The organism is Sphingomonas sp. 2R-10, assembly GCF_030062225.1.
Lineage (GTDB): Bacteria > Pseudomonadota > Alphaproteobacteria > Sphingomonadales > Sphingomonadaceae > Sphingomonas.
In genome coordinates this window covers 1-55,411 of record NZ_JASCXF010000031.1, presented here as the reverse complement: position 1 = coordinate 55,411, position 55,411 = coordinate 1, and the positions used below count along the sequence as shown (strand labels likewise).

General features: G+C 68.1%; 56 protein-coding genes and 3 tRNA genes. 36 read left to right on the top strand and 23 right to left on the bottom strand.

Features of this window, described 5'->3' with window-relative positions; translation table 11 throughout:
* Positions 1-46 precede the first annotated feature (46 nt).
* A tRNA-Ala gene (locus QLH51_RS14625) sits at positions 47-122 on the bottom strand.
* Between the two features lie 218 nt (positions 123-340).
* On the opposite strand from QLH51_RS14625, the gene QLH51_RS14620 reads away from it, so the two are divergent.
* Together QLH51_RS14620 and QLH51_RS14615 are read left to right on the top strand one after the other, a co-directional pair.
* A complete protein-coding gene (locus tag QLH51_RS14620) occupies positions 341-1,606 on the top strand; it encodes a DUF2171 domain-containing protein (protein WP_206429042.1) in 1,266 nt (421 codons plus the stop codon).
* Positions 1,607-1,712: 106 nt separating this feature from the next.
* Positions 1,713-2,702 carry an NADP-dependent oxidoreductase gene (locus QLH51_RS14615; protein WP_125658120.1) on the top strand — a complete coding sequence of 330 codons (990 nt, stop codon included), beginning with the start codon at positions 1,713-1,715 and terminating at the stop codon, positions 2,700-2,702.
* 36 nt (positions 2,703-2,738) lie between these two features.
* Here the strand turns inward: QLH51_RS14615 and QLH51_RS14610 are convergent, their stop codons facing one another.
* Genes QLH51_RS14610 through ypfJ form a run of 4 tightly spaced genes read right to left on the bottom strand, consistent with a single transcriptional unit; the run spans position 2,739 to position 4,714 of the window.
* On the bottom strand, positions 2,739-2,918 hold the full coding sequence (locus tag QLH51_RS14610; RefSeq protein WP_055763497.1) for a hypothetical protein: 180 nt from the start codon (positions 2,916-2,918) through the stop codon (positions 2,739-2,741).
* 10 nt (positions 2,919-2,928) lie between these two features.
* Positions 2,929-3,378 (bottom strand): YaiI/YqxD family protein, encoded by a 450-nt coding sequence (locus QLH51_RS14605; protein ID WP_125658358.1) that lies wholly within the window; start codon positions 3,376-3,378, stop codon positions 2,929-2,931.
* Positions 3,378-3,842 carry a GreA/GreB family elongation factor gene (locus tag QLH51_RS14600; protein ID WP_125658123.1) on the bottom strand — a complete coding sequence of 155 codons (465 nt, stop codon included), beginning with the start codon at positions 3,840-3,842 and terminating at the stop codon, positions 3,378-3,380. Before QLH51_RS14600 ends, QLH51_RS14605 begins: the two co-directional genes overlap by 1 nt.
* Positions 3,842-4,714, bottom strand: a complete 873-nt coding sequence (gene ypfJ, locus QLH51_RS14595; RefSeq protein ID WP_125658126.1) for a KPN_02809 family neutral zinc metallopeptidase — start codon at positions 4,712-4,714, stop codon at positions 3,842-3,844. Before ypfJ ends, QLH51_RS14600 begins: the two co-directional genes overlap by 1 nt.
* Positions 4,715-4,842: 128 nt before the next feature.
* Between ypfJ and QLH51_RS14590 the strand changes: the two genes are divergently transcribed.
* The 3 genes from QLH51_RS14590 to QLH51_RS14580 are packed head-to-tail and all read left to right on the top strand — an operon-like array spanning position 4,843 to position 7,438.
* Entirely contained in the window at positions 4,843-6,003 is a 1,161-nt protein-coding gene (locus QLH51_RS14590; protein WP_125658128.1) for a patatin-like phospholipase family protein, read from the top strand.
* A gap of 3 nt (positions 6,004-6,006) precedes the next feature.
* The gene (locus tag QLH51_RS14585; RefSeq protein WP_125658130.1) at positions 6,007-6,792 is read left to right on the top strand and encodes a 3-hydroxybutyrate dehydrogenase; all 786 of its coding nucleotides are present in this window, start codon (positions 6,007-6,009) and stop codon (positions 6,790-6,792) included.
* A gap of 7 nt (positions 6,793-6,799) precedes the next feature.
* Complete coding sequence (locus QLH51_RS14580; RefSeq protein ID WP_125658133.1) at positions 6,800-7,438, top strand: DUF4893 domain-containing protein; 639 nt, start codon at positions 6,800-6,802, stop codon at positions 7,436-7,438.
* 312 nt (positions 7,439-7,750) lie between these two features.
* Here QLH51_RS14580 and QLH51_RS14575 read toward each other — a convergent pair whose 3' ends face one another.
* Complete coding sequence (locus QLH51_RS14575; protein ID WP_125658136.1) at positions 7,751-8,212, bottom strand: hypothetical protein; 462 nt, start codon at positions 8,210-8,212, stop codon at positions 7,751-7,753.
* Between the two features lie 101 nt (positions 8,213-8,313).
* Between QLH51_RS14575 and QLH51_RS14570 the strand changes: the two genes are divergently transcribed.
* The gene (locus QLH51_RS14570) at positions 8,314-10,452 is read left to right on the top strand and encodes a M3 family metallopeptidase (protein WP_125658139.1); all 2,139 of its coding nucleotides are present in this window, start codon (positions 8,314-8,316) and stop codon (positions 10,450-10,452) included.
* 25 nt (positions 10,453-10,477) lie between these two features.
* Here the strand turns inward: QLH51_RS14570 and QLH51_RS14565 are convergent, their stop codons facing one another.
* Positions 10,478-11,047 carry a PRC-barrel domain containing protein gene (locus QLH51_RS14565; RefSeq protein ID WP_125658142.1) on the bottom strand — a complete coding sequence of 190 codons (570 nt, stop codon included), beginning with the start codon at positions 11,045-11,047 and terminating at the stop codon, positions 10,478-10,480.
* A 158-nt stretch (positions 11,048-11,205) separates the two neighbouring features.
* On the opposite strand from QLH51_RS14565, the gene QLH51_RS14560 reads away from it, so the two are divergent.
* The 4 genes from QLH51_RS14560 to QLH51_RS14545 are packed head-to-tail and all read left to right on the top strand — an operon-like array spanning position 11,206 to position 15,620.
* On the top strand, positions 11,206-12,495 hold the full coding sequence (locus tag QLH51_RS14560; RefSeq protein WP_125658145.1) for a 3-methyl-2-oxobutanoate dehydrogenase (2-methylpropanoyl-transferring) subunit alpha: 1,290 nt from the start codon (positions 11,206-11,208) through the stop codon (positions 12,493-12,495).
* 10 nt (positions 12,496-12,505) lie between these two features.
* The gene (locus QLH51_RS14555; RefSeq protein WP_125658361.1) at positions 12,506-13,510 is read left to right on the top strand and encodes an alpha-ketoacid dehydrogenase subunit beta; all 1,005 of its coding nucleotides are present in this window, start codon (positions 12,506-12,508) and stop codon (positions 13,508-13,510) included.
* A gap of 5 nt (positions 13,511-13,515) precedes the next feature.
* A complete protein-coding gene (locus QLH51_RS14550) occupies positions 13,516-14,871 on the top strand; it encodes a dihydrolipoamide acetyltransferase family protein (protein ID WP_125658148.1) in 1,356 nt (451 codons plus the stop codon).
* A gap of 44 nt (positions 14,872-14,915) precedes the next feature.
* A complete protein-coding gene (locus QLH51_RS14545) occupies positions 14,916-15,620 on the top strand; it encodes a DUF4163 domain-containing protein (protein WP_125658151.1) in 705 nt (234 codons plus the stop codon).
* Positions 15,621-15,761: 141 nt separating this feature from the next.
* Here the strand turns inward: QLH51_RS14545 and QLH51_RS14540 are convergent, their stop codons facing one another.
* Positions 15,762-17,531 (bottom strand): DUF885 domain-containing protein, encoded by a 1,770-nt coding sequence (locus QLH51_RS14540; RefSeq protein WP_125658154.1) that lies wholly within the window; start codon positions 17,529-17,531, stop codon positions 15,762-15,764.
* A 62-nt stretch (positions 17,532-17,593) separates the two neighbouring features.
* Positions 17,594-18,268, bottom strand: coding sequence for a uracil-DNA glycosylase (locus QLH51_RS14535; RefSeq protein WP_125658157.1), 675 nt, complete (start codon positions 18,266-18,268; stop codon positions 17,594-17,596).
* Between the two features lie 22 nt (positions 18,269-18,290).
* Here QLH51_RS14535 and folK point away from each other — a divergent pair, with 22 nt between their 5' ends.
* The 3 genes from folK to QLH51_RS14520 all read left to right on the top strand — a co-directional run bounded on the left by folK (position 18,291) and on the right by QLH51_RS14520 (position 19,804).
* Positions 18,291-18,767 (top strand): 2-amino-4-hydroxy-6-hydroxymethyldihydropteridine diphosphokinase, encoded by a 477-nt coding sequence (folK, locus tag QLH51_RS14530; protein ID WP_125658160.1) that lies wholly within the window; start codon positions 18,291-18,293, stop codon positions 18,765-18,767.
* 14 nt (positions 18,768-18,781) lie between these two features.
* Positions 18,782-18,857, top strand: a tRNA-Lys gene (locus tag QLH51_RS14525).
* Positions 18,858-19,120: 263 nt separating this feature from the next.
* Positions 19,121-19,804: a phosphatase PAP2 family protein gene (locus QLH51_RS14520; protein ID WP_125658163.1), complete on the top strand. Its 684-nt coding sequence runs from the start codon at positions 19,121-19,123 to the stop codon at positions 19,802-19,804.
* 277 nt (positions 19,805-20,081) lie between these two features.
* Here QLH51_RS14520 and rnc read toward each other — a convergent pair whose 3' ends face one another.
* From rnc to QLH51_RS14505, 3 genes are all read right to left on the bottom strand, one after another.
* Entirely contained in the window at positions 20,082-20,798 is a 717-nt protein-coding gene (gene rnc / locus QLH51_RS14515) for a ribonuclease III (protein ID WP_125658166.1), read from the bottom strand.
* The gene (lepB, locus tag QLH51_RS14510; protein WP_125658169.1) at positions 20,747-21,586 is read right to left on the bottom strand and encodes a signal peptidase I; all 840 of its coding nucleotides are present in this window, start codon (positions 21,584-21,586) and stop codon (positions 20,747-20,749) included. The genes rnc and lepB overlap by 52 nt, the downstream gene beginning before the upstream one ends.
* A gap of 212 nt (positions 21,587-21,798) precedes the next feature.
* Complete coding sequence (locus QLH51_RS14505) at positions 21,799-22,026, bottom strand: hypothetical protein (protein ID WP_241217934.1); 228 nt, start codon at positions 22,024-22,026, stop codon at positions 21,799-21,801.
* A gap of 285 nt (positions 22,027-22,311) precedes the next feature.
* Here QLH51_RS14505 and pgi point away from each other — a divergent pair, with 285 nt between their 5' ends.
* On the top strand, positions 22,312-23,802 hold the full coding sequence (gene pgi / locus QLH51_RS14500) for a glucose-6-phosphate isomerase (protein ID WP_125658175.1): 1,491 nt from the start codon (positions 22,312-22,314) through the stop codon (positions 23,800-23,802).
* Positions 23,799-25,148, top strand: coding sequence for a glutathione-disulfide reductase (gorA, locus tag QLH51_RS14495; protein WP_125658177.1), 1,350 nt, complete (start codon positions 23,799-23,801; stop codon positions 25,146-25,148). Before pgi ends, gorA begins: the two co-directional genes overlap by 4 nt.
* Before the next feature lie 31 nt (positions 25,149-25,179).
* On the opposite strand, the gene QLH51_RS14490 is transcribed toward gorA, so the two are convergent.
* The gene (locus tag QLH51_RS14490) at positions 25,180-26,445 is read right to left on the bottom strand and encodes a dicarboxylate/amino acid:cation symporter (protein ID WP_125658179.1); all 1,266 of its coding nucleotides are present in this window, start codon (positions 26,443-26,445) and stop codon (positions 25,180-25,182) included.
* Positions 26,446-26,516: 71 nt separating this feature from the next.
* On the opposite strand from QLH51_RS14490, the gene glmM reads away from it, so the two are divergent.
* From glmM to QLH51_RS14455, 7 genes are all read left to right on the top strand, one after another.
* Positions 26,517-27,857 (top strand): phosphoglucosamine mutase, encoded by a 1,341-nt coding sequence (gene glmM / locus QLH51_RS14485; RefSeq protein WP_125658181.1) that lies wholly within the window; start codon positions 26,517-26,519, stop codon positions 27,855-27,857.
* Positions 27,857-28,033, top strand: a complete 177-nt coding sequence (locus tag QLH51_RS14480) for a DUF1272 domain-containing protein (RefSeq protein WP_125658183.1) — start codon at positions 27,857-27,859, stop codon at positions 28,031-28,033. The genes glmM and QLH51_RS14480 overlap by 1 nt, the downstream gene beginning before the upstream one ends.
* 169 nt (positions 28,034-28,202) lie before the next feature.
* On the top strand, positions 28,203-29,357 hold the full coding sequence (gene thiD / locus QLH51_RS14475; protein ID WP_125658186.1) for a bifunctional hydroxymethylpyrimidine kinase/phosphomethylpyrimidine kinase: 1,155 nt from the start codon (positions 28,203-28,205) through the stop codon (positions 29,355-29,357).
* A complete protein-coding gene (locus QLH51_RS14470; protein ID WP_125658189.1) occupies positions 29,350-29,943 on the top strand; it encodes a ribonuclease HII in 594 nt (197 codons plus the stop codon). The genes thiD and QLH51_RS14470 overlap by 8 nt, the downstream gene beginning before the upstream one ends.
* A 208-nt stretch (positions 29,944-30,151) precedes the next feature.
* The gene (locus QLH51_RS14465; protein ID WP_206429052.1) at positions 30,152-31,267 is read left to right on the top strand and encodes a site-specific DNA-methyltransferase; all 1,116 of its coding nucleotides are present in this window, start codon (positions 30,152-30,154) and stop codon (positions 31,265-31,267) included.
* Positions 31,267-32,343 (top strand): dihydropteroate synthase, encoded by a 1,077-nt coding sequence (gene folP / locus QLH51_RS14460; protein WP_125658195.1) that lies wholly within the window; start codon positions 31,267-31,269, stop codon positions 32,341-32,343. Before QLH51_RS14465 ends, folP begins: the two co-directional genes overlap by 1 nt.
* Before the next feature lie 152 nt (positions 32,344-32,495).
* Positions 32,496-34,853: a hypothetical protein gene (locus QLH51_RS14455; protein ID WP_125658198.1), complete on the top strand. Its 2,358-nt coding sequence runs from the start codon at positions 32,496-32,498 to the stop codon at positions 34,851-34,853.
* Positions 34,854-34,991: 138 nt separating this feature from the next.
* Here the strand turns inward: QLH51_RS14455 and QLH51_RS14450 are convergent, their stop codons facing one another.
* The 4 genes from QLH51_RS14450 to QLH51_RS14435 all read right to left on the bottom strand — a co-directional run bounded on the left by QLH51_RS14450 (position 34,992) and on the right by QLH51_RS14435 (position 38,204).
* Positions 34,992-35,408 (bottom strand): TadE/TadG family type IV pilus assembly protein, encoded by a 417-nt coding sequence (locus QLH51_RS14450; RefSeq protein ID WP_164516148.1) that lies wholly within the window; start codon positions 35,406-35,408, stop codon positions 34,992-34,994.
* The gene (locus QLH51_RS14445) at positions 35,405-35,917 is read right to left on the bottom strand and encodes a TadE/TadG family type IV pilus assembly protein (RefSeq protein WP_283514629.1); all 513 of its coding nucleotides are present in this window, start codon (positions 35,915-35,917) and stop codon (positions 35,405-35,407) included. Before QLH51_RS14445 ends, QLH51_RS14450 begins: the two co-directional genes overlap by 4 nt.
* 5 nt (positions 35,918-35,922) lie before the next feature.
* Positions 35,923-37,947, bottom strand: coding sequence for a hypothetical protein (locus QLH51_RS14440; RefSeq protein ID WP_125658204.1), 2,025 nt, complete (start codon positions 37,945-37,947; stop codon positions 35,923-35,925).
* 180 nt (positions 37,948-38,127) lie between these two features.
* Positions 38,128-38,204, bottom strand: a tRNA-Pro gene (locus QLH51_RS14435).
* Positions 38,205-38,363: 159 nt separating this feature from the next.
* Here QLH51_RS14435 and yajC point away from each other — a divergent pair.
* From yajC to QLH51_RS14415, 4 genes are read left to right on the top strand one after another with little or no spacing between them, the layout of a single operon-like run.
* A complete protein-coding gene (gene yajC, locus QLH51_RS14430) occupies positions 38,364-38,708 on the top strand; it encodes a preprotein translocase subunit YajC (protein ID WP_125658207.1) in 345 nt (114 codons plus the stop codon).
* Positions 38,708-40,300, top strand: coding sequence for a protein translocase subunit SecD (gene secD / locus QLH51_RS14425; protein ID WP_125658210.1), 1,593 nt, complete (start codon positions 38,708-38,710; stop codon positions 40,298-40,300). The genes yajC and secD overlap by 1 nt, the downstream gene beginning before the upstream one ends.
* 12 nt (positions 40,301-40,312) lie before the next feature.
* Complete coding sequence (gene secF / locus QLH51_RS14420) at positions 40,313-41,269, top strand: protein translocase subunit SecF (RefSeq protein ID WP_125658213.1); 957 nt, start codon at positions 40,313-40,315, stop codon at positions 41,267-41,269.
* Entirely contained in the window at positions 41,266-41,631 is a 366-nt protein-coding gene (locus tag QLH51_RS14415) for an Mth938-like domain-containing protein (RefSeq protein WP_125658216.1), read from the top strand. The genes secF and QLH51_RS14415 overlap by 4 nt, the downstream gene beginning before the upstream one ends.
* Before the next feature lie 125 nt (positions 41,632-41,756).
* Here QLH51_RS14415 and QLH51_RS14410 read toward each other — a convergent pair whose 3' ends face one another.
* The 4 genes from QLH51_RS14410 to thpR form a co-directional block, all read right to left on the bottom strand.
* Positions 41,757-42,926, bottom strand: coding sequence for a glycosyltransferase (locus tag QLH51_RS14410; protein WP_125658219.1), 1,170 nt, complete (start codon positions 42,924-42,926; stop codon positions 41,757-41,759).
* A gap of 346 nt (positions 42,927-43,272) precedes the next feature.
* Complete coding sequence (locus tag QLH51_RS14405) at positions 43,273-43,698, bottom strand: OsmC family protein (protein WP_125658222.1); 426 nt, start codon at positions 43,696-43,698, stop codon at positions 43,273-43,275.
* 81 nt (positions 43,699-43,779) lie between these two features.
* The gene (locus QLH51_RS14400) at positions 43,780-44,112 is read right to left on the bottom strand and encodes a glycine zipper 2TM domain-containing protein (protein ID WP_125658225.1); all 333 of its coding nucleotides are present in this window, start codon (positions 44,110-44,112) and stop codon (positions 43,780-43,782) included.
* An 89-nt stretch (positions 44,113-44,201) separates the two neighbouring features.
* The gene (gene thpR / locus QLH51_RS14395) at positions 44,202-44,753 is read right to left on the bottom strand and encodes an RNA 2',3'-cyclic phosphodiesterase (RefSeq protein ID WP_125658228.1); all 552 of its coding nucleotides are present in this window, start codon (positions 44,751-44,753) and stop codon (positions 44,202-44,204) included.
* A 116-nt stretch (positions 44,754-44,869) separates the two neighbouring features.
* Here thpR and QLH51_RS14390 point away from each other — a divergent pair, with 116 nt between their 5' ends.
* The 6 genes from QLH51_RS14390 (at position 44,870) to QLH51_RS14365 (ending at position 50,021) form a co-directional block, all read left to right on the top strand.
* Positions 44,870-45,610: a Bax inhibitor-1/YccA family protein gene (locus QLH51_RS14390; RefSeq protein ID WP_125658231.1), complete on the top strand. Its 741-nt coding sequence runs from the start codon at positions 44,870-44,872 to the stop codon at positions 45,608-45,610.
* 112 nt (positions 45,611-45,722) lie between these two features.
* Positions 45,723-46,001, top strand: coding sequence for a hypothetical protein (locus tag QLH51_RS14385; RefSeq protein WP_125658235.1), 279 nt, complete (start codon positions 45,723-45,725; stop codon positions 45,999-46,001).
* A gap of 75 nt (positions 46,002-46,076) precedes the next feature.
* Complete coding sequence (locus QLH51_RS14380) at positions 46,077-46,703, top strand: hypothetical protein (RefSeq protein WP_125658238.1); 627 nt, start codon at positions 46,077-46,079, stop codon at positions 46,701-46,703.
* Between the two features lie 71 nt (positions 46,704-46,774).
* On the top strand, positions 46,775-47,659 hold the full coding sequence (locus tag QLH51_RS14375) for a hypothetical protein (protein WP_125658241.1): 885 nt from the start codon (positions 46,775-46,777) through the stop codon (positions 47,657-47,659).
* Positions 47,656-47,808 carry a hypothetical protein gene (locus tag QLH51_RS14370; protein ID WP_164516150.1) on the top strand — a complete coding sequence of 51 codons (153 nt, stop codon included), beginning with the start codon at positions 47,656-47,658 and terminating at the stop codon, positions 47,806-47,808. The genes QLH51_RS14375 and QLH51_RS14370 overlap by 4 nt, the downstream gene beginning before the upstream one ends.
* A 71-nt stretch (positions 47,809-47,879) precedes the next feature.
* Entirely contained in the window at positions 47,880-50,021 is a 2,142-nt protein-coding gene (locus QLH51_RS14365; protein WP_125658244.1) for a TonB-dependent siderophore receptor, read from the top strand.
* A 176-nt stretch (positions 50,022-50,197) separates the two neighbouring features.
* Here QLH51_RS14365 and QLH51_RS14360 read toward each other — a convergent pair whose 3' ends face one another.
* Complete coding sequence (locus tag QLH51_RS14360; RefSeq protein ID WP_125658247.1) at positions 50,198-51,016, bottom strand: ferredoxin--NADP reductase; 819 nt, start codon at positions 51,014-51,016, stop codon at positions 50,198-50,200.
* A gap of 8 nt (positions 51,017-51,024) precedes the next feature.
* A complete protein-coding gene (locus QLH51_RS14355) occupies positions 51,025-51,453 on the bottom strand; it encodes a hypothetical protein (RefSeq protein WP_125658250.1) in 429 nt (142 codons plus the stop codon).
* A 192-nt stretch (positions 51,454-51,645) separates the two neighbouring features.
* Here QLH51_RS14355 and QLH51_RS14350 point away from each other — a divergent pair, with 192 nt between their 5' ends.
* The 4 genes from QLH51_RS14350 to panB all read left to right on the top strand — a co-directional run bounded on the left by QLH51_RS14350 (position 51,646) and on the right by panB (position 55,234).
* Positions 51,646-53,391 carry a methyl-accepting chemotaxis protein gene (locus QLH51_RS14350; protein ID WP_125658253.1) on the top strand — a complete coding sequence of 582 codons (1,746 nt, stop codon included), beginning with the start codon at positions 51,646-51,648 and terminating at the stop codon, positions 53,389-53,391.
* A 99-nt stretch (positions 53,392-53,490) separates the two neighbouring features.
* Positions 53,491-53,847, top strand: a complete 357-nt coding sequence (locus QLH51_RS14345; RefSeq protein WP_125658256.1) for an ArsC family reductase — start codon at positions 53,491-53,493, stop codon at positions 53,845-53,847.
* 62 nt (positions 53,848-53,909) lie between these two features.
* The gene (locus QLH51_RS14340; protein WP_125658259.1) at positions 53,910-54,350 is read left to right on the top strand and encodes a hypothetical protein; all 441 of its coding nucleotides are present in this window, start codon (positions 53,910-53,912) and stop codon (positions 54,348-54,350) included.
* Between the two features lie 23 nt (positions 54,351-54,373).
* Positions 54,374-55,234: a 3-methyl-2-oxobutanoate hydroxymethyltransferase gene (gene panB, locus QLH51_RS14335; protein ID WP_125658262.1), complete on the top strand. Its 861-nt coding sequence runs from the start codon at positions 54,374-54,376 to the stop codon at positions 55,232-55,234.
* Positions 55,235-55,411 lie beyond the last annotated feature (177 nt).

Here is a 55,411-nt window from a genome sequence, read left to right as displayed (position 1 = left end):
GCCCGATCAAGCGGCACGGTTTCGATGCTGGAAGGAAAGGCGGGGGTGGTGGAGCTGAGGGGAATCGAACCCCTGACCTCTGCAGTGCGATTGCAGCGCTCTCCCATCTGAGCTACAGCCCCGCCCCGTTCCCGGCATGGCCGGGGCCGTCCCCTTAGCGGCCCCGAAAAGCGGATGCAACGGGTCTCCTCGTAATTCGCCGAAAATCCCGCTGCGGCGACCGATCGCTACGGCGCGGCCCTTCGTCGCGCCTGCCCTGCACCACGGGAACCAACCGACGAGTCGGCGTTTGTCTGGATACGACACGGCAGCACTGCTGCTGCGCCGCGAAAACAAGAACATGAACCATCTGCAGGAGATTTTCATGGGCAACGATCGCTATTCGCGCGACGACGACTGGTCGCGGAACAACCGGAGCGACGACGGACGCTGGCGGGATGCGGAGGATCGCGGGCGTGGCGGCTATGGCGCACAGGGCTATGGCAGTTCGTCGTGGCAGGGCAGTGATCGCGATGATCGCGGCAGCCGCGACTATTATGGCGGCCGTTCGACGTCCGGATCGAGCTACGGCAGCGACCGCGGCCAACGCTACGATGCCGACCGCGGGCAGGGCTTTGGCAGCCGCGACTTCGACTATGGCGACCGTGGCGGTCGTTCGTACGGCGCACAGAGCGATCGCTATCGCGGCAGCTATGCCAGCGACGGCCATCGCTTCACCGAGCAGGGCGATCACAGCTACGGCGCGAACCGCGGCTATGGCAACGACCGTGGCTTCAGGAACGATCGCGATCGCGGCAACGACCGCTTCGGCGGAAACGACCGGTTCCGCGGCGATCGTCAGCGGCAGGACCTCGAGTACGACAACGCCGATCGCGGCTTCCTCGCGCGCGCGGGCGACGAAGTCCGCTCGTGGTTCGGCGACGAAGAGGCGGAACGCCGCCGCGAACGCGACCAGCGCTATGACGAGCAGATGGCGCGATATGACGACCGCCACGGCGACCATGCCTACCGGTCGTGGCGCGACACGCAGGTCAGCGCGTTCGACCGCGACTATGACGAATATCGTCAGGAAAATGCGACGAAGTTCCAGAACGATTTCGCTGCGTTCCGCACCGAACGCCAGACGCAGCGCGACAGCCTGACCCGCGTTGCGGAGCATATGGAAGTGGTCGGATCGGACGACGCGCATGTCGGCACCGTCGACAAGGTGCGCGGCGACCGCATCATCCTGACCAAGAACGATGCCGATGCTGGCGGCCATCACCATTCGATCCCCTCGCGCTGGGTATCGTCGGTCGATGACAAGGTGAAACTGCGCAAGACTGCGTCGGAAGCCAAGCAGGCATGGCGCGACGAGGAACAGCAGCAGGCGATGTTCCGCGATACGTCGCAGCAGCGCTATGGCAGCGACCGCTTCGGCGGCGGCGCGTCGAACGACGACCGGACGCAGGAAGCCAACCGCTACGGTACGTCGGGCACGACCGGCACGACGACGGGGCAGGCGCTGAACGCGGGCACCTCGACGACCGCCGGCACCGGCGTGACCGGGTCGACGAGCGACCAGAGCGATACCAATTTCAATCGCAGCTTCCCCGGCGCCTACTGAAGGGTTCGCGGTGGCGACAGGCGGAGGGGCTCGGGAAACCGGGCCCCTTTGCTTTTGGGGTGCGAGGCACTAGGTTGCTGTCTGAAACCGATATGGAGCATCGATAATGGCGAAGGCATGGCATCTGATCCGGCGGCCCAACGGAATGCCGGTGGCGGAGGATTTTGCGTTGCGCGACCTGCCGCAGCGCGATCTGGCTGAAGGCGAAGTGCGGATCGCCAATCGCTGGCTGTCGGTCGACCCTTATATGCGCGGGCGAATGAACGACGTGAAGAGCTACGTCCCGCCCTTCGCGCTCGATGCGCCGATGGACGGTGGCGCGGTCGGTGAAGTGATCGAAAGCCGTGCCGACGACCTGCCGGTGGGAACCCGCGTCCAGCACATGGCGGGCTGGCGCGACGAGGCGGTGGTTCCGGCCAGGGGGGTGCAGAAGCTCCCCGACCTCGACCTGCCCGATCAGGCGTTCCTCGGGGCGCTGGGCCTGACCGGCATGACCGCGTGGTTCGGGCTGCTGACCGTGGCCGAAGCCAGGCCGGGCGAAACGGTGTTCGTGTCGGCGGCCGCCGGTGCGGTCGGATCGGTCGTGGTCCAGATCGCCAAGGCGAAGGGCATGACCGTCATCGGATCGGCCGGCGGCGCAGAAAAGGTGGAGTGGGTCCGCTCGCTCGGCGCCGACAAAGTTATCGATTACAAGGGCGACGTGCCGCTGGTGAAGGCGTTGGGCGCGGCGGCTCCGGACGGGATCGACGTGTATTTCGACAATGTCGGCGGCGACCATCTCGACGCCGCGCTGGCGCACGCGAAGCAGGGCGCGCGTTTCGCGATCTGCGGCATGATCGATGGCTATAACGCGTCGCAGCCGATCAGCCTGCGCTACCTGATGCGCGTGATCGCCGCGCGCATCCGTGTGCAGGGCTTCATCGTCAGCGACTATCTTGGCCGCATCGGCGAGTTCCAGCAGGGGATGGGCGAGATCGTAGCCAGCGGCAATTTCCAGCGTGAGGAGACGGTCGTCGAAGGGCTGGACAACATGCCCGACGCATTCCTCGGCCTGTTCAGCGGCAGGAACAAGGGCAAGATGCTGGTCAAGCTGTAACGCCAAAATCCTCCCCGGCACGGGGAGGATTTTCCCTCAGCGCAGCTTCGCGATCTTCAGCCCGTCTTCCTTGGCGCGGTCCTTGATCGATTCTTCGCTGCGGGTCAGCGCCTTGGCGAGTGCCTTGAGCGCCATGCCCTTGCCCGCCAGCTGGTGCAGCTTCTGGATTTCGTCGGGGCGCCACGGCTGGCGGTGACGTTCGAATTTTTCGGCCATGGCGGTTCTCCTACCGGTTGCGGGCCAGCCGCACCAGCGCGGCATCGAGCGATTGCAGGAAGCGTGAGCGATCGGTCTTGCCGAACGGCGGCGGTCCGCCCAACTGGTCGCCGCCCGCGCGCAGATCCGCCATGATCGCCCGCATCGCGATCGCTCCGCCGATCGACGCGCCGGTGAACGGCTTTCCGTTGGGCGCGATCACGACTGCACCCATTTTCAGGCAGCGATCGGCCAGCAGGATATCGGCGGTGACCACCACGCTGTCCCTGTCCGCCGCTTCCGCAATCCAGTCGTCCGCTGCGTCGAAGCCGTCGGACACGACCACCCGCTCGACCCACGGCAGCACCGGTACCCGGAAGTGGCTGTTGCTGACCACCGACACTGTCGCGCCATGCCGTTCGGCGACGCGGTACACCTCGTCCTTCACCGGACAGGCATCGGCATCGACGAGGACGCGGATCATGGCTCGATCGGGCCGGTCTCGATCACCTCGATCGCGTCGCTCCGCCCGCCGAAATCGGCGGTTTCGCCCGCCATCAGCCCGGTCATCGCCAGCGCGAGCGGCGCGGTGAAGGGGATACGCCCCGCCGCCGGATCGGCCTCGTCGCTGCCGACCAGCTCGATCGTCCTGCGCTGTCCGTTCAACGCATAGGTAACGCGCGATCCGAAGCCGACCTCGTCGGTCGGGGTCGCAGCGATCTCCGCGGTCGAATGGCGCGTCCGCCAATAACGCAGGTCGCGGCGGATCGCCGTGATCCGCTCGGCATCGCCCTCCGCCGCCAGCTCGCCCTCCAGCCGCGCGACCTGTTCGGCCATCGCCGCCAGCCCGCGGCGGGTGACGAGATTGGGGCCGGGCGGCAGCGGCAGTTCGAAGCGCGGTTCCTTGTGCTCGTCGTCATCCTCCCGCCGGAACGCGACGCTCATCAGATCGCTCCCGAAAAGGTATCGCACTGCGCCGGGTCGCCGGTCTGCAATCCGCGCTGCAACCACTTCATGCGCTGCGCCGACGTGCCGTGGGTAAAGCTTTCGGGCGAGGCGCTGCTGCCTTGCAGGGTATCGTCGCCGATCGCCTCTGCGGCGCGCAATCCTTCCTCGATATCGCCGGGTTCCAACCGGTCGCGATTGCGCGCCGCCCAGACGCCGGCATAACAATCCGCCTGCAACTCCAGCCGCACCGACTGCGCATTGCCTTCCGCCTTGGGCAGGGTCTGCTGCGCGCGGCTGACCGCCTCGGCCTGACCGGTCAGGTTCTGGATGTGATGGCCGACCTCGTGCGCGATGACATAGGCCTGCGCGAAATCGCCCGCCGCACCGAAACGCTGCGACAATTCGCGGAAGAAGCCGGTGTCGAGGTACACGCCGCGGTCGGGCGGGCAGTAGAACGGCCCCATCGCCGACTGCGCGGCGCCACAACCGGACTGCGCGCCCTGCTGGTAGAATTTGAGCGTCGGCAACTGATACCGCTGCCCCTGTTCGCGGAAGATCGCCGTCCAGGTCTGGTTGGTCGATTGCAGCACGCGGCACGCGAACAGTTCCTCGGCGGTATCGCACGGCACGTTCCCGCCTTGCGATCCCTGCTGCGTGGTCGGCGCCTGTCCGCCCGTCAGCAGTCCACCGCCGCCCGAAAACATCAGGAACGCGACGACGACGATCGCGAGGATGCCGATCGTTCCGCAACCAAGACCACGCCCGAGCAGCAGCGGCAGGAAACCGAGCAGGTTCAACCCGCCGCCACCGCCGCCGCCACGGCCCAGATCCTCTACGTTGCTGGCGGGATCGAGATCGTCGAGGCGCATGGGCGGCGGTCCGTTCGTTGAAGGTGCGTACTGAAATGCGCGAAGCCGCCCCGATGTTGCAACCGTGCGCCGCGAAATCGGTTGTAACGGCGTTGAACCCTGATCCCATTGCGCGCAAAGTGTATCCGATGGCCGAAGCCGATCCCCGTTTGCGCCGACGATCCCAGACCGGCCTGCCGCTTCCCGACTGCGTCGCGCTGGTGCTGCAAGGGGGAGGGGCGCTTGGCAGCTACCAGGCCGGCGTGATCGAGCGGCTGGGTGAATCCCAGATCGAAATCGACTGGGTCGCCGGCATCTCGATCGGCGCGATCAATGCCGCGATCGTTGCCGGCAACCCCCCGGAACGTCGCGTCGAACGGCTGCGGCAATTCTGGGAGACGGCGGCGGGCGTCCTGCCGTGGTTCCCGATCCTGCCCGACGACCGGGTCCGCGAATGGGTCCATGAATGGTCGGCGGGCGTCGTGCTGGCGACCGGCGTTCCCGGCTTTTTCCGCCCGCGCGGGGTGCCGCCGCAATTCGCGCCACCGGGATCGCCCGCCGCGCTCAGCTATTACGACGTCGCCCCCTTGCGCGAAACGCTGGACGATCTGGTCGACTGGGACCTCGCCAATGACGGTCCGGTGCGGCTGTCGGTCGGCGCGGTCGAGATCGAGAGCGGCAATTTCGTCTATTTCGACAGCGCGCGCGAGCGGCTGGACGCGCGCCACGTAATGGCTTCGGGCGCCCTGCCGCCGGGATTGCCGCCGGTCGAGATCGACGGCCGCTGGTATTGGGACGGCGGGTTGGTCAGCAACACGCCGCTGACCCACATCCTCGACCATCAGCGCGATCCGATGCTGGTGTTCCAGGTCGACCTGTTCTCCGCCGAATCGGTAATGCCGCGCACGATCGGCGACGTGGTGGCGCGCGAAAAGGAAATCCGTTTCTCCAGCCGCACGCGGCAGGTCACCGCCGACCGGTTGCGCCTGCGGCAGGAGCGTGAACTGATCCGGCGGATGGTCGCCAAGCTGCCTGTCGAATTGCGCGACGACGCCGATGTGCGGGCGCTGGAGGCGATGGCCGACGAACATCCGCTCAGCCTCGTCCACCTGATCTACCGCGCCAATCGCTGGGAAGGCGGCGCGCGTGATTACGAATTCTCGGCGCGTGCGATGCAGGAGCATTGGGCCGCCGGCCGCGCCGCCATCGCCGACACCATGGCCAATGCACAGGTCGTCGCGCAGAATATCGTCGACGGGCGCACCGCCGCCTTCGACCTGACCCCCCATCTTTCCAAACGCCAAGGATAAGCGATGTTCCTGAAGGGCAAGACCGCGATCGTCACCGGTTCCACGTCGGGCATCGGCCTGGCCTATGCGAAGGCCTTTGCCGCCGAAGGCGCGACCGTCGTGATCAACGGCTTTGGCGATGCGGACGCGATCGAGAAGGAACGTGCCGCGCTGGCGGAGGCGAGCGGCGCGGAGGCACGCTACGACGGCGCCGACATGACGAAGCCCGATCAGATCGCGGCGATGGTCGACAAGGCGGCGGCCGAGTTCGGATCGGTCGACATCATCGTCAACAATGCCGGTATCCAGCATGTCGCGAAGATCGAGGATTTCCCGATCGATAAATGGGACACGATCCTTGCGATCAACCTGTCATCGGCCTTCCACATGATCCGCGCCGCCGTGCCACACATGAAGAAGGGCGGCTGGGGCCGGATCATCAACACCGCATCGGCGCACAGCCTCGTCGCCAGCCCGAACAAGTCGGCCTATGTCACCGCCAAGCACGGCCTTGCCGGGCTGACCAAGACGGTCGCGCTGGAAGTCGCGACCTGCGGCATTACCGCCAACTGCATTTCGCCAGGCTATGTCTGGACGCCGCTGGTCGAACAGCAGATTCCCGACACGATGGCGTCGCGCGGGCTGACGCGCGAACAGGTGATGAACGAAGTGCTGCTGGCGGCACAGCCGACCAAGGAATTCGTCACCGCCGAACAGGTCGCCAGCCTCGCGCTCTATCTGTGCCGTGACGAGGCGAAGGGGATCACGGGTGCGAACCTGTCGATCGACGGCGGCTGGACCGCTGCGTGATCGCGGCATGATCCGGGGCACCTGCATCGTCGGCGTCCTGCTGGGACTGCTGACCGGCGGCTGCGGGGGGCGGGCGGTGGCATCGTCCGGCGCCGCCGCTCCCGCCCGGCCCGATGGCGACGACTGGCGACGGGTGGCGACGCCGGCCGACCGCGACCGGTTGCGGCGGTGGCGCGATGCGTGGCTGACGGCATTGCCGCGCGCGCGGACGGCGGACCCGGGGGCGATCGCGGCGCAGGGTGCGTTGTTCGTGCCCGATGCCGCGCTGACCGGCGGGGCGCTGCCAGCCGGGCGCTATCGTTGCCGCGTCTACAAGCTGGGCGGCGCGGGCAGCGCGATGCGCGATTTCACTGCCTATCCCGCGTTCGACTGCGTCATCCGCGACGAAGGCCGTGTCCGCAGCTTCTACAAGGAAACCGGATCGCAGCGGCCGGTCGGGCTGCTGTTCCCCGATGGTGATCGCACTGTCTTCCTCGGCACGCTGCTGCTCGGCGACGAGCGCGCGGCGCTCCAGTATGGCCAGGATCGCGACCGCGACATGGCCGGCGTGCTGGAACGGATCGGCGAACGGCGCTGGCGGCTGGTCCTGCCCTACCCCCGGTTCGAATCGCTGCTCGACGTGGTGGAACTGGTGCCGGCGGAATAGGGGACGATCGCCTTCGGCTTTCCGCGCCGGACCACCGTTACTGCAGCCCGACGCCCGCCCCATTCATTACCCCGGACTTGCTCGAGACCTCTGCGAACGTCTCGAACAGAGCCAACGCCTCGCCGTACCCCGGCGAAAGCCGGGGTCCAGTTGGAAAGGCTTTTCCGTATCTTACCAATGCCCCCCAACTGGGCTCCGGCCTCCGCTGGGGTGACGTTTTCATGCAGATGTATCAAAATCCAGCCGCGAGAGGCCCCAGCCTGCCGGGGCGACGTCCGCGAAGAGCGAAGGGATGCACCTCGACGGCAGACGCTACGCCAGCGTCCGCCGCACCGTCTCGTAACAATCGTCGATATGCGAATTGCCGACCAGCTTCATTGCTCCGAAGCTGATGCCGGCGGCAGCGATCTGTCCGGCGAACGGCACGAAGCGTAGCAGCGACTTGCTGGCATAGCGGGCGCCGACCCGGCGGATCAGCATCGTCACCACCCGCCGCGTGATCGATCGCCCGATCACCCCGTTGCCCAGGTTGGCGGCGATCAGCAGCACCTGCTTCGCACGATCGGGCTCCAGCGCCAGCACCTGCTTCTCGCTCAGGCCGAAACGGCTGCTGATATCCGGCAGCAATTTCGTCAGGATGTTGGCGTCGACGATCAGGTCGGCACCGGGCACGGGCACCGCCGCCGCCCCCGCCGATACCAGCGCCCGCTTGGTCACCAGCTTGCGCGCTTCGTCGCGCACGCGGTCGAGTTCGGTCAGCGAAGTGATCTGCATGGTTGCCCCCTGTGGTTGCATTGCCGCATCAACGCCGATCTTGCCAAGCGGCTCCCGATCCCTAGTCTCGCCGATATTCGATATTCAGGACGAACTTGCTGATGATCGCACGGCTCGGCGCATTGCTCGCCACCACTGCTCTCGCGTTGCCACCGACTGCCGCCTTGCCGCAGACACCGGCTCCCACCGCCACCAGCGTCGATGCAACGCCGCTGACGGCGAAATGGCCGGGGCCGTATCAGGGGGTTCCGCCATGGGAAAAGGTGACGTCGGCGATGTTCCCCGCGGCATTCCCGGTGGCGATGGCCGAGATGCGCCGCGAGATCCACGCGATCCGCGACGACCGGCGGCCGGCGACGTTCCAGACCGTCATCGAGCCGATGGAACGGGCCGGCGACATGATGGACCGGGTCGGGGCGATGTGGGGCGTCTATACGAGCAACCTCGCGACGAAGGAGGTGCAGGCGCTCGATCGTGTCTGGTCGCCCATACGTTCGGCGTTCAACGACGAGCTGTTCCTCGATCTGAAGCTCTTCGCGCGGGTGAAGGCGGCCTATGATACGCGTACGAAGCAACACCTGAACCCGCAGCAGCTGCGTCTGCTCGAGCGGACCTATCGCAGCTTCGTTCGGCGCGGCAGCCTGCTCACCGATGCGCAGCGCGCGCAGGTGACCGGCCTCAACCAGCAGCTCTCGGTCGCGTACAACGATTTCAGCACGAAGGTGCTGGCGGACGAGGAGACGTGGATCGTTGTCGACGATGCGAAGCAACTGGCCGGTCTTCCCGACAGCTTCGTCGCCTCGCTGAAGGCGGCGGCCGAGGAGCGCAACCTGCCCGGCAAATGGGCGATCGTGAACACGCGGTCGTCGGTCGCGCCGGTGCTGACCTATGCCACCGACCGGGGTTTGCGCGAAAAGGTGTGGCGCGCGTTCGCGATGCGCGGCGACAACGGCAATGCCAACGATACCAAGGGAACGATCGCGGCGATCCTGAAGCTGCGGCAGGAGCGCGCGAAGCTACTCGGATTCCGCAACCACGCCTGGCTGCGCATGGACGATACGATGGCGGAGACGCCGGCAAATGCGAAAGCGCTGATGATGCGCGTCTGGCCCGCCGCCGTGGCGCGCGTGCGCGAGGAAGTGGCCGACATGCAGGCACTCGCCCGCAACGAGGGCGCGAACCTGACCATCGCGCCATGGGATTACCGCTTCTATGCGGAGAAGGTGCGCAAGGCGAAGTACGACCTCGATGAAAGCGAGGTGAAGCCGTATCTCCAGCTCGACAACATCGTACAGGCCGCCTTCTATGCCGCCGGCCGCCTCTACGACCTGAAATTCATCGAAAACACCGGGCAGATTCCGGTGTTCGAAAAGAATGTGCGGACGTTCGTCGTGACCGATACGAGGACGGGGCGGAACGTCGGTATCTTCTACCTCGACAATTTTGCGCGCAGCGGCAAACGCTCGGGGGCATGGGCGACCCGCTATCGCGGGCAGCGGAAGTTCGGCGGCGAGACGAACGTACTGGCGTCGAACAACAACAACTTCGTCAAGGGTGCCGACGGCCAGCCGACGCTCATCAGCCTCGACGATGCGACGACGCTGTTCCACGAATTCGGCCACGCGATCCATTCGCTGTTGCAGGACGTGACCTATCCCGGCCTGTCGGGAACGCCGCGCGACTTCGTCGAATATCCAAGCCAGGTGAACGAGAACTGGCTGCTGACCCGCGACGTGCTCGACCGGTTTGCCAGGCATTATCAGACGGGTAAGCCGATGCCGCAGGCATTGGTCGACAAGATCGAGAAGTCGTCGACCTTCAACCAGGGCTTCGCCACGGTCGAGTATCTCTCCTCGGCCATTGTCGACATGGAATTGCACGATCGCGAAACCCCGGTAACCGACGTCGCCACGTTCGAGCGCGATACGCTGGACAAGATCGGTATGCCGAAGGAGATCGTGATGCGGCACCGCCTGCCGCAGTTCAATCACCTGTTCGCGTCGGACGCCTATTCGGCGGGATATTATTCCTATCTGTGGTCGGAAACGATGGACGCCGATACGTGGGCGGCGTTCGAAGCGACCGGCAATGTGTGGGACAAGGCGACGGCGGACCGTTTCCGCAAGACGCTGCTGGCGACGGGCAACGAAACCGATCGCAAGGAAGCCTATCGCGCCTTCCGCGGCCGAGACCCCGACGTGACCGCGCTGTTCAAGCGCCGCGGATTTCCGGTTCGGTGAATCCTCCCCGGCACGGGGTAGCCCGTCAGGGCGCCTCCGGCCAATGGGTCGCTTTCACCAGGGGCCTCCGGCGAATGTCGTCGGACGACAATTCCGTCCGCACCCCGTCCTTGCCGAAGCGCAATTCCGCCGGATCGAGTTGATGCAGCGTCTCGCCGACGCCGCCGACGCCGCCGGTGCTGACCACGACATAGGCGATGGCATTGTCGTGACAGCACAGCATCGCATCGACCACCGTCCCGACCGCTTCGTCGTCCGGGCCGCTCACCCGCGCCCCGACGACGGCCCCCGCCGCATAGAGCGACGGCACCGCAGCCCGGGCGCTCGCGTCCGTGGCCGCGCTGCTGCCCTTGTCGTAGCTCGCCTGCCGCCCCAGCCAGCGCCAGATGCCGACCACGTTCACCACCGTCAGGAAAGCATTCGACAGCACCAGATTGGTCTGCCCGCTGCTGAACCCCACCGTCGTCCACGCGACGGACCCGATGCAGAACACCACGAATCCCCATCCGGTGATCCGCGCGCCGAGATTGGCGGCGGTCATCATCGCGGCGATCATCGTCGCGGTCGGCGCAATCCATCCGGCGAGATCGGCCATTCTTTTCTCCGTTACACTTCAAGGTTATACGGATAATATCCATCGCGGTTCCGCGCCGGTGCATCGACCCCCTCGCCAAACGCGTTGAAATTATATAACAAGCGTTTGTAACGAGTCTGCGCGCCCGGCAGGGGACAGAGCAGCGACATGGAGAGTGCATGACCGGCGACAGCCGCACGAATATGCCGCGCCTCGCGCTGCACGTGCCCGAACCCAAATTCCGTCCCGGCGACGCGGTGGATTTCGCCGACGTGGCCGTGCCGCCCGCCGGCGCGCAGGCCCGGCCCGACACCGCCGCCGCGCCCGACAGCTTTCACGACCTGTCCTATACGCTGGTGCGCGTGCTCGACGATCAGGGGCAGGCGGTCGGTCCGTGGAACCCCCGGCTCGACCCCGACACGCTGCGGCAGATGCTGCGCAAGATGGCGATGGTCCGCGCGTTCGACGAGCGCATGTTCCGCGCGCAGCGGCAGGGCAAGACCAGCTTCTACATGAAGTGCACCGGCGAGGAGGCGATCGCGGTAGCGGGCACGATGGCGCTCGATCGCGACGACATGACCTTCCCCAGCTATCGTCAGCAGGGCATCCTCATCACGCGCGACTATCCGCTGATCGAGATGATGAACCAGATCTATTCGAACCGCGGCGACAAGTTGCAGGGCAAGCAGTTGCCGATCATGTATTCGTCGAAGGATTTCGGCTTCTTCTCGATCTCCGGCAACCTGACCACCCAATATCCGCAGGCGGTCGGCTGGGCGATGGCGTCGGCATCGAAGGGCGATACCCGGATCGCGGCGACATGGTGCGGCGAGGGGAGCACGGCCGAGGGCGACTTCCACTCGGCGCTGACCTTCGCCACCGTCTATCGCGCGCCGGTGATCTTCAACGTCGTTAACAACCAGTGGGCGATCAGCAGCTTTTCGGGTTTTGCGGGGGCGGAGGCGACGACCTTCGCCGCGCGGGCGATCGGCTATGGCATCGCCGGGCTGCGGGTCGACGGCAACGACGCGCTGGCGGTCTATGCCGCCACCGCATGGGCCGCGGAACGGGCGCGCACCAATCAGGGGCCGACGCTGATCGAGCACTTCACCTACCGTGCCGAGGGTCATTCGACATCCGACGATCCGTCGCAATATCGCTCCGCCGGCGAGCCGACCGCATGGCCGCTGGGCGATCCGGTCGCGCGCCTGAAAGGGCATCTCGTCGCGCTTGGCGAATGGGATGACGAGCGCCATTCGGCGATGGACCGCGAGGTGGCCGAGGAAGTCCGGGCGGCGCAGAAGGCGGCGGAGGCCAACGGCATTCTCGGCCACGGCCTGCACCAGCCGCTCGACACGTTGTTCGACGGCGTGTTCGAAGCGATGCCGTGGCACCTGCGTGAGCAACAGGCGCAGATGATGGCCGAGGAGGAAGCCTCCGGCCGCCCCTGGGCGCGCAAGGAGGTTTGACATGGCGCGGATGAACATGATCCAGGCGATTAATTCCGCGATGGACGTCGTGATGGATCGCGATCCCGATGTCATCGTGATGGGCGAGGATGTCGGCTATTTCGGCGGCGTGTTCCGCGCCACCGCCGGCCTGCAGAACAAGTACGGCAAGACCCGCGTGTTCGACACGCCGATCACCGAATGCGGCATCATCGGTGTCGCGGTCGGCATGGGTGCCTATGGCCTGCGCCCGGTGCCCGAAATCCAGTTCGCCGATTACATCTATCCCGCGCTCGACCAGTTGGTCAGCGAGGCGGCCCGGTTGCGCTATCGCTCGGCGGGCGACTTCACCGCGCCGATCACGGTGCGCTCGCCCTTCGGCGGCGGCATCTTCGGTGGGCAGACCCACAGCCAGTCGCCCGAGGGCATCTTCACCCATGTCAGCGGCATCAAGACGGTGATCCCGTCGACACCCTATGATGCCAAGGGGCTGCTGATCGCGGCGATCGAGGATAACGACCCGGTCCTCTTCTTCGAACCCAAGCGCATCTACAACGGCCCTTTCGACGGCAATTGGGACAAGCCGGCGCAGAACTGGTCGAAGCATCCGGGCGGCGAAGTGCCCGAGGATTATTACCGCATCGAGCTGGGCAAGGCGAAGATCGTGCGCGAGGGCGGCGACCTGACCATCCTGGCCTACGGCACAATGGTCCATGTCGCACAGGCGACGGTCGAAGCGGCCGGGATCGATGCCGAAATCCTCGACCTGCGCACGCTGGTTCCGCTCGACATCGACGCGATCGAGGCGTCGGTGAAGAAGACCGGGCGCTGCATGATCGTGCACGAAGCGACGCGGACGGGCGGCTTCGGCGCCGAGCTGTCGGCGCTGGTGCAGGAACGCTGCTTCCACCATCTCGAAGCGCCGATCGAGCGCGTGACCGGCTTCGACACGCCGTATCCGCACAGCCTCGAATGGGCGTATTTCCCGGGGCCGGTCCGCATCGGACAGGCACTCAAGAAGATCATGCAGGACTGACCGCCATGGCACGTTTCTCTTTCCGCCTGCCCGACATCGGCGAAGGCATTTCCGAGGCCGAGATCGTCGCATGGCATGTCGCCGTGGGCGACCGCGTCGAGGAAGACGGCCGGCTGGCCGACATGATGACCGACAAGGCGACGGTCGAGATGGAAAGCCCGGTCGCGGGCACCGTCGTCGAACTGGCCGGTGAACCGGGCGACCAGGTCGCGATCGGTGCGACGCTGGTGGTGATCGAAACCGAAGCCGAGGTCGTGCAACCGGCGGAGCCCGAGCGGGTCGAGGCGGAGAATCCGGGGGTAGAGGAAGTCGCGACTTCGTCAGTAACGGAACGGCAAGATCCTCCCCGGCACGGGGAGGGGGACCATGCGCAACATGGTGGAGTGGGGGCGCCGCTGGACGCAACACCCGCCGATGTTTCGCAGGAGGCCGCCCCCCTCCACCATCCGGCTGCGCCGGACGGTCCCACTCCCCGTTCCGGGGAGGACCGGGTTCTTGCCTCCCCCGCCGTGCGCGCCCGTGCCAAGGACCTCGGCATCGACCTCTCCGCCGTACACCATGACGGCCACCACATCCGCCATGCTGATCTCGACGCCTACCTCCGCTACGGCAGCGCGCAGGGGTATCGCGCGCCCAACGCGTCGCGCGCCCGCCCGGACGAGACCGTAAAGGTCATCGGCATGCGCCGCCGCATCGCCGAGAACATGGCGGCGGCCAAGCGCCACATCCCGCATTTCACTTATGTCGAGGAGATCGATGTCACCGCGCTGGAGGCGATGCGCGCCGACCTCAATGCGGCACGCGGGCAGCGGCCGAAGCTGACGATGTTGCCGCTGCTGATCGTCGCGATCTGCCGCACGCTGCCCAACTTTCCAATGCTGAACGCCCGGTACGACGACGAAGCCGGGGTCGTGACCCGCTTCGGCAGCGTCCATCTGGGCATGGCGGCGCAGACCGATGCCGGGCTGATGGTGCCGGTGATCCGCGACGCCCAGGACCTCAATCCGTGGCAGCTCGCGACCGAAATCGTACGGCTGGCTGAGGCGGCGCGGACCGGCAAGGCGAAGTCGGAGGAACTGTCGGGCGGGACGATCACGATCACCTCGCTCGGGCCGCTGGGCGGGGTCGCGACGACGCCGGTCATCAACCGGCCCGAAGTTGCCATCATCGGCCCGAACCGCATCGTCGAGCGCCCCGTGTTCCGCGCGCGGGCTGGCGGCGGCGAGGAGATCGTGAAGGCCAAGCTGATGAACCTGTCGATCAGCTGCGACCACCGCGTCGTCGACGGCCATGACGCCGCCAGCTATGTCCAGGCATTGAAGCGGCTGATCGAAACGCCGGTGCTGCTGTTCGCCGATTGATCCGGGTCGGCGGGTGGTCCCGTTCGGATGCGGAGGAACTGGGCATGGGAGAAAGGTTGATCATCGCGGCGATGATGCTGGCGGCGATCGCGCCGCCGGCGGTCGCGCAGAAGGCGTCCGACTATGCGTTCGAATATACCTATCCGGTGCAGGCCGCCCGGATCCCGCGGCTGAAGGCATGGCTGGAGGCGGAAAAGGCGAAGCGACATGCGTGGCTCGCCCGGACTGCGGCCGATGCACGCCGGGAAGCGAAGGCGGCAGGCGCGCCGTTCCGGGCGTACGACATGCAGACCGGATGGGAGGTCGTGGCCGATACGCCGCGCTTCCTCAGCCTGTCCTCGGCCAGCTACAGCGATACCGGCGGCGCGCATGGCAACGGGTCGTCGGGCGGACTGGTATGGGACAAGCGGGCGGCGCGGCGGATCGCTGCCACGTCGTTGTTCGTCTCGGCCGCTGCGTTCCAGTCGGCGGTGATGACGCCATGGTGCCGCTGGATGCGTGCCGAGCGGACCCGCCGCGTGGGCGCGGACGCGGGCGATACGATCTTCGGCCAATGCCCGCCGATCAAGGACGTGACGGTGCTGCCCGGCTCGTCGAACGGTCGCAGCTTCGACCGGATCGGCGTGATCGCCGACCAGTATGTCGTCGGTTCCTATGCCGAGGGTCCGTATGAGCACACGCTGCCGGTGACCGCGGCGGTGCTGCGCGCGGTGAAGCCGGAGTACCGCGCGGCGTTTGCGGTGCGATAGAATCCTCCCCGGCACGGGGAGGGGGACCATGCGCAGCATGGTGGAGGGGGGTGTCGACCTACGATGCCGTTGCGTTCGCGGCGAACCCCCTCCACCACCGCTTCGCGGCGGTCCCCCTCCCCGTGCCGGGGAGGACCTGCATTACGCAATCGCCTCGCCGAACATCAGCGCGCGCACGAACCGCACCGGCGGCGACCCGTGCGAGATCGCGGCATCGTTGTAGCGCATCAGGTCGAACTTCGCCCCGCCGCGCCGCTCCGCCTCGCGGCGCATGTCCATATGCTCGCTATAGCCGACGAAATAGCTGAGCAACTGCGTCGACCCCAGCCGGGCGCGGGTCCATTTGCCCGCCGCCTCGCGCTCCTGCTGGAACGCGCCTTCCATCATCAGCTTCATCGCCTGCGCTTCGGTCAGCCCTTCGGTATGGATGCCGATGTCGAGCAGCGTGTTGGTGATCGAGCGCATCCGCATCTTGAGCACGGTCAGCTTGAACAGCGGATCGCCGTCGAGATAATCGGCATCGGCCATCAGCCGTTCGGCATACACCGCCCAGCCTTCGACGAATGGTCCCGACGACAGGACCGCGCGCAACACCGACTTGCTTTCGTTGCTGTGCGCGATCTGGAGGTAATGGCCCGGCATCGCCTCGTGGATCGACAGGTCGTGGATCATGTAATCATTATACTCGCGCAGGAACGACGTCGTCTGCGCCTCGGTCCAGTCCGCCGGGATCGGCGATACCGCGTAAAAGGTGCCTAGATGCTTTTCGAGCGGGCCGGGGCTGTCGCAATAGGCGACGGCGACGCCCTGCTGGAACTTGGGCATCTCGATGATCTGCACCGGCGTGGTCGGCACGCGCACCAGCCGCCTTTCGCGGACGAAGGCGGTCGCGCTCTCCAGCGTCGCGCGCGCCTTCGCCATCACCTGCGACCGGGTCGGGCGGCGGGCATAGCTCATCTCCAGCGCCGCCTCGATCGCCTTCTGCTGCTGTGCCGGGCTCGGTCGGGCAGGGGTTGGTGGCGCCTTTGGCCGGCCGCGCAGCACCAGTCGGGCGAGCTGGTACATCTCCGCGCGGGTTTCCACCGCGGCCTTTGCCGCGCGCGCTTTGATCTCGGTGCGCGACAGCGGCGACAGCAGCGCGAACTTCACCTTCTGATCGTACAACTCGGGGCTCAGGCGGAAATCGCCTTTGGCTGCGGGCACCACCACCGTGTCCAGCCAGCGCTGCTGTTCGGCGGTCGCGGTGCGCAGCGTCGCCACCGCGCGGTCGAAGCGCGCACGGTCGCCGCGCGACAAACTGCCCTTATGCGGTGCCAGCATCGTGTCGACGATCTGGAGGATGCCGCCATTCTGCCTGGCGACCGTGATCGCATAGATGGCGGGGACGCGTGCCGGCACGATGCTGTCGCGCATCTGCGCGAACATCGCCGGCACCGCCTCCATCCGCTTCGTCGCCGACCGCAGCCGTTGCGGCCATGGTGCGAAGTCGCGGGCGGCCAGCGCATAGAGCCCGCCCGAAATCGTGCCAGCCGCCCCCTGCGGGTCCCATGCGAAGGGTTGCAGCACCTCCAGCGTCCACAGCTGGTAGCGCAGTTCGTTGTCGAGCAGCGCGGCATCGACCTGGTCGTCGCGTGACAGCGACGCGCGCGGGATCGCGGACAGATCGGTGAGGGTCGCGCGCAGGAATTCGGCATCGCGCGCGCGGCCGGTTGCCGAGAGGTCCTCGACCTGGTCGTCGAAGGCGTGGTTGCCCAGCGCGGTGGCATAGCCGGGATGCAGTTTCGCCATGCCGTCGAGATAGCGTTTCGACAGCCGCGCGAACTCGCCTGCCGGTCCGCTCTGCGCCAGCGCCGGAAAGCTGCCCGCGAGCGGCGCAAGCGCCATCAGCGCGACGAAGTGGCGACGGTACATCGATATTCCCCCTGAATCCTGTCGCCCACGCTATCGCGCGCGCCACGCCGGACAAAGGGGAATCAGCGGGCGTCCCGAAGTTCGATCGCGCGGGCGAATACCGCTGCGAACATCTCCGGCGTCAACCGCCCGGTATTCTGGTTGTAGCGCGAACAGTGATAGCTATCGATCAGCACCTGCCCGCCGGGCATGCCGTGTTCGGCCAAGTGCGCGAACCGCGCCTTGGGCAGGCGTCCGCCCAGCACCTTCACCGCCGACTGGTGCGCGATCGCGCCGAGCGCGACGACGACGCGCAGCGACGGCATCGTCGCCAGATCGGCGTCGAGGAACGGACGGCAGGTGCGGACTTCCTCGGGCGTCGGCTTGTTCTCCGGCGGCAGGCATCGCACCGCGTTGACGATCGCGATCCCCTTGGCAACCGGTGCGTCGTCCGGCTTGCCGGTATAGCCGCCCTCGGCAAGGCCCGCAGCGATCAGCGTGTCCCAGAACAGCGGCCCCGACCGGTCGCCGGTGAAGGGGCGGCCGGTGCGGTTGGCGCCCTGCAGGCCCGGTGCCAGGTCGATGATCGCCAGCCACGGATCGGCATCGGCGAGCGGAGCGACGGGGGCGTTCCACCAGCCGGGATGTTCGACGCGCAGCTGCTCGCGCAACGTGACGAGGCGCGGGCAGCGCGGGCAGTCGCGCGACGGTTCGGCGGCGGGGGCAGGGGCGACGGGTTCGAGGGTGGCAGTTTCCATCGCCAGCCGATAGGCGCAGGCGATGACGAGCTCAACCTATGCGATCGCGATCGGCTCCAACCGCCGCGGGCGGCATGGCGATCCGGTCGCCGAGGTACGCGCGGCGATCGCGGCGCTGGCGGGCGTACATGCGGTGGGGCCGATCGTGGCGAGCGCGCCGCTGGGGCCATCGCTGCGACGCTATGCGAACACCGTCGTGCTGCTCGACAGCGACCTGTCGCCGCCCGACCTGCTCGTGCGGCTGAAGGCGATCGAGCGGGCGTTCGGCCGACGGCGGGGGCGCCGCTGGGGTTCGCGCGTACTCGACCTCGACATCATCCTGTGGTCGGGCGGCAGCTGGCACGGGCCCGGCCTGTGCGTACCGCATGTCGCGTTTCGCGGCCGCGGTTTCGTGCTGCGCCCGCTGTGCCGGATCGCTCCGGCATGGCGCGATCCGGTCAGCAATCGGACGATCCGCCAGCTGCACCAACTGGTTGACCGCGCCCGCCCGCGTGACTAGGGGCGGGGCTTCGTGGGCCCGTAGCTCAGTTGGTAGAGCAACGGACTTTTAATCTGTAGGTCTCGGGTTCGAATCCCGACGGGCTCACCACATTTTCCCCTTTGCCTGTTCGCGGCGGTCCCGAAGAACGATCGCGACGCCAACGATATCGCGGTCGTTTCGGCAGAGCCGTCCGGGCGGCAGGCGTGCGACATCGCCAGCTTTAGCGAACACGATGCGGTGCCGCGGGCGACGCGACCGCGATCTGCGCGACGCTGGTCCATGGTGCGAGCGAACTGGCGCGGTCACTGGCCGCGTTCCGCATCCCGGGGAACGAAACGCGTCGCTTTGCCGCGTTGCTGCGTTCGGACGGGATGATCGATCCGCTCGCCCCCGAACCCCGCCCGTCGCGCAACACGCCGTGGAGCGTCATCGGCATCGCCGTGGCGCTGGCCACCCTGTCGCTGCTGTTCGTGCTTGCCGAACGGGTGGCGCAGGGCGATGCCTTCGCGTTCGACCGGCGGTTGCTGCTGGCGCTGCGTGGCACCGATGGCGCGCCGATCGGGTCGGCGCGGTTCACGTCGATGGTCCGCGACGTCACCGCGCTGGGCAGTACCACCGTGCTGACCATCGTCGTCGCCTTTGCCGGCCTGCTGCTGGCCAGTGTCGGGCGGTGGCGCTCCGGGGTGCTGGTCGCGCTGGCCTGTGCCGGGGGAAGCTGGACCAACGTGCTGTTCAAGCATGCCGTGGCGCGCGCCCGCCCCGACCTGGTCCCGCATCTGATGGACGAGACGTCGAACAGCTTCCCCAGCGGCCACGCCGCCAATTCGGCGATCGTGTACCTGACGCTGGCGACGCTCGCGTGGCCGATGCTGCGGCAGGGCGCAGCGCGTGGGTTCGTGGTCGTTGCCGCGGCGTTGCTGGTCGTCGCGATCGGGATGAGCCGGGTCTATCTGGGCGTACACTGGCCGAGCGACGTGCTGGCCGGGTGGCTGTTCGGCGCGCTGTGGGCGATCGGGTGGTGGCGGATCGAGCTGCGGGTGCTGGGTGGGCGGTAGGGGGCGACGCGGAACGAAGCGAGCGAACCGGATCGGCTTCGGGGAAGGGCGCGCGAGGGATCGCCGAATCTGATCCTGAGGGGGATGACATAGGGCGGAACCGTTCGTCCTGACGTCATCCCGCTGTCGGTAACGGTTGGGCAGCGGCGCGCCTGTCTGCACACGTCACCCCAGCGGAGGCCGGGGCCTTTGTGGGGCGGGTGCGCTGGCTTCCACGGGGAGACCCCAGCCTTCGCCGGGGTGACGGTGGTGGGGCAAGCCTTCCGGAGCTGCCCCGCTATCCGCCAAGCTGCGCCAGCAACGCCTTTGCCGCCGCCGTCTCGGCGTCCTGTTTCGACGTGCCGGTCGCTTCCGCCGCGGCCAGCTTGCCGATGGTCACCCGCACGGTGAAGCGTGGCGCGTGGCCGGGGCCGCTCTTGTCGACGATGGCGTATTCGGGCGGGCGGCGGTTGTGGGCGGCGGCCCATTCCTGCAGCGCGGACTTGGGATGGCGCGGGACGCCCAGCTGCGCGTCGATCCGCGATCCCCATAGCCGGCGGACGAGGTCGCGCGCGGCGTCGTGGCCATGGTCGCGATAATAGGCGCCGATCAGCGCCTCCATCACGTCGCCCAGCACATTGTCGCTGTCGCCCGCGCCGTCGTCGCGCGCCTGCTTGCCGAGCCTGAGATGCGGCACGACGCCGATGCCGCGCGCGATCTCGGCACAGACCGCACCCGTCACCAGCGCATTGAAGCGTTTCGACAGCGCGCCTTCGGTTTCGGACGGGAACCGGTCGTAGAGCCATTCGGCGACCGACAGGCCGAGCACGCGGTCGCCGAGGAATTCGAGCCGCTCATAGGTCGCGCGCGCGGTGCTGCCATGCGTCAGCGCGCGTTCGTAATCGTCGATCCGGGTCGGGGCGCGGGCCAGCGCCTGCTCGACCCAGCGGGGCAGGGCGTCGCTCAGAAGCCTTCCCCGATCCGGTTCCACCGCGCCGCCGACACCCAGGTCCATGGCAGCAGCCACTGTGCAGACCCGTCGGTCGAGAAGAAGTTCACGACCGCTTTGCCCTCGATATTCTCCAGCGGCACGATGCCGATGCCACCGCCTTCGCGCGCCGGGAAGCGGCTGTCGGCGCTGTCGTCGCGATTGTCGCCCATCAGGAACGCATGGCCGGCGGGGACGGTGAACACGCCGGTATCGTCGGCTTCGGTCGTGCCGAGGTCGAGGACGTTGTAGCTCTTGCCGCCGGGCAGCGTCTCGCGGAACTGCGGATAGGCGCAGACCGGCTTTTCGGCGACGATGCGCTGGAACGCGTAGTCGCAATCCGTGTTGGGCGAAACGGCGACGACGAAATCGGGCATCCGCTGCTTGGTGATCGCCTTGCCGTTCAGGAACAGCTGGCCGCCGCGCATCTGCACCGTGTCGCCGGGGATGCCGATCACGCGCTTGATATAGTCCTGCCTCGCGGTCGGCGGCGCCTTGAACACCACCACGTCGCCGCGGGCCGGCGTGCGCGGCAGGATGCGACCGGGGATCAGCGGGATGCCCCACGGCAGCGAATAGCGCGAATAGCCATAGTTCCATTTGGTGATGAACAGATAGTCGCCGATCAGCAGCCGCGGCTGCATCGACCCCGACGGGATCGAGAAGGGCGAGAACAGGAACGACCGGATGATGAACACCACGATCGCCAGCTTGAGCAGGAAGACCATCAGGTCCGCCGCCTCCGAACGCTTCGGCTTGGGGGCAGGCGCGGGCGGAGTCGGCGTGGAAGCGGCCGGGGCGGGGTCGAGAGCCATGGAGCGAGCCATGCGTGCGACGGGGCGGGGCGTCAAGCGGGTTGGGGGGACTGCCTATCCGCTTGCGTCGCTCCAGCGGAGGCTGGAGCATCTATGGGGCGGGCGCAGCGGGTATCCACGAGGAGACCCCAGCCTTCGCTGGGGTGACGTTTGAGGCGAGGGAGGTGCCTTCCCCTCGCGTCACCCCAGCGCAGGCTGGGGTCTCCCGCGGCTCAAACGATGTCGTCGAACAAATCCCGCCATTTCGGGTTCGACTCGGCGATCAGCCGATGTTTCCATTGCGTCCGCCACGCCTTCAACGCCTTCTCCCGCCGGATCGCGGTTTCGATATCGTCGTGGTGCTCCGCCAGAACCAGCGTCCTGATCCCGTACTTCCGGCAATGGGCCGAACCTTCGTCCCCGCGATGCTGCCAGACGCGCGCGGCGAGGTTCGCGGTCACGCCGATATAGGTCATGCCGAACGGGCGGTTCGCCATGATGTACGTCCAGCCGCCACGCATCGGGCAGGCGTATCGTGATGCGGAGGGAGATGCCAGCCTGCGCTGGCATGACGTGTCAGGGAAACGGCGTCACCCCAGCGAAGGCTGGGGTCTCCATCGGCTCCATCCCATGTGCAAGCCGCGAACGCCGCGCCCGACCCGGTAGAAGGGTGTGGACCTGCCCCCGTCCTCCGCTCTAGGGCTGCGGCCATCCTAACCGACGAACAGACGAGGGACGATATGGCGATGCAGGACTGGTCCGCGATCGAGGGGCTGACGCAGACGAAGCTGACCGACCTGTTCGCGGGCGATGCGGATCGGCTGGACAAGCTGACCGTCGATGTCGCGGGCGTGCATTTCGATTTCGCCAAGACACATCTCGACGATGCGGCGATCGCGGCGTTCACCGGGCTGGCGACGACGATGGAACTGGCCGCCAGGCGCGACGCGCTGTTCGCCGGACAGGTCGTCAACGTCACCGAGGGCCGCGCCGCGACGCATACCGCCGAGCGGGGCGAGGGCAGTCCCGACGACGTGGCGCAGGCCCGCGCGTTCCAGGGGCGGATGCGGCAGGTGATCGACGCGATCGAGGCCGATGCGTTCGGGCCGGTGCGCCACATCCTGCATGTCGGCATCGGCGGATCGGCGCTCGGCCCCGACCTGATCTTCGACGCGCTGGGCCGCGACGAGGACAAGTACGACGTCGCGATCGTTTCGAACGTCGACGGGGTGGCGATGGAGGAGGCGCTCAAGGGCTTCGATCCGGCCGCCACGCTGCTGGTCGTCGCGTCCAAGACCTTCACCACGACCGAGACGATGCTGAACGCCGGATCGGCGCTGGCATGGATGCGCGAGGGCGGGGTCGAGGACCCGTTCGGGCGCGTCATCGCGCTGACCGCCGCGCCGGACAAGGCGGTGGAATGGGGCGTCGACGAGACGCGCGTGCTGCCCTTCGCCGAGTCGGTCGGCGGGCGCTATTCGCTGTGGTCGACGCTGGGATTTCCGTTCGCGCTGGCGCTGGGGTTCCAGGCGTATGAGGAACTGCTGGAGGGCGCGGCCGAGATGGACCGGCATTTCCGGCTGACCGAACCGGCGCGCAACGCGCCGGTGCTCGCCGCCTTTGCCGATCTCTATTATTCGCAGGTGCGCGGGTGCGAGACGCGGGCGACCTTCGCCTATGACGAGCGGTTGCGGCTGCTGCCGTCCTATCTGCAACAGCTGGAGATGGAATCGAACGGCAAGTCGGTGACGGCGGCCGGCGCGCCGCTGGGGCGCAATTCGGCGGCGATCACGTGGGGCGGGGTCGGCACCGACGCGCAGCACGCGGTGTTCCAGCTGCTGCACCAGGGTACGCGGATCGTGCCGCTGGAATTCGTCGCGGTGGTGGAGGCAGGCGACACGCTCGACCCCGCGCATCACCGGCAGCTGCTGCTCAATGCCTTTGCGCAGGGCGCGGCGCTGATGGCGGGCAAGGGCAACGACGATCCGGCGCGCGCCTATCCCGGCGACCGGCCGTCGTCGACGATCCTGCTGCAAGACCTCGACGCGCGGACGCTGGGCGCGTTGCTGGCGTTCTACGAGGCGCGGACGTTCGTGAACGCGGCGCTGCTGGGCATCAATCCGTTCGACCAGTTCGGCGTCGAGCTGGGCAAGGAAATGGCGAAGGCAGCCGATCGCTGCGGTCAGACGTTCGATGCGTCGACCAACGACCTTCTGGCACGGGCAGGACTTGCATGAGCGATTACGACTACGACCTCTTCGTCATCGGCGCGGGGTCCGGCGGCACGCGCGCGGCACGCGTTTCGGCGGCCTATGGCGCGAAGGTGGCGGTGGCGGAGGAATACCGCGTCGGCGGGACCTGCGTCATCCGCGGCTGCGTGCCCAAGAAGCTGCTGGTGTACGGCGCGCACTTCGCCGAAGACCTGCGCGATGCCAATGCGTTCGGCTGGGACGTGCCGTCGCAATGCCATTTCAGCTGGGAGCGGCTGCGCGACAACGTCCTGGCCGAGGTCGACCGGATCAACGGCGCGTACACCGCCACGCTGGAGAACCACGGCGTCGAGATCCTCCACGAACGCGCGACCGTCACCGGGCCGCATTCGGTGAAGCTGTCGGGCGGACGCGAGGTGACGGCCGAGCGCATCCTGATCGCGGTGGGCGCGACGCCCGCGGTGCCGTCATGCCCCGGCGCGGAGCATGGCATCACATCGAACGAGGCGTTCCACCTCGACGCGATCCCGAAGCGCGTGCTGATCGCGGGTGCGGGCTATATCGCCAACGAATTCGCGGGCGTGTTCCATCAGTTCGGCGCGCACGTCATCCTCATCAACCGCACCGACGTGATCCTGCGCGGCTATGACGAATCGATCCGCGACCGGCTGCTCCAGATTTCGATGACCAAGGGCATCGAGTTCCGCTTCCATGCCGAATTCGAGGGGATCGAGAAGGGCGAGGATGGATGCCTGACGGTCAGGATGTCGGGGCATGAACCGGTCACCGTCGACATGGTGATGTTCGCGACCGGTCGTACTCCCAATACCGAAGGGCTGGGGCTGGAGAGCGCCGGCGTCGCGCTGGACGACAAGGGCGCGGTGAAGGTGAACGAGCAGGCGCAGTCGTCGTGCCCGTCGATCTATGCGGTGGGCGACGTCACCAACCGCGTGCAGCTGACCCCGGTCGCGATCCGCGAGGGGCAGGCGTTCGCCGACCGCACCTATGGCGGCAAGGACGTGACGCTCGATTACGACTGCATCCCGAGCGCGGTGTTCAGCCATCCGCCGATGGCGGGCGTCGGCATGACCGAGGGCGAGGCGAAGAACAAGCTGGGGTCGGTCAAGGTGTACCTGTCCGATTTCCGCCCGATGAAGAACGTGCTGGCCGGCCGCAACGAACGCGCGCTGTACAAGATGATCTGCGAGGAGACGACCGGACGGATCGTCGGGCTGCACATGATCGGGCCGGACGCGCCGGAGATCCTGCAGGCAGCGGCGATCGCGGTGAAGGCCGGGCTGACCAAGGACCAGTTCGACCAGACGGTCGCGCTGCATCCGACGATGGCCGAAGAGCTGGTGCTGATGAAATAGTTCGAACTCCTCCCCGTGCCGGGGAGGAGTTTCAGCCTTCCGCGAGGATCGCGTCGGCCTCGCTCAGGCGGTCCCCGCCGACCCGTTCGCCGATCGTCGCGGTCACCGCGACGTTCATCGTCACGTTGCCCAGCGTCCGCACGATGTCGGGCAGCGTCTCCACCGCGACCAGCAGCGCCAATGGTTCGACCGGCACGCCCATCGCGACGGCAATCGGTGCGATCGAGGAGACGAAGCTGATCTGGCCGGGCAAGCTCGCCGCGCCCATCGTGGTGATCGCGCCCGCCGCGATCCCCGCCGCGATCTGTCCCGCGCCCAAGGGCACGCCGAACACGTGCGCGACGTAGAGCGCGACGCCGAGGTTCATCGCCGGACCCGTAGCGCGGAACAGCGCGACCGCCATCGGCAGCACCACGCCCGACGTCGCCACCGGCACGCCGACATCGCCCGCGCCCTTCAGCATCGCCGGCAACGACGCGAGCGAACTCTGCGTCGAGATCGCGACCGCCTGCGCCGGGGCGGTGCCTTTCAGGAACTGCCCGATCGGCACCCGTCCGCCGAAGCGCGCCAGCGGATAGGCGAGCAGCCAGATGCCCATCCCCACGCTCATCAGCACCAGCACGTAATGGACCAGTGCGCCGAACGCCGCGGTGCCGGCCCGCGCCCCGACGACATAGCCCAGCGCGAACACGCCGATCGGGCCCAGCCACAACACCCAGTTGATGACGATCAGCATCGTGTCGGCGATCGCCTGGAACAGCCGAACCAAGACGCTGCGATTGTCCTGTGGCAGCCGGGTGAGCGCAAAGCCGAACACCAGCGTGAACAGGATCAGCGGCAGGAACTGGTCGTTCGCCGCCGCCGCCACCGGATTGGTCGGCACGACGCCCACGAGGAAGTCCGTGAACGGCGGCACCTTCGCGGCCGGGGCGGCGGTGCCGAAGGTCGCGCGCAGCGCCTCCGCCGCGGTATTGCCCAGCGGGAACAGGTCGAGCAGCGTCAGCGTGAACAGTGCGCCCAGCGCCGAGGACGTCCACAGGATGACGATGAACAACAGCAGCGACCGGGTGGCGATCCGCCCGGCGCGCGCCGCCTCCGCCGTCTGGGCGATGCCGGTGATGAGCAGCGCCACGACCAGCGGCACGATCGTCATGCGCAGCGCGTTCAGCCACGCGGTGCCGATCGGTTCGGCCACGGCGATGCCCGACAGCGCGGTATCGGGCGATTGCCCCGCGAGGACGATGCCCAGCGCCAGCCCCGTGCCCAGTCCCGCCAGAATTCGTGTCGCCTGCGACATGCTCGCCCTTTTGATAAAGTGGCGGTAATAGCTCCGCCGATCGATCGCTCAACCTGAAGGCGTATGTCACGATGGCAAGGAAATATTTCGGCACCGACGGGATTCGCGGGCTGACCAACAGCAAGCCGATGACCGCCGAGATGGCGATGCGCATCGGCATGGCGGCCGGCGCGCACTTCCGTCGGGGCGATCACCGCCACCGCGTGGTGATCGGCAAGGACACGCGGCTGTCGGGCTATATGCTCGAAAACGCGATGGTCGCGGGCTTCACCTCGGTCGGCATGGACGTGGTGCTGGTCGGCCCGTTGCCGACCCCGGCGGTGGCGATGCTGACCCATTCGATGCGCGCCGACATGGGGGTGATGATCTCCGCCAGCCACAACCCGTATCAGGACAACGGCATCAAGCTGTTCGGTCCGGACGGGTACAAGCTGTCCGACGCCGACGAACTGGCGATCGAGGAACTGATCGACAGCGAGATCGACCTGTCGGCGCCGGGCGATATCGGCCGCGCCAACCGGATCGAGGACGCGCGCGGACGCTATATCCACTTCGCCAAGTCGACCTTCCCCGAAAACCTCCGGCTGGACGGCATGAAGCTGGTCGTCGATTGCGCGAACGGCGCCGCCTACAACGTCGCGCCGTCGGCCCTGTGGGAACTGGGCGCGGAAGTGATCGCGATCGGCGTCACCCCGAACGGCAAGAACATCAACGACCGCGTCGGATCGACCGCGCCGCAGACGCTGTCGGAAACCGTGGTGTCGTCGGGCGCGGCGGTCGGCATCGCGCTGGACGGCGACGCCGACCGGCTGATCGTGGTCGACGAAGCCGGGCGGGTGATCGACGGCGACCAGTTGATGGCGACGATCGCCGCCAGCTGGGCGCGCGCAGGACGGCTGAAGGGCGGGGGGCTGGTTGCCACCGTCATGTCGAACCTCGGCCTCGAACGGCATCTGTCGGCGCAGGGGCTGGGCCTGGTCCGCACCGCGGTCGGCGACCGGCACGTGCTGGAGAAGATGCGGACGGCCGGATACAATGTCGGCGGCGAACAGTCGGGGCATATCATCCTGTCCGACTATGCCACCACCGGCGACGGGCTGGTCGCGGCGTTGCAGGTGCTGGCCGAAATCCAGCGCGCGGGCGCGCCGGCGAGCGAGGTGCTGCACCGCTTCGATCCGTTGCCGCAGCTGCTCAAGAACGTCCGCTTCGCCGGCGGCAAGCCGCTCGACGATCCGCGGGTGAAGGATGTGGTCGCCGGGGTCGAGGCCGAACTGGCCGGGCGCGGGCGGCTGGTGCTGCGCGCGTCGGGGACCGAGCCGGTGATCCGCGTGATGGCCGAGGGCGACGATGCGGGACATGTCGAGCAGGTCGTCGACCGCATCTGCGACGCGGTGCGGCAGGCGGCGGGCTGATGCTGGTCATGAAGCCTGCGTGCGAACGGTGCGCGGCGCCGCTGCCGGCGGCGGCGCATGGCGCGTTCGTCTGTTCGTACGAGGACACGTTCTGCGCGGAATGTGCGGATGAACTGGACGAGGTGTGTCCGACGTGTCGGGGTGAGTTGGTCGACCGGCCGACCAGACGCAAATAGATCCTCCCCGGAACGGGGAGGGGGACCAGCCAAAGGCTGGTGGAGGGGGGTGTCCGCATACGGAGCCGTTGCGTTGCGCGGAGAACCTCCTCCACCATGCTGCGCATGGTCCCCCTCCCCGTGCCGGGGAGGACTTTCAACGCCCGTCCGCCGCTGCTAACCCGGCCGCATGACCACACCCCGCATCCTGATCGTCGCCGGTTCCGATTCCGGCGGGGGCGCCGGTATCCAGGCGGATATCAAGACCGCGACGATGCTGGGCGCGCATGCGATGACCGCGATCACCGCCGTCACCGCGCAGAACACGCTGGGGGTCGACGCGGTCCATCCGATCCCGACCGACATGGTCATGGCGCAGGTCGATGCGGTGGTGCGCGACATCGGCGTCGATGCGGTCAAGATCGGCATGATCGGGTCGGCCCGCACCGCCCATGCGCTGGCCGACCGGCTGCGCGACCTGCGCGGCATCCCGGTGGTGTTCGATCCGGTGATGATCGCGACCAGCGGTGCGCGGCTGGCCGACGAGGCGACGGTCGCGGCGTTCGAACGGTTGATGGCGGTGGCGACGCTCGCCACGCCCAACCTGCCCGAACTGGCGGCGCTGGGCGGGGTCGATCCGGTCCTCGACCGCGGCTGCGCGGTGCTGGCCAAGGGCGGACATGGCGAGGGCGAGGTGGTCGTCGACCGGCTGCACCAGCGCGCGCCCGGTGCCGCGCCGCTGGTCGAATGGTCTTCGCCGCGGATCGACGGCATGGCGACGCACGGCACCGGCTGTACCCTGTCGACCGCGATCGCGTGCGAACTGGCCAAGGAATGGACGCTGGTCGAGGCGATCGGCCGCGCACGCAGCTTCGTGCGGATCGCGATGCTCGGCGCCGACGAACTGGGGCGCGGCGCGGGGCCGATGGCGCAGCAGGGGGTGCGGCTCGACCTCAACCAGTCGCGCTGGTCGCCGATGCTCAACCAGGTGACGGTGCCGGCCGACGACGTGCCGGCCAGCGAGCATTTCTACCGCCTGCTCGGCCTCAAGACGATCGTGCGTTCCAGCCGCCGCTATGCCCGGTTCGAGAGCGAGGGGGGCGCGACTTTCTCGATCGAGATGACCGACGAGCGCAAGGTGCCGGCGGTGTATTTCGAGGTCGGCGACCTGAACGTCGCGGTCCATTATCTGAAAGGACAGGGGCTGTCCTTCGCGCAGGAGCCGATCGACCGGCCATGGGGCTGGCGCGAGGCGCGGCTGTTCGATCCGGCGGGGAACGAGGTGTGCCTGTACCAGGCGGGCGAGATGCGGCGGTTCCCGCCATGGCGCATCGCCGATGCCTGACTGGAGTCACGAGGCCCGCCATACGGGGCCGGTGGCGGGGGTGGACGAGGCCGGGCGCGGGCCGCTGGCCGGGCCGGTGGTCGCGGCGGCGGTGGTGCTGGACCGCGACTGTATTCCCGATGGCCTCAACGATTCGAAGCAGTTGAGCGCGAAACGTCGCGCCGGGCTGCACGCCCGGCTGCTCGACTGCGCGACGGTCGGTGTCGGGATCGCCACCGTTGAGGAGATCGACCGGCTCAACATCCTGTGGGCGACGATGCTGGCGATGGAACGCGCGGTCGACGCGCTGGGGGTCGCGTGCGGCATGGTGCTGGTCGACGGCAACCGCTGCCCGAACTGGTCGTATCCCAGCGTCGCGGTCGTCGGTGGCGACGCGATCAGCCTGTCGATCGCCGCCGCGTCGATCGTCGCGAAACAGACGCGCGACGCGATGATGATCGACGCCGACGAGCTGCATCCCGGCTATGGCTGGTCGTCGAACAAGGGCTATGGCGCGAAGGTGCATCTGGAGGCGCTGCGGACGCTGGGGCCGACGCCGCTGCACCGGCGGAGCTTCGCGCCGGTCGCGCAGGCGCTGCTGCTTTAAAATCCTCCCCGTGCCGGGGAGGATTTGCGACGAGTTGAGGGTTACCACATCTTGAGTCTTCGGCCCTCGACCGGACTCAACATCTGCCCCGCGACGACTCGATTCGTCGCCGCAACGACTCTGCCTACCCGACCGAGTCAAGCATTACCTCTTGACCGCGACTCGTGGATTCCCTGAAATGGCACCGATTCAAGGGGGACTGACGACGATGGTGGCGACGAAAATCCGGGCGAAGGCGCCCAAGACGGTCACGCTGCCGCTCGACCGCATCCTGATGGACGACTGCATCGACGCGATGCGCTCGCTGCCGGCGAAGTCGATCGACTGCATCTTCGCCGATCCGCCCTACAACCTGCAACTGGGCGGCGACCTGCTGCGGCCCGACGGCAGCCAGGTCGATGCGGTCGACGACGACTGGGACAAGTTCGACAGCTTCGCCGCGTACGACAAGTTCACGAAAGCGTGGCTGGCCGAGGCGCGGCGCATCCTGAAGCCCGACGGCACGATCTGGGTCATCGGCAGCTATCACAATATCTATCGCGTCGGGTCGATCGTGCAGGACCAGGGCTTCTGGATCCTCAACGACATCGTGTGGCGGAAATCGAACCCGATGCCCAATTTCAAGGGCACGCGCTTTACCAACGCGCACGAGACGATGATCTGGGCATCGATGGGCGAGAAGGCGCGCTACACCTTCAACTATCGCCAGATGAAGACGCTGAACGACGAATTGCAGATGCGATCGGACTGGGAATTCCCGATCTGCGGCGGGCCGGAGCGGCTGCGCAAGGATGGGACGAAGGTCCACCCGACCCAGAAGCCCGAGGCACTGCTGTACCGCGTGCTGCTGGCGTCGACCAGGCCCGGCGACGTGGTGCTCGACCCGTTCTTCGGCACCGGCACCACCGGCGCGGTCGCCAGGCGGCTGGGGCGGCATTTCATCGGCATCGAACGCGACGCGACCTATGTCGAGGCGGCGACGGCGCGGATCGAGGCGGCGCTGCCGCTCGACGAATCGGCGATCCGCGCCATGCGCGCGCCGACCAAGCCGCCGCGCGTGGCCTTCGGCGTGCTGGTCGAGAACGGCCTGCTGCCGCCGGGGTCGGTGGTCACCGACGCCAAGCGCCGCTTCCGCGCGACCGTGCTGGCCGACGGATCGCTGCTGTCCGACTGCGGCACGGCCGGGTCGATCCACAAGCTGGGCTCGACGCTTCAGAACGCGCCGTCGTGCAACGGCTGGACCTTCTGGCATAGCGAGGGGCCGAACGGGCTGGTCCCGGTCGACGCGCTGCGCCAGCAATGGCTGCTCGCGACCCAGCCCTGATGTATCTGCGCCCGGTCCGCTTCGTCGACACGCCGGTCGGACTGCCCGACGGCAGCGTGGCACGGCTGGCGGGGGGGATGCTGTGGTTCGCCGGCTATGAGGTGCGCGACCGGGCGGGATTGCGGATCACCGTGCCGGTCGCCGGGTTCGACGACTGGGTCGCCGGCCTGCCCGCAGCGCAGGCCGAGCGGGCGCACCTGCTCCACCGGCGGATCACCGCGCCTCGCCCGCCGCTGACGCTGGGCGAGCGGGTGCTGCGGTTCGACCAGCCGCAGGTGATGGGCATCCTGAACGTCACGCCCGACAGTTTCTCGGACGGGGGCGCGCATGTCGGCGATCCGGCGGGGGCAGCGGCGGCCGGGGTGGCGATGGCGGCGGCGGGGGCGGCACTGATCGACCTTGGCGGCGAATCGACCAGACCCGGTGCGGCGACGGTGTGGGAGGGCGACGAGATCGCGCGGATCGTGCCGGTGGCCGGGCGGCTGGCGGCGGCCGGGGTCGCGGTGTCGGTCGACACGCGCAAGGCGGTGGTGATGGAGGCGGCGCTGGCGGCGGGCGCGCGGATCGTCAACGACGTCGCCGCACTGTCCTATGATCCGCGCGCGCTGGCGGTTGTCGCGGCGGCGGGGTGCCCGGTGGTGCTGATGCATTCGCCCGCGGCGACGCAGGGGCCGCATGGTGGCGATGGCTATGCCGACCCGCTGCTCGACGTGTTCGACTGGCTGGAGGCACGGGTCGAGGCGGTGGTCGCCGGCGGGGTCGACCGCGCGAGGATCGTCGTCGATCCCGGCATCGGCTTCGGCAAGGCGCTGGCCGACAATCTCGCGCTGGTGAACGGCCTCGCGCTGTTCCACGGGCTGGGTTGCCCGGTGCTGCTGGGGGCCAGCCGCAAGCGGATCATCGGCGCGCTGTCGAACGAGGCACCCGCCGACCAGCGGCTGGGCGGATCGGTCGCGCTGACGATGGCGGGCATCGAGCGCGGCGCGCAGCTGGTCCGGGTGCACGACGTGGCGGAGACGGTGCAGGCGATCCGCGTATGGCGCGGCCTGCGCGACGCGGCGCTGGTGGTGCGGTAGAGCCTTCCTCGTCATTCCCGCGAAGGCGGGATCCATGGCCGCCAGGGGTTCTGCCGGCGTCGCTGCGGCAGCGTTCATGGACTCCCGCCTTCGCGGGAGTGATGAACATGGGATATTAGCCCGACCCCGCAACGTCCGCTATAGGGACGGCCATGGTTCGCGTTCTCCTGTTGCTCGCCGCGTTGTCGGTGTTGTTCGCCGATGTCGCCGATGCCCAGCAGAACGGGTTCGACCTCGACGGTCCCGAAGTCGCGGTCAGCGTGCGGCGCGGCGATACCGAATTGCCGGTGGCGGCGGTTCCGGCGCTGCGCGGCGGCGACAGGCTGACGGCAAGGGCGTTGCTGCCCGCCGACCAGTCGGAGCGCTATCTGCTGGTCGTCGCCTTCCTGCGTGGGGCGACCAACCCGCCGCCCAAGGACTGGTTCTTCTCGGTCGAGACGTGGAAGCCGAAGAAGAACACGCTGACCGTCACCGTGCCCGATGGTGCCGAACAGGCGATGCTGTTCCTCGCCCCCGAAGCCGGTGGCGGGTTCTCGGCGGTGCGCGGCGCGGTGCGCGGGCGGCCGGGGGTGTTCGTCCGCGCGGCGCAGGACCTGTATCAGGCATCGCTCGACCGGCAGCGGCTGGACGCGTTCGTCGGCGCGATCGGGCGGATCGGCGACAGCGCGCCGGAACGACTGGCGACCGCCGCGCCGGTGCTGGCCGATGCGCTGCGCATCAAGCTGAACGCCGACTGCCTGCTGCGCCAGCGCGCGTTGCAGGCCGCGTGCCTGACCCAGCAGCGCGACGCGCTGGTGCTGCAGGCGCAGCGCGGCGCGACCTTGACCGAGACGCTGACCGGCACCCCGGTCGACCTCGCCTATCGCGTGGCGGCGACGCGCGAGGGCGGGGCGGGCTATTACAGTCCGTACATCGCGCTGGCCCGGGACGTCGCCCGGCTGTTCGGCGCGTTTCGCAGCGCGCAATATCAGTATCTGCCGGCACTGGCGCTGGGGCAGGGGAATGCGATCCACCTGCAACTGAACAGCGCGCCGTCGTTCCAGAATCCGCGATCGGTGCTGGTGGCGCCGCTGCCGCCGATCGGCGACGCCCCGCCGCCGCTGTGGCGATCGGCGGCACCCGGCGCGCTGTGCCTCGCCCGGCCCGGCCTCGTGCTGCCGATCGACGATGCCGCGCTGCTGTTCGCGACCGACTATGCCCGCGACCTCGTGCTGCGCGTGACGGCGCTCGACGGGCGGGTCTCGACGATCCGGCTGACTCCCGATGCCGAACGCGGCGGGCTGGTACTGGCCGGGGACGCCCCGCCGGCACCGGGGCCGGTGGCCGAGGCGGTGGTGCAGGGCCGCTGGGGCTTTGCGACGTTCAGCGGACCGCAGGTGCCGGCGCAGGTCGACGGCCCCGGCGCATGGACGCCGCGGCCCGATGCCGACGTCATCGTCGGGCGCGACCATCCGCTGGTGCTGCGCGGTGGAGCATCGGCCTGTGTCAGCGCACTGACGTTGCGCGATGGCGCCGGGCTCAGCCGGTCGCTGACGTGGAAGGCGGCGGGGCCGGATGCGATCGAGGCGACCCTGCCGCTGGGCAAGACCCGGCCGGGGCCGTTGACGCTGACCGTCGTGCGCCACGGTGCGGTCGCGCCCGATCAGATCGCGCTGACCGGACGGGCCGAGCCCAGCCGTCTCGACCGCTTCACCGTCCATGCCGGCGACCGTGACGGCGTGCTGGAAGGCGCACGGCTGGATCAGGTGACCGCGCTGACGCTGGGCGGCACGCGCTTTGCCGCCGGCGCGCTGACCCGCGTGGGAGAGGGTGACCGGCTGGTGCTGACCGCCGAACAGCCGCTGGCCGGGGGCAGGGACGTGACTGCCACCGTGGCGCTGCGCGATGGCCGCAGCGCCGGCGTGCCTGCGACGATCGCTCCGCCGCGCGCGACGGCGCAACTGCTCGACCGCCGGGTCGCATTCGATCCGCCGACCGGCGGCCTGCCGATTGAACTGCCGCAGGGGCTGGTGCCGACCGCAGCGACGCTGATCTTCTCCGCGCGGATCGCGGGCGGGTTGCCGGGCAGCGACGACGGGATCGAGATCGCGGCGGGCGATGCCGTCAAGCGGCTGACGATCGCCTCGGGCGCGGTGCAGCGGATCGGCGACGATGTGGTGGTGACGACGATCGCCCCGCAGGCGGCGTTCGGACCGGCGGTGGCGGGGCCGCTGCGCTTCCGCGCATGGCGCGCCGGGGCGGCGGGTGACTGGCAGGGGCTGGCGACGCTGGTGCGGCTGCCGGTGCTGAACGCGATCGCCTGTGCCGAGCGTTGCACCGTCACCGGGCGCGGCCTGTTCCTGCTCCGCGCGATCGGCACGACGCCGGACATGGCCGGGGCGACGGTGCTGCCCGGCGGCTTCGTCGGTACGACGGCGACGACCGCGGCTGCGGGCGAGGGGACGCTGTACCTGCAACTGCACGACGCCGGCGACGCGGTGCTGCGGGTGAAGGTCCCGGCGGGCCGCTAGAGTGGAAACGGGCGTCACCCCAGCGAAGGCTGGGGTCTCGATCGGCTCCTGCTGCGTGCTACCACCGGGAGATCCCAGCCTTCGCCGGGACGACGCGCGTTTCGATACGGACGGATCAACCCTTGCGGCCGACGATCGTCACAGCAGCGGATAGCAGCCGGTCGCGGTCACGTCGGCCGGGATGCCCGGCAGCAGCCCGACGACCGGCGACCGGAACGGAAGCGAGATGACGACCTTGACCATTCCCGTGGCGGCGTTGCACGTCGTCCCCGATGTGACGACAACGTCGGTCGCGACCAGGCGCTGGCCATAGGTCCGCGCCCGCCCGACCGCATAGTCGGTCCGCGCCGCGGGGGTCTTGCAATCGGCGCTGACCGAGGTGCAGCGCGCCGTGCTGAACGCCACTTCCTTCACCGACTGCTTGATCCACAGGAAGCGCGATCCCTCGACGATCGCGAACAACATGCTCAGGAACACGGGGGCCAGCAGCGCGAATTCGACCACGGTGGCACCGCGCCGGTCGGCGGGCAGGGGCCGGGGGTGGCGGGCGGTCATTGCAACCGCACCACGGCCGCCTGCTCCAGCGTCGTGTCGCCGAACAGGCTGGCCGGCACGACCGCCGGAACGTAGCGGTAGCTGGCCTTGACCCGCAGGTAATAGCCCGACCTCGCAGCCGCGCTTCCCGATGCGGCGCCGCATGGCGCACCGCAGGTCGCGGTCGCGCGATAGCCGTTGTCGGCGGTCAGGCACGCACAGACCCGCGATTCGTTGACGCACGGCGTATCGCCGCCATTGCATTCGACCGTCACCACCAGGTTCGATGCGCCGGGCGCGCCGGCGATCGCCGCGACCATCGTCGGGATATTGGTGAAGGGGACCGCCGCGCGGTTGCTGAAACTGTGCACCGCGGTCGTGGCGACCCCCGAGCCCAGATTGCCGCGCTGGATGAAGAACATGCCGAAATCCAGCGCGGCGAGCATGATCGCGAACAGGAAGCAGGTGAGCAGCGCGAACTCGATCGTCGCCGCACCGCGCCGGTCGCGCAGCAAGTGTCGTGGCCCCATCATCCTCACCGTATCAGTTCGATCTTGTTCGGTCCGTTGCCGCCCCCGCCGGGCAGGCCGACGCAGGTCGATCCGGTGGTGCTGCCCCCGGTCGCCGTCACCCGGTTGGCGATCAGGACGAAGCACTGCCCGGCCGACTGGGTGCTGTTGCCGCCGCTGATCGTGACGTCCGAACGGGGGATATGCACCGCGCCGCTGAAGACGCTGTTCGATCCGCCGCCCCATGTGGTGGCGACCGTGGTCGCGGAATCGATCAGCACGCTGGCGATGGTTCCCGGCGTGCTGCCGGTCGGCGATGCCAGCAGCTTGGTCTTCGCGCCGCCGTTCAGGTTGACGACGCCCGACAGCACGAAGGTGACGTCGACCCCCGCCATGTCGAAATCGCTGGTCGAAACGCCTTCCAGCGACTGGCCGTAATTCTGGTTGTTGACCGGCGAATGATAGGGCCATGTCGTCCCGCCGGTGCCGTTGACGAAGTCGCCGGCTATCGTGTAGCGGCCCGCGCCGAACAGCACCGCACCCGCCACGCGCAGATCGCCGTTGATCCGGTGATTGGTCGTGCGCCCGAATACCAGCCGGCTTCCGCCCTCGGTGGTGATGCTGCCGCCCGCGCTGAACGTGCCGTCGGCCATCAGCATGACGCCGCTGCCCGACAGCGCGATCGCCTGGCCGCCGGCGGCGCGACCGATCCGATAGGCCCCCGCGCCCAGCACCAGCGCCGATCCGCCGCCGACCGCGATTCCCGCGACGACGTCGGTGTTCCCGTTGCCCGCCCGGATCCAGCTGCCGCCACCGATCGTGATCGACCGGAAGGCGTGGTTGCCCCGACCGATCGTCAGCGTCGATCCGCCGCCGATGTTCAGGTCGGCATTGATCGACACGCGGCCGTCGCCGATGCGGTTCGTCCCCGTCAGGCTGACGGTGCCGCTGCCGATCGACACGTCCCCGTCGCCGAAGGTGACGGCGCTGCCTGCCGCGACCCCGCCGTTGATGCGGATATTGCCGTCGCCAAAGGCCAGCGGCGAACCGCCCCCGACCGCAAGTCCCCTGGCGATGGTGATCGTCGATCCGGCGGCGAAGTCGACATTGACCCCCCCTTCGACCCGTAGCGTCCCGATCGTATAGTTGCCGGCGGGTACGAAGAACTTGCCGTTGCCCCGCCGATACGACGACACGTTCGCACTGGGGCTGTAGCCGAAGACCCAGTCCTCTCCGGCGGGCGTGACCGGATCGGCGATCGGGTCCGGCGCATCGAACGCGCCGATCGCCGCCCGCGCGGCCGCGATGTCGGCATTGTCGCGCAATGGATCGGAAAGGGTGGTTGCGACCCTGGTCCGCTTGTCCGCCGCGGGAACGTTGCCGTTCCACGACGGATTGACGAAATCGACGGCATAACGGATCGCATCGGCGGCAAGCGTGCCATATTGGTTCGTGATCGATCCCGCGCCCGACACGATGTTCTTCGCGCCGATCCGCGACCCGCCGTTCGCCACGTTGCCGATCCCGGCGACGGCGCAGTCGGGCGCATCGATCGTCGCGCCCCCGGACGTCGAAATGGCATCGCCGCTGCCCGACAGGCCGAGGATGCACGGCGGGACCGATTCGGGCCCCTTCAGCAATGCGGTGGCCGACGCGCCGACCGGGTAGCTGCCGCCCAGACCGATGCCCCGGGCGATCAGGATCGGCACGCGGGTCGTGACGGTCACCCGCACCGCCTTCATGCCGGGGCCGGGCGTATCGTTGAGCATCGTCGTCTCGATCGTCGCATCGGCCAGACCATTGACGCGGGCGAGATCGCGCGCGGCCGGGGCGAGGATCGCTTCGTTTTCATCGGCATGGTAGGCGATCGCCGCACCCAGCGCCGCGATGTCGGCGACCCGCTGGTTGACGACGCGCTGCTGCAGTCCGCGGTTCACATCAACCGCCATCGCCGACATTCCGACAAGGATCGACAGCGACATCGCCGCGATGACCGCAACGGTCCCGCGTCGGTTGCCGGCGATATGTTCGATCGGGTGCGACCACGTCATATGATAGCGCTACGACAGACTGCCTTTACGTTGTGTAAAGTATGCAGAACCGCAGCCGCGTCCTGCGCGACGGGTGGCCGCCCCGACGCGGTACATGATGGATTGCATGACGGTGCCGTGTAGGCTGGCGCGACGATCGCGTCCGTCGCGGTTCGCGGTCGACCGCGAATCCGATGTCTCTGGTCGGGGCGACAGGATTCGAACCTGCGACCCCCACACCCCCAGTGTGATGCGCTACCAGGCTGCGCTACGCCCCGATCAGAGAGGGCGTGCCTTTAGGCCCGGTTTGCGTGCCATGCAAGCCCGAAGCGTCGCCGCCGGCAAATGTTGCACGGGGCCCGTGCAGGTGATAGCTGCCCGCAGTTGACAGGATGCCGTGTTCGCGGCGTCCGCTTTTTCGGACATTCAGGCCAGCAATGCTCGTACCTTCCGCTTTCGCCCAGTCCGCCGCCGCTCCTGCGGCATCGGGTGGTTTCCTCGGCACGCTGATCGGCATCGCGCCGCTGCTGCTGATCTTCGTCGCCTTCTACTTCCTGCTCATCCGTCCGCAGTCGAAGCGAATGAAGACGTTGCAGGCATCGATCGCCGCGGTGAAGCGCGGCGACCAGGTTGTCACCGCCGGCGGCGTGATCGGCCGGGTAACCAAGGTCGAGGACGCGTTCGTCGAGGTGGAGATCGCGCCGAATACCCGCATCCGCGTGGTCAAGGCGACCATCGCCGAAGTCACGCCGCCGGCCGGCGCCAAGCCCGCGAACGACTGATGCTCGACTTTCCCCGCTGGAAACGGATCGCCATCTGGGCATCCGTGATCCTGTTGTCGCTGTTCGCGGTGCCGAGCCTGCTGCCCGAGGCGACCCGTGCGAAGCTGCCCGGCTGGGTGCCGACGCCCGCGATCAACTTCGGCCTCGATCTGGCGGGGGGCAGCTACATCCTGCTCGAGGCGCAGACGCAGGACGTCGCCGCGACCCGGGTCGAGGCGATGCGCGAGATGATCGCGACCGAGATGCGCCGCAACCCGCGGGTCAGCGTCGGCGACATCTCGACGCGCGGCGGACAGATCAGCTTCATGGTGCGCGACGCGACGCAGGTCGACGCCGCGCGTGAAAAGCTGCTGGGCCTGACCGGCGGCGGGGCGGGCATGACCGGCCAGCGCGAATGGGACATCGAGGTGCGCGACAACACGCGCTTCGTGCTGACCCCGACCCAGGCCGGCCTGCGCCTCGCGGTCGAGAATGCGATGAAGGACGCGACCGAGGTCGTGCGCCGCCGCATCGACGAACTGGGCACGCGCGAACCGACGATCATCCAGCAGGGCAGCAACCGCATCGTTGTGCAGGTCCCCGGCCTGTCCGATCCGAAGGCGTTGAAGGATCTGCTGGGCCGGACCGCGCGGCTGGAATTCAAGCTGGTCGATCTCGCCGCCGATCCGGCCGCGGTCGCGCGTGGACAGGCACCGGCGGGCAGCCAGATCCTGCCCTATCCGGCGCAGAACGCACCGATCGCGGTGAAGCGCACCACGATCATCTCCGGCGACCAGCTCGCCGATGCGCGCCAGACCTATGACCAGAACGGCCAGCCCAACGTCACGATCAACTTCAACGCGGAGGGCGGTCGCCGCTTCGCGAAGGTGACGCAGGAAAACACCGGCAAGCCCTTTGCGATCATCGTCGACAATTCGGTCATCTCGGCCCCGAACATCAACGAACCGATCCTCGGCGGCAGCGCCACGATCAGCGGGGGCTTCACCGCCGACAGCGCCAACCAGCTCGCCATCGCGCTGCGGTCGGGCAAGCTGCCGGTCGACCTGACCGTGGTGCAGGAAAGCACCGTAAGCCCCGAACTGGGTGCCGATTCGGTGAAGGCGGGCGTGACCGCCGCGATCATCGCGACCGTTGCCGTCATCGTGTTCATGGTCATGACCTATGGTCGCTTCGGCATCTATTCGACGATCGCCGTCGTGCTGAACATCCTGATGATCATCGCGGTGATGGCGTTCCTGAACGCCACGCTGACGCTGCCCGGCATCGCCGGCTTCGTGCTGACCATCGGTACCGCGGTCGACGCCAACGTGCTCATCAACGAACGCATCCGCGAGGAACGGCGCCGCGGGCGCAGCGTGCTGCAATCGCTCGAGCTGGGCTACAAGGAGGCGAGCCGCACGATCTTCGAGGCGAACGTGACCCACGCCATCGCCGGCGGGATCATGCTGATCCTCGGTTCCGGCCCGATCCGCGGTTTCGCGGTCGTGCTGCTGCTCGGCATCGCCAGCTCGGTGTTCACCGCCGTCACCTTCACGCGGATGCTGGTCGCCGGATGGATGCGCCGCCATCGTCCGACCGACATCACCATTTAAGGCTCCGGCGTCATGCGTCTCATCAAGCTGGTTCCCGACAACACCAACATCCGCTTCGTCGCGGTGCGCAAAATCGCGTTCACCGTGACGCTGATCCTCAGCATCCTCGCGGTCGGGCTGGTGTTCGCGCGGGGGCTGAACTTTGGCGTCGACTTCATGGGCGGCGTCGCGATCGAGGAGAAGTTCGCCACGCCGCCCGCGATCGACAAGGTGCGCGGCGTCATCGAGCGGCTGGGCGTGGGTGAACCCGCGATCCAGCAGTTCGGTGATCCCAAGCTGGTGTCGATCCGCCTGCCGGTGCCCGAGGGCCACAGCGGCGCGACCGACCGCCTGGTCGAGCGGGTCAAGTCGGCGCTCGCCACCGAATTCCCCGGCGCGACCTTCAGCAACTATTCGACCGTGTCGGGCAAGGTATCCGACGAACTGGTGACCAACGGCGTCCTCGCCGTCGTGCTGGCGATCTTCGGCATCGCGATCTTTTCGTGGTTCCGCTACGAATGGCAGTTCGGCGTGTCGACCGCGGTCGCGATCATCCACGACGTGCTGATGACGCTGGGTTTCTTCGCGTTGACGCAGATGCCGTTCGACCTGACCATCGTCGCGGCGGTGCTGACGATCATCGGCTATTCGATCAACGACAAGATGGTGATCGACGACCGCATCCGCGAGAATATGCGCAAGTTCCGCAAGATGGAGATGCGCGAGCTGATTGACCTGTCGGTCAACGAAACGCTGCCACGTACCGTCATGACCTCGCTGACGATCCTGCTGGCGCTGACCGCGCTGCTGGTGTTCGGCGGCCATGTGCTGCGCGGCTTCACCGCGGCGATGATCCTCGGCGTGATCGTCGGGACCTATTCGTCGATCTACGTGTCGTCGTCGCTGCTCATCACGCTGGGGCTGAAACCCGGTGCGCCGGTAGGCGAGGGGACGGTCAGGGAACCCGTGCCGCAAAAGACGTCGCGGTGAAGATCGACCGGACCCGCAAGGGCGACGGTCCGCTCGTCTCCGGGCTGACCGCCGCCGGGTTCCGGGTCGATGACGGCATCTATCCCGCGCTGCTGATGACGCCGCAGCGTGCCGATCTGTGGGAGCCGCCGGCGTTCGAGGACCTCGACGCGGCGGCGCTGGCATCGGTGCTGGCGATGCGCCCCGAATTCCTGCTGCTCGGCACCGGCGCGACGCTGCGCCAGCCGCCGCGCGCGCTGGTCCGCGCGCTCGATGCGCAGGGGCTGGGGATCGAGGCGATGGACAGCCGCGCCGCCGCCCGGGCGTGGGGCGTACTGCGCGACGAAGGGCGACAGATCGCGGCGGCATTCTACCCGCTGTAAGGGTTGGAGTTTCCTCGCAAGCCCTACGCGTCATCCCGGCGAAGGCCGGAATCTCCCGATAAGGCAGCGCACCGACCGCCTTGTTGGTGGCCCCCGACTTTATCCGGGGTGACGCCGGTGGGGAATCAGCGTCGTCCCGCCGCCAACCCCATCAGATGCTCGCGCAATTCCCGCGCGTTGCGCTCCCAGCTGAACGCTTCGACCGTCGCCCGCGTCGCGTCCGGATCGGCAGGTTGCGACAGCACCGCCGCGATCCCCTGCGCCACCGCCGCGGCGTCGCGCGTGACGATCCGGCCGGCGGCGGGGCCGGTCACGACCTCGCGCGCGGCGCCGGCGTCGGGGATCACGATCGGCGTCCCGCTCGCCAGCGCCTCGATCCATGCATTTGCAAGGCCTTCCGACGACGACGCCAGCGCCATGACGTCGGCAGCGGCCAGCAGGCCGGGCAGGTCGCCATGTGGCATCGATCCGTACAGCCGCACGCGGTCGCCGACGCCCAGTTCGGCGATGCGCGCGGCGAGCGCCGCATGGTCGGGGCCGCCGCCGACGATCCACAACTGCACGCCGGGCAGCGCGGCGACCGCGTCGAGGACGATGCGATGCCCCTTGCGCGGGATCAGCGCGCCCAGCGATACGACCAGCGGTCCCGCGATCCCCAGGCGCACACGGGCGGCAGCGCGGTCGACGCTACCGAAGCGGCTGCGGTCGATGCCGGTGCGATGGACGCGGACCGGGCGGTCGATCCCGGCAGCGGCGATATCGTCGGCCATCGACTGCGACACCGCGAGCAATCCGTCCGCCGCCTGGCCGGCGGCCCGAACCTGCGCCGCGGTGGCGGGGGCATGGCCCCAATGATGGATGTCGGCGCCGCGTGCCTTGATCGATACCGGCACTCCGAACCGCCGGCCGAGCGCCACCGCCGCCGGGCCGTCGGGAAAGAAGAATTCGGCGTCGATCGCGTCGAACGGAAATGTTTCGCGCAGCGCGTTCAGGTGCGGGATCAGCCGCCGGACCAGCGCCCCGACATGGAACCGTCCCTGCGTGCCCGGCAGGTTCAGGAACCGCGGGCGGTCGACGGCCAGCCCCTTCCATGTTTCGTGCCGGGGCAGCGTCGAGAGCGCCCGGTAGCCGGCGTGCAGCGTCAGCGGAAAGGGCGGCAGGCCAAGCGGCGCGACGACCCGCACCGCGACATCTTCGAGGGCGGCGAGCCCCAGCGTCTGGCGTTCGATGAACACGCCGAAATTGGGCCGGACGGCATCGGGGAACAGGGTGGCGAGGGTCAGGACGCGCAGCATGGGGCGTCGTCCTAGCGCGAAAAGGGTGAAGGGTTCGCGAAAAGATCAGCGTGCCGGTTCAATCGGTAACGATCGCCGGCAGGCGGCTGTCATCCCGGATCAGGTCGAGACCTCTGCGAAAGCCGTCAATCCCTACCCCGGCGAAGGCCAGGGCCCAGTTGGGGGGTTAGGATACGGAAAGGCCTGTCCAACTGGACCCCGGCCGTCGCCGGGGTACGACGAGGAATTGGGTCTATTCGAGATACTCGCGGATGTCTCGATCAGGTCAGGGATGACGAGCCGCTTCGCCGGGGGCGACGCGGATGGCGGGCCGAGTGGACGCCGTGTCCGCTCGGCCCGCCACAACTCACGCCGTCAGCGTATGCTCCAGCGTAATCTCGGCATTCAGCAGCTTGGAGATGGGACAGCCGGCCTTCGCTCCCGCCGCGATCTCCTCGAACTTCGCCTGCTCGATGCCCGGCACGCTGGCGGTCAGCGTCAGCGCCGACTTCGTCACCGTGAACCCGTCACCGTCCTTGTCGAGCGTGACCTTGGCGGTCGTCTCCAGCGTGCCGTCGCTGAAGCCGGCCCCGGCCAATGCGAAGCTCAGCGCCATGGTGAAGCAGCTGGCATGGGCGGCGGCGATCAACTCTTCCGGGTTGGTGCCCTTGCCATCCTCGAACCGGGTGTTGAAGCCATATTGCTGTTCGGACAGCACGCCCGACTGGGTCGAGACATGGCCTTTGCCGTCCTTGCCGAGGCCGTCGTAGCGGGCGGATGCACTGCGGATCATGCTGGGGAACCTTCGTCATGGGAAAAGGGGCGGGCCCGTCACCGGACCCGCCCCTCCAGAATTCGTCAGACCGCAGTTGGTTCAACGGCAACGGCCACGGCTGCCGCTGCGCTCGATCTCGCGACCGGCCAGCGCGCCTGCGCCCGCACCCAGCAGCGTACCGAGCGTACGGTCGCCGCGCGAATCGATCGTGCGACCGACCAGCGCACCGGCGACGCCGCCGACGACGAGGCCGGTGGTGCCGTTGGGCTTGCGGCAATAGCGACGACCGTCGCGGCCGCGCCATTCGCGATACTTGCTGCGGCGCTGTGCCTCGGCCTCGGTCTTGCCGATCGAGACGCCGTGCTTCGAGAAGGTCGGGCCGACCGGTGCCAGCAGCGAAGCGGCGGCGAGCGCCATCATGATGTTGCGCATGGGAATGTTCCTTTCGTCCGTGATATGTCGTTGGTCGCTTAACGCATCCTCGCGCTGACGGTTTCATGAACGAAACGACAGGCATTCGTTCAGCTTGGCGAGGGCGCGGCCAGCAACGGATAGCGGGCGACGGGCTCGTACCATGCCCCGTCCCGACCCAGATGACTCTCGAACAGGGTGAAGTGATCGACGCGCATCGGCGGCAAGGTGAGCGCGGCGTGGATACGCAAGAATTCTTCGGTCGGCCCCGATGCGGCGTTCAGCCGGGCGAGCGTGACATGCGGCAGATAGGCGCGCCCCTCGGGCGGCAGGCCGATCCGCACCAGCGCATGGTCGACCTTGCGATGCAGCGCCGCGACGGCATCGTGCGGCGCGACCCCCGCCCACAGCGCCCGGCCGCGCCTGCCCGTGTCGAACCGCCCGACCCCCGATAGCGCGAGGTCGATCGCCGGCGCGTGGATCGATTGCAGCGCCAGCGCGATATCCTCCGCCACCGGCCGTTCGACCTCGCCGATGTAGCGCAGCGTCACGTGGAGCTGGTCGTCATCCTGCCACCGCGCACCCTCGACACCGTCCATGATGTCGAACAGCGCCTCGCGCATCGCCGATGGCGGGCGCAACCCTACGAACAGACGGTGCACGGCCGATTCTCCCGGTAGCGTAACAAAATGTTGCTTCCCGCGTTTGGGTTGAAATCGCGGGCGTAGCCGACGATATTTCTAACAGCCGGCATGTGTGCCGGGAAGAGGAGTTTACAATGGCGAACTGGTCCGATCCCCGGACGTCGGCCGCACCGATCACGCGCACTCGCGAACGCGATATGGCGCGCGACGAAGGGCTGCGGTCCTACATGCTTTCGGTGTACAACTACATGGCGTCCGGCGTGCTGTTGACCGGCATCGTCGCGCTGTTGTTTTCATGGGGTGGCGACACCTCGATGGCGGCGCAGGTGTTCTACCAGCCCGGCATCCTGAAGTACGCGATCATCTTCTCGCCGCTGATCTTCGTGATGGTGCTCAGCTTCGGCATTAACCGGCTGTCGACCGGCGCGGCGCAGGGCCTGTTCTGGGCGTTCGCGGCGATCATGGGTCTGTCGATGTCGACGATCTTCCTGCGCTACACGGGGCCGTCGATCGCGCTGACCTTCTTCGCGACCACCGCCGCGTTCCTGTCGCTCAGCATCTACGGCTATACGACCAAGCGCGACCTGACCGGGTTCGGCACGTTCCTCATCATGGGTCTGGTCGGTCTGATCGTGGCATCGCTGCTCAACCTGTTCTTTCAGTCGGGCATGATGAGCATGATTATCAGCGCGGTCGGCGTGCTGCTGTTCGCCGGGCTGACGGCCTATGACACGCAGCGGATCAAGGGCCTGTACTTCCAGGTCGCGGGCACCGACTTCGCGGGCAAGGCGGTCATCATGGGCGCGCTGTCGCTGTACCTCGACTTCGTGAACATGTTCCAGTTCCTGCTGTCGTTCCTCGGCAACCGCGACTGATCCTCGAACCCATGACGATGCGAAGGGCCCGGCGGGAGACTGCCGGGCCTTTTCGCATGGGCGGAACGCCGGGCGCGGTCGTTTCGTTCTGGTGGTCGAAGGAGTGAGGGACATGACCAACGACACCACCGGAATCGACGAGAAGGCGCTGTCCTCCCTGTCGGTCGCACCCGACGGCAACGAGAGCGAGGCGAGCACGCCGGCGCGTGGCGATGCGGGTCGCGACGGCGACCGGGACGATGCGTCGGACGCCGAATCGCGGCTCGATCGCGGGCTTGACGAATCGATGGACGCGTCCGACCCGCCGGCATCGGTCCAGCCCGGAACCGATGGTCCCGCGCCGTCGTCGGGCTATGACGCCGATGCGGAGGCGCAGCGCACCGATCGCTGAAGCAGCGACCGCGACGGTACGGTTCGGGCGGCGTGTCGGGTGGTTCCGGCGCGCCGCTTTCGGTATGTCGGGCGGATGACGACCGATCGCCTGATGCGCCCGCTGTTGCGCGGGCTCGCGCTGCTGCTGCTGGCCCTGGCGACGATCGTCCCGGCCCATGCGGCAGTGACCATCACCTTCTGGTCGCAGGAATTCGGGCAGAATTTCCCGCACGCCTTCTTCACCTTTTCCGGCGCGCCCGATTCCGGCGGTCCGGCGCTGAACGAAAGCTATGGTTTCACCGCCAAGGCGATCACCCCGGCGCTGCTGATGGGGTCGGTCGGCGGGCGGATCGACCGGCCCACGCCGTCCTATATCGCCCGCAGCAACGCCCATTTCTCGCTCGTGCTGAGCGACGCGCAATATGCCGCGGTCCGTTCGCTGATCGTCGAATGGGGGGCGGGGGGCGATTCGCATTACAACCTCAACCGCCGCAACTGCGTCCATTTCGTCGCCGAGGCGGCCCGGCGATCGGGGTTGCAGGTGGTCGAGGAGCGCAAGCTGATGAAGAAGCCGCGGTCGTTCGTGCAGTCGGTCGAACGGGCCAATGCCGGGCGGGTGACGGTGATCGAGCTGCCGGCGAAAGCCTATTTCGCGACGCTGCCGCCGCCGGCGGTCACCGACGCTACGCCCGCGCCCGAAACGGCGACCGCACCGCACTGATCGCCGCGTTCGCCCTTTCGCGGTCCCGCCGAATCCGGCAGTCGTGCGACTTCGGATTGGGAGATCGAGCGATGCGGCGGTGGACGATGGGCATGGTGGTGGTGCTGGCCGGATGCGGACAGGCGGACGAGGCCCCGCCGCCCGCCAACCTGATACAGGACGAACCGGTCCTGCCCGCCGCCAGCCCCACGCCCGAAACGCTGGTGACGATCCCGACGCGCTTCGTCGGGACGTGGGACAGCGACGGCACGGCATGCGATGCGCCTGCGCCCGGCGGGAAGCGGCTGGTGGTCGCCGCCAGCGCGTTGCGCATGGGCGACCGCGACCTGCCCGTACGCGGCATCACCGTCGCCGATGCCGGAGCGGTCGATGTCGACGTGGTCGGCGATCGCGGCGGCATCACCGAACAGCGCCGCTATCGTTTCGCGCTGGGTGCCGGTGGTTCGCTGGAACTGACCGGAGTCGACGGCCCGGCGCGGCTGGTGCGCTGCGACGCACCGGCGGGCGCGGAGGCGGCGGCGCGCAACGCGGTGGCGCTCAACCTCGCCCCCGACGGCTTGCAGACCGTGGCCGGCGCCAGCAGCCGCACGCTGCCCTTCGGCACGCCGGCCGAGGTCGTGCTGCGCGTGGTCGAGGCGGCGACGCAGACCATCCCCGGGCGCTCGACCAACGCCGAATGCGGGGAGGGACCGCTGGAGATCGCCACCTATCCGCGGATCGCGGTGTATTTTCAGGAGGGACGCTTCGTCGGCTGGTCGGCGCGCGGGCGCGGGCTGACGACGATGGCCGGGGTCGGCATCGGGTCGAAGCGCGCGGCGGTCGAATCGGCGATCGTGGCCCCGGTCGAGGAGACCAGCCTCGGCCGCGAATTCGCCAGCGGCGGGCTGTCGGGGCTGTACGATGCGAAGGACAACGTCACCGCGCTGTGGGCGGGCAGCACGTGCATCGCCCGGTGATCGCCCCCGCCACCGCCGGGGATGCGCCGGCGGTGGTGGCGTCATGGCGGGCATGCGGGCTGCGCGCGGCAGGCATCCCGAAGGTCCAGCTGATGGTCCGCGGCGACAATCATGGCGCGATCGCCTTCCATAACGACGCTATAACGTAGATACTGATAGTCACTTGCAAAAGCAGTAAGGGCGGATTAGGCGGCGCGAAGCATCACAGGGATAGTTTCGCATGTCGCCATTCGCCGTTCTCCTCGCCGCCACCGCGCTCGCGCCGACCGCCGCGCCGGCCCCCGCGCCGGAAGACCCCGTGCAGCGCGGCGACGAGATCGTCGTCACCGGGCTGCGGACCGAAGGCAGCGACGATTACGCGGTCAAGGCGCAGAGCACCGCCACCCGCCTGCCGCTGTCGCTGCGCGAGACGCCGCAGTCGGTCAGCGTCGTTACCCGCGCACAGATTGACGATTTCCAGCTGAACGATATCAACGCGCTGCTGGCGACGGTGCCCGGCGTGAACGTGCAGGCGCAGGAAACCGACCGCTTCTATTATTCGGCGCGCGGCTTCGATATCCAGACGTTCCAGATCGACGGCATCGGCCTGCCGTTTCCGTTCCAGATTCAGAACGGCTCGATCGATACCGCGATGTACGACCGGATCGAGGTGGTGCGCGGCGCGCCGGGGCTGTTGTCGTCGACCGGCAACCCGTCGGCGGTCATCAACTTCATCCGCAAGCGCCCGACGACCGATTTCTCGGCCAGCGCCAGCGCGCAATATGGCTCGTTCAACCAGTTGCGGCTGGACGGCGACGTCAGCGTACCGCTGACCGCGAACGGATCGATCCGCGCCCGCGTGGTCGGCTCCTATCTGGATACCGACAGCTATCTCACGCGCTACGGCCTGCGCCGCTGGACCGGCTATGGCATCGTCGAGGCGGATCTCGGCCCCGATACCGTCGTCAGCGCCGGCTATGGCCGACAGAACCACAAGAGCCGGGCGGCGATGTGGGGCGGCCTTCCGCTCTATTACCGCGACGGCAGCCGCATCGACTATGCGCGTTCGACCAACAGCGCACCCGACTGGTCGAGCTATGACATCACCGATGGCCAGATCTTCGGCGACGTGACCCATCGCTTCGGCGACTGGACCGCCAGGGTGTCGTTGCAGCGCCGGGCGATCGACGAGGATGACAGCCTGTTCTATGTCTATGGTGCGAACACCGGGGTGAACGCCGCGCCCGACCGCGCGACCGGCCTCGGCATCGTCAGCTATCCCGGTCGCTTCCGCGGCGGAGCGCGCAACCTGACGATCGACGGCAATATCAGCGGCACGGTGTCGCTGTTCGGGCGGACCCATGACGTCATGTTCGGCGCCAACCGTTCGGCGCAGCGCTACACGCAGGATTCGGCGTACGACAACGCCGCCATCGGCATCCCGGTGCCGCTGTTCGGCGGCTTCGACGGGTCGTTTCCCTATCCCGATTTCCCGGCGTTCACCCGCAGCCTCGACAGCCACAGCCGGCGCGAGACGGTGTACGGCCTGATCCGGCTGAACCCGGTCGATGCGTTGAAGGTGATGGTCGGCGCCAATGCCACCCGCGCGTTCAGCGAGGGGATCTCCTATGGCGCCCCGACCGACTACGACCGCGCGCGCTTCCTGCCGTTCGTCGGTGCGACCTACGACCTGACCGGCAATATCAGCGCCTATGCGAGCTTCGCGACGATCTTCAATCCGCAGACGCAGACCGACGTGAGCCGTCGCCTGATCGCCCCGATCGAGGGGGACAATCTGGAGGCCGGGCTGAAGGGCGAATGGCTCGGCGGGCGGCTGAACGCCAGCGTCGCGCTGTTCCAGGCGCGGCAGAAGAACACCGCCGAGGCCGCGGGCTTCGATCCGGCGATCGGCCAGAATGTGTTCCGCGGCATCGACGCAACCTCGCGCGGCATCGAGTTCGAGATGAGCGGCGAACTCGCACCGGGGTTGCAGGCGACCGGCGGCTTCACCGCAATGCGCATCCGGGGCGAGAACGATCAGCCGGTGCGGACCTTCGTTCCGCGCAACACCGCGCGGCTCAACATCGTGTGGTCGCCGACGATGCTCCCTGCGCTGAAGGTCGGCGCATCGGGCCAGTATCAGAGCCGCATGTACCTCGAACCCGACGGCGTCATCGCGACCACCGGGCAGCAGGTGCGGATCACGCAGGACGGCTATGCCACGGTCGACCTGATGGCGCGCTATGCGCTGACGCCGCGGGTGTCGCTGTCGGCCAATGTCCGCAACATCAACGATGCGAAGGCGCTGAGCGCGATCAACTTCGACCAGGGGTTCTTCATCGCACCGCGCACGGTGCTGGGGACGCTGCGGGTCAGTTACTGACCGGGGGGGCTTTCCCCCTCGAACCCGATCCACTCCGTTCGGTTCGAGCAGCTTCGAGCGAAGTCGAGAAGCGTCCGTCGAGAATGTCCCGTTGGGGCAAGGTGTTCTCGACTGGCGCTTCTCGACAGGCTCCAAGCTGCTCGAACCAAACGGTATTGGCTTGGGCAGGGGTAAGCCTACCCCACGAACGCCCGCTCGATCACGTAATCGCCCGGCTTCGCGTTCGACCCTTCCTCGAATCCCAGCCCCTCGAGATATTCCGAGAAGTCGCGGATCATCTCGGTCGAACCGCACAGCATCACGCGGTCGGTTGACGGGTCGAACGCCTGCGCGCCGCCGATGCGCGCCGAAAACAGCGTGCCGTTGTCGACCAGCGCGTCGATGCGGCCGGTGGTGTGGAACGGCTCGCGCGTGACGGTCGGGACATAGGTGAATTGCTGCGCCGCCTGATCCTCGACCAGTGGATCGCCCGCGAGGTTCGCCTCCAGCGTGGTGCGGAACGCCAGGTCCGACACGCGGCGCACCGAATGGACGACGACGATCGACGCATACATGTCATAGACGTCGGGATCGCGGATCAGCGACAGGAACGGGGCCAGGCCAGTGCCGGTCGACAGCATGAACAGCCGCGAACCGGGCTTCAGCGCGTCGGTGACCAGCGTGCCGGTCGGCTTCTTGCCGAGGAACAGCTCGTCGCCCGGCACGATCTGTTGCAGCCGCGATGTCAGCGGGCCGTCGGCGACCTTGATCGACAGGAACTCCAGCTCCTCGGCATAGGCGGGGCTGGCGATCGAATAGGCACGCAGCAGCGGCTTGCCGTTGTCGCCGGGCAGGCCGATCATCACGAACTCGCCCGAACGGAAGCGGAAGCTGGGCGGACGGGTGATGGTGAAGCTGAAGAGATGCTCGTTCCAGTGGCGCACCGAACGCACGCGCTCGACGCTGAGCGCATTGGTGGGTTCGAGGCCGTGGACGACGGCGGTGCGGTCGGTCATGATAATCCTTACGTCCTGACGTTGGTCCCCGGCGGCAGCCCGACCTGTCCGAGCATTGCCGCCGTCCGGGCCAGCGCGCAAAAAGTGGGGGCGATCGCCTGTTCGGCGACCAGCAGCGAAAGCGTGGTCCGCGCCTTCGCATCGCGTCCCGTTACGAGATCGCGCGCCAAGGTCAAGAGAACCGATTCATCGTCGGTCACAAGCCCGCATTTACAATTGATCTGGATCGGTACCCGGGCATGGGTGGACAGCTGCGTCATCCATCCGTCGAAATCGCCCAGCGCGTCGAGCGCGCCCGACTGGGCGAAGCGCGCCGCCAGCAGCGCGGCGGGGCACTGGCACGCGCTGCGCCCCGCGACCCATAGCCGGATCGCTTCGATAAGGAAGCGGTCGCCGGGGGAAAGAGCCGATACCGGCCGGTCGATCAGATCGTACATAGCGCCTCGCTATTGATACTCATTCGCACTGGCTATCGTGGCGCGGGCGGGTCGTCAATGGCTGCGTTTCGGGGCGCGGCGAACGGTTCGGCACCGGCGCCGGTCCGACCGCCATGCGCGTCGCGCGGCGCCGCATAAACGCGATCTTCAACATTTCGCGGCAGGTCGGATCGGATACGAAGAGGTGAGCGCATGCAGTTAAAGGTTCGGGGCCGCATCAACCTGATCGGCGTTCTCGCCGCGGCGGGGCTGGTGGCATTGCTGTGCATCAGTCTGTTCCGCCTATCGGCGGTGATGCATGCCGGGATCGAACGCAGCACGCGCCACGCGGTCGAGGGTGCGCGCTCGGTCGTCGCCCATTATCATGCCGAGGAAGTCGCCGGCCGCCTGACCCGCGCCGACGCGCAACGCGCGGCGCTGACCACGCTGAAGGCGATGCGCTACGACGGCACCGAATATTTCTGGGTCAACGACATGCACCCGCGCATGCTGATGCACCCGGTCAAGCCCGAGCTGGACGGCACCGACCTGACCAACAACCGCGACACCAGCGGCAAGGCGCATTTCGTCGAGATGGTCAGTGTGGTGAAGGCGCACGGCGCCGGTTTCCTGCAATATAACTGGTCCAAGCCGGGCCAGCCCAAGCCGCTACCCAAGCTGTCCTATGTCGCGGGCTTCGCGCCGTGGGGCTGGGTGATCGGATCGGGCGTCTATATCGATCGTATCCAGGCGGCGGTGTTCGATGCCGCGCTGTACCTCAGCGGGCTGGCGCTGGTCGTGCTGCTGCTGGTCGCGATCTGTTCGTTCCGCATCGGCCGCTCGATCTCGCTGCCGATCGAGGCGGTGGCGGCGCGGATGCGCGCGCTGGCCGCCGGCGACACCACGACCGCGATCCCCGGCCGCGACCGCAAGGACGAGATCGGCGAGATGGCCGCCGCGCTGGAAACCTTCCGCGATGCCGCGATCGTGGCGGCGGAGCGCGAGGCCGAGCAGCAGCGTGTGGTCGCGACCGTCGGTACCGGGCTGGAATCGCTGGCGCGCGGGCAACTCGATGCGCGGATCGGCGACACGCTGACCGGGCCGTTCCGCAAGATCGGCACCGATTTCGACTCGGCGATGGCGGCGCTGGCCGATGCGATGCGCGCGGTGGCGCAGTCGACCGGCGGCATCCGCAACGGCGCGTCGGACATCAGCAGCGCGTCGGACGACCTGTCGCGCCGGACCGAGCAGCAGGCGGCGAGCCTTGAGGAGACCGCCGCGGCGCTCGACCAGATCACCGCGACGGTGCGCCGTACCGCGGCGGGTGCGGCGCAGGCCGACACGACGATGGTCGCGACCCGCGGCGATGCCGAGGACGGCGCGCGGATCGTCCGCGACGCGGTGCAGGCGATGAGCGGGATCAAGCGCGCATCGGACGAAATCTCGGAGATCATCTCGGTCATCGACGGCATCGCGTTCCAGACGAACCTGCTGGCGCTCAACGCCGGGGTCGAGGCGGCGCGCGCCGGCGACGCGGGCAAGGGCTTCGCGGTCGTCGCCTCCGAAGTACGCGCGCTGGCACAGCGTTCGGCCGACGCGGCGAGCGACGTGAAGAGCCGCATCCTCGCCAGCGGCACGCAGGTCGAACGCGGCGTCCACCTGGTCGGCAGGACCGGCGAGGCACTGGAACGCATCGTCGGCCGCGTCGCCGAGATTTCGGGGCTGGTCGCCGCCATCGCCAAGGGCGCCGACGAACAGGCTTCGGGCCTGCAGCAGGTCAACATCGCCGTCGGCGAAATGGACGCGGTGACGCAGCAGAACGCGGCGATGGTCGAGGAAAGCACCGCCGCCGCGCGCAGCCTCGCCGAACAGGCCGAGGCGCTTACCCACCACGTCGCCCGCTTCCGCCTCGCGACGGAAGCCCGCGCCCACCCGCCGGCCTATCGCGCGGCCGCCTGACGCAAATCCTCCCCGTGCCGGGGAGGATCGGGTGCCCATGCCGGTTGAACGTACCGCCGCCCACCGCTAGCACCGCGCGGACCCCGAACGGAGCCCGCCATGACCGTCCGACTCTACGGCATCCCCAATTGCGACACGATGAAGAAGGCGCGGACATGGCTCGACGCGCACGGCGTCGCCCATGACTTTCACGACTACAAGAAGGCCGGGATCGACCGCGCGACGCTGGAGGGCTGGGTCGCCGAGCTTGGCTGGGAGCCGCTGCTCAACCGTGCGGGCACGACCTTCCGCAAGTTGCCCGACGCCGATCGGGCCGATCTCGACGCGCCCCGCGCGATCGCGCTGATGCTGGCGCAGCCGTCGATGATAAAGCGGCCGGTGCTGGTCGGCGACGGCTGGATCGAGGTCGCCTTCAGGCCCGATCGCTACGCCGTGCGATTCGCAAGTCGGGACTGATTGCGTTAACCATGGCGCTCGGCTTTATTGCGGTGCCGTATCGAATCACCCGTGGGAGCAGCATGGCACCGACCTTCGTCCGAACGCCGCCACCGTGGTTCCGCATCGTCGCGGTGCTGTTCCTCCTGTGGGGGCTGGCCGGGGTCTATGCCTTTTATGCGCAGGCGACGATGGGACCGGCGGCGCTGGCGGCGCTGTCCGACTATGACCGCCGCTTCTTTTCGACGCTGCCGGTCTGGTTCAACTGGATCTACGGCATCGCGACATGGGGCGGGCTGTTCGGCAGCATCGCGCTGCTGCTCGGGCGGCGCTGGGCGGCGGGGCTCTATGCCGCCTCGCTGCTGGCGGTCGCGATCCAGTTCGGCTGGGTGTTCGCCGCGACCGACCTGATCGCGGTCAAGGGCGCGGCGGCGACGGTGCCGTTCCCGCTGGTGATCTTCGCGATCGCGCTGTGGCAGCTCGGTATGGCGCGGCACGGCATCGCCCGCGGGTGGCTTCGCTGAGCGGGGTTCGCTAGAACCCGCCAATGTCCACGACCTTCACCATCGATACCGCCACCAGCCGCGCGACGCCCACCCCGGCGCCGATGAAGCGCCTGACCATCCCCGCGATCCGCGCTGCCAAGGGCAGGACGCCGCTGGTGATGCTGACCGCCTATACCGTGCGCATGGCGCAGCTGATGGACGCGCAGTGCGACATGCTGCTGGTCGGCGACAGCCTGGGGCAGGTGATCTACGGCCTGCCCTCGACCGTGCCGGTCACGCTCGACATGATGGCGGCGCACGGGAGCGCGGTGGTGCGCGGGTCGTACCATGCGCTGGTCGTGATCGACATGCCCTTCGGCAGCTACGAGGCGAGCCCGGCACAGGCGTTCGAAAGCGCGGCGATGCTGCTCAAGGCCACCGGTGCCGCGGCGGTGAAGCTGGAGGGGGGCACGGCGATGGCCGAAACCGTCGCCTTCCTGTCGCAGCGCGGGATTCCGGTCATGGGCCATGTCGGGCTGACGCCGCAGGCGGTGAACCAGCTCGGCGGCTATGGCGCGCGCGGGCGCAGTGCCGCGGAAGCGGAAAGGATCGTCGCTGACGCCGTCGCGGTGGCGGAGGCAGGGGCCTTCGCGGTGGTGATCGAGGGGGTGGTGGAGCCGATCGCGGTCGACATCACCCGCCGCATCGCCTGTCCCACCATCGGCATCGGCGCATCGGCGCAGTGCGACGGGCAGGTGCTGGTCGCCGAAGATATGCTGGGCCTGTTCGAACGCACGCCGCGCTTCGTGAAGACCTTCGGCGACATGGCCGGGCATATCGAGGCCGCGGTGACCACCTATGCCGAAGAGGTCCGTTCGCGCACCTTTCCGGGGCCGGACCAGCTCTACGCACCGAAGGCGTAAGGCGGCGTCACCTCCCCGTCGTCATTCCCGCGCAGGCGGGAATCCATAGCCGCAACGCCAGCGAATCCTGCCGGAAGGTTACCGTGTATGGATCCCCGCCTGCGCGGGGATGACGATCGTGGGGAACCCCGTTCATCCCTCGCACAGCCTCGCCACCCCATGGTCCCACCCCGGCAC

Bases quoted from the DNA above. Each gene is read 5' to 3' on its own strand.
- QLH51_RS14390 (WP_125658231.1), top strand. From the start codon at position 44,870: ATGGCGAACTGGTCCGATCCCCGGACGTCGGCCGCACCGATCACGCGC.
- lepB (WP_125658169.1), bottom strand. From the start codon at position 21,586: ATGGCTCTCGACCCCGCCCCGGCCGCTTCCACGCCGACTCCGCCCGCG.
- QLH51_RS14540 (WP_125658154.1), bottom strand. From the start codon at position 17,531: ATGTACCGTCGCCACTTCGTCGCGCTGATGGCGCTTGCGCCGCTCGCG.
- QLH51_RS14520 (WP_125658163.1), top strand. From the start codon at position 19,121: ATGATCGATCCGCTCGCCCCCGAACCCCGCCCGTCGCGCAACACGCCG.
- QLH51_RS14455 (WP_125658198.1), top strand. From the start codon at position 32,496: ATGGTTCGCGTTCTCCTGTTGCTCGCCGCGTTGTCGGTGTTGTTCGCC.
- QLH51_RS14340 (WP_125658259.1), top strand. From the start codon at position 53,910: ATGGCACCGACCTTCGTCCGAACGCCGCCACCGTGGTTCCGCATCGTC.
- QLH51_RS14545 (WP_125658151.1), top strand. From the start codon at position 14,916: ATGGGAGAAAGGTTGATCATCGCGGCGATGATGCTGGCGGCGATCGCG.
- QLH51_RS14345 (WP_125658256.1), top strand. From the start codon at position 53,491: ATGACCGTCCGACTCTACGGCATCCCCAATTGCGACACGATGAAGAAG.
- QLH51_RS14405 (WP_125658222.1), bottom strand. From the start codon at position 43,698: ATGATCCGCAGTGCATCCGCCCGCTACGACGGCCTCGGCAAGGACGGC.
- glmM (WP_125658181.1), top strand. From the start codon at position 26,517: ATGGCAAGGAAATATTTCGGCACCGACGGGATTCGCGGGCTGACCAAC.
- QLH51_RS14620 (WP_206429042.1), top strand. From the start codon at position 341: ATGAACCATCTGCAGGAGATTTTCATGGGCAACGATCGCTATTCGCGC.
- folP (WP_125658195.1), top strand. From the start codon at position 31,267: ATGTATCTGCGCCCGGTCCGCTTCGTCGACACGCCGGTCGGACTGCCC.
- secD (WP_125658210.1), top strand. From the start codon at position 38,708: ATGCTCGACTTTCCCCGCTGGAAACGGATCGCCATCTGGGCATCCGTG.
- QLH51_RS14350 (WP_125658253.1), top strand. From the start codon at position 51,646: ATGCAGTTAAAGGTTCGGGGCCGCATCAACCTGATCGGCGTTCTCGCC.
- QLH51_RS14445 (WP_283514629.1), bottom strand. From the start codon at position 35,917: ATGGGGCCACGACACTTGCTGCGCGACCGGCGCGGTGCGGCGACGATC.
- QLH51_RS14555 (WP_125658361.1), top strand. From the start codon at position 12,506: ATGAACATGATCCAGGCGATTAATTCCGCGATGGACGTCGTGATGGAT.
- yajC (WP_125658207.1), top strand. From the start codon at position 38,364: ATGCTCGTACCTTCCGCTTTCGCCCAGTCCGCCGCCGCTCCTGCGGCA.
- QLH51_RS14585 (WP_125658130.1), top strand. From the start codon at position 6,007: ATGTTCCTGAAGGGCAAGACCGCGATCGTCACCGGTTCCACGTCGGGC.
- QLH51_RS14360 (WP_125658247.1), bottom strand. From the start codon at position 51,016: ATGACCGACCGCACCGCCGTCGTCCACGGCCTCGAACCCACCAATGCG.
- QLH51_RS14380 (WP_125658238.1), top strand. From the start codon at position 46,077: ATGACGACCGATCGCCTGATGCGCCCGCTGTTGCGCGGGCTCGCGCTG.
- QLH51_RS14450 (WP_164516148.1), bottom strand. From the start codon at position 35,408: ATGACCGCCCGCCACCCCCGGCCCCTGCCCGCCGACCGGCGCGGTGCC.
- QLH51_RS14400 (WP_125658225.1), bottom strand. From the start codon at position 44,112: ATGCGCAACATCATGATGGCGCTCGCCGCCGCTTCGCTGCTGGCACCG.
- QLH51_RS14600 (WP_125658123.1), bottom strand. From the start codon at position 3,842: ATGAGCGTCGCGTTCCGGCGGGAGGATGACGACGAGCACAAGGAACCG.
- QLH51_RS14570 (WP_125658139.1), top strand. From the start codon at position 8,314: ATGATCGCACGGCTCGGCGCATTGCTCGCCACCACTGCTCTCGCGTTG.
- QLH51_RS14480 (WP_125658183.1), top strand. From the start codon at position 27,857: ATGCTGGTCATGAAGCCTGCGTGCGAACGGTGCGCGGCGCCGCTGCCG.
- thiD (WP_125658186.1), top strand. From the start codon at position 28,203: ATGACCACACCCCGCATCCTGATCGTCGCCGGTTCCGATTCCGGCGGG.
- folK (WP_125658160.1), top strand. From the start codon at position 18,291: ATGACGAGCTCAACCTATGCGATCGCGATCGGCTCCAACCGCCGCGGG.
- QLH51_RS14470 (WP_125658189.1), top strand. From the start codon at position 29,350: ATGCCTGACTGGAGTCACGAGGCCCGCCATACGGGGCCGGTGGCGGGG.
- QLH51_RS14375 (WP_125658241.1), top strand. From the start codon at position 46,775: ATGCGGCGGTGGACGATGGGCATGGTGGTGGTGCTGGCCGGATGCGGA.
- QLH51_RS14580 (WP_125658133.1), top strand. From the start codon at position 6,800: ATGATCCGGGGCACCTGCATCGTCGGCGTCCTGCTGGGACTGCTGACC.
- QLH51_RS14490 (WP_125658179.1), bottom strand. From the start codon at position 26,445: ATGTCGCAGGCGACACGAATTCTGGCGGGACTGGGCACGGGGCTGGCG.
- QLH51_RS14355 (WP_125658250.1), bottom strand. From the start codon at position 51,453: ATGTACGATCTGATCGACCGGCCGGTATCGGCTCTTTCCCCCGGCGAC.
- QLH51_RS14535 (WP_125658157.1), bottom strand. From the start codon at position 18,268: ATGGAAACTGCCACCCTCGAACCCGTCGCCCCTGCCCCCGCCGCCGAA.
- QLH51_RS14410 (WP_125658219.1), bottom strand. From the start codon at position 42,926: ATGCTGCGCGTCCTGACCCTCGCCACCCTGTTCCCCGATGCCGTCCGG.
- panB (WP_125658262.1), top strand. From the start codon at position 54,374: ATGTCCACGACCTTCACCATCGATACCGCCACCAGCCGCGCGACGCCC.
- rnc (WP_125658166.1), bottom strand. From the start codon at position 20,798: ATGGACCTGGGTGTCGGCGGCGCGGTGGAACCGGATCGGGGAAGGCTT.
- QLH51_RS14465 (WP_206429052.1), top strand. From the start codon at position 30,152: ATGGTGGCGACGAAAATCCGGGCGAAGGCGCCCAAGACGGTCACGCTG.
- ypfJ (WP_125658126.1), bottom strand. From the start codon at position 4,714: ATGCGCCTCGACGATCTCGATCCCGCCAGCAACGTAGAGGATCTGGGC.
- QLH51_RS14565 (WP_125658142.1), bottom strand. From the start codon at position 11,047: ATGGCCGATCTCGCCGGATGGATTGCGCCGACCGCGACGATGATCGCC.
- QLH51_RS14440 (WP_125658204.1), bottom strand. From the start codon at position 37,947: ATGACGTGGTCGCACCCGATCGAACATATCGCCGGCAACCGACGCGGG.
- QLH51_RS14610 (WP_055763497.1), bottom strand. From the start codon at position 2,918: ATGGCCGAAAAATTCGAACGTCACCGCCAGCCGTGGCGCCCCGACGAA.
- QLH51_RS14590 (WP_125658128.1), top strand. From the start codon at position 4,843: ATGGCCGAAGCCGATCCCCGTTTGCGCCGACGATCCCAGACCGGCCTG.
- QLH51_RS14385 (WP_125658235.1), top strand. From the start codon at position 45,723: ATGACCAACGACACCACCGGAATCGACGAGAAGGCGCTGTCCTCCCTG.
- QLH51_RS14575 (WP_125658136.1), bottom strand. From the start codon at position 8,212: ATGCAGATCACTTCGCTGACCGAACTCGACCGCGTGCGCGACGAAGCG.
- QLH51_RS14365 (WP_125658244.1), top strand. From the start codon at position 47,880: ATGTCGCCATTCGCCGTTCTCCTCGCCGCCACCGCGCTCGCGCCGACC.
- QLH51_RS14560 (WP_125658145.1), top strand. From the start codon at position 11,206: ATGACCGGCGACAGCCGCACGAATATGCCGCGCCTCGCGCTGCACGTG.
- gorA (WP_125658177.1), top strand. From the start codon at position 23,799: ATGAGCGATTACGACTACGACCTCTTCGTCATCGGCGCGGGGTCCGGC.
- QLH51_RS14615 (WP_125658120.1), top strand. From the start codon at position 1,713: ATGGCGAAGGCATGGCATCTGATCCGGCGGCCCAACGGAATGCCGGTG.
- secF (WP_125658213.1), top strand. From the start codon at position 40,313: ATGCGTCTCATCAAGCTGGTTCCCGACAACACCAACATCCGCTTCGTC.
- QLH51_RS14550 (WP_125658148.1), top strand. From the start codon at position 13,516: ATGGCACGTTTCTCTTTCCGCCTGCCCGACATCGGCGAAGGCATTTCC.
- pgi (WP_125658175.1), top strand. From the start codon at position 22,312: ATGCAGGACTGGTCCGCGATCGAGGGGCTGACGCAGACGAAGCTGACC.